This window comes from Geobacillus sp. DSP4a (assembly GCF_013096875.1).
Lineage (GTDB): Bacteria > Bacillota > Bacilli > Bacillales > Anoxybacillaceae > Geobacillus > Geobacillus thermophilus.
Window position 1 is genome coordinate 1 of record NZ_SDLD01000031.1, and the last position, 44614, is coordinate 44614.

At 51.6% G+C, this 44614-nt stretch carries 41 protein-coding genes, 1 rRNA gene and 2 pseudogenes; 32 read left to right on the top strand and 12 right to left on the bottom strand.

All coding sequences use genetic code 11. From position 1 onward, the window contains the following. The 9 genes from ETC02_RS11545 to dnaA all read right to left on the bottom strand — a co-directional run. Positions 1-301 (bottom strand): 16S ribosomal RNA (locus ETC02_RS11545); the annotation flags it as partial. 239 nt (positions 302-540) lie between these two features. After that, positions 541-684 carry a hypothetical protein gene (locus ETC02_RS11550; RefSeq protein ID WP_155734064.1) on the bottom strand — a complete coding sequence of 48 codons (144 nt, stop codon included), beginning with the start codon at positions 682-684 and terminating at the stop codon, positions 541-543. Then, positions 665-1741, bottom strand: a complete 1077-nt coding sequence (locus tag ETC02_RS11555) for an HD-GYP domain-containing protein (RefSeq protein WP_050368032.1) — start codon at positions 1739-1741, stop codon at positions 665-667. Before ETC02_RS11555 ends, ETC02_RS11550 begins: the two co-directional genes overlap by 20 nt. Before the next feature lie 177 nt (positions 1742-1918). After that, positions 1919-4396, bottom strand: coding sequence for a DNA gyrase subunit A (gene gyrA / locus ETC02_RS11560; protein ID WP_050368031.1), 2478 nt, complete (start codon positions 4394-4396; stop codon positions 1919-1921). Positions 4397-4549: 153 nt separating this feature from the next. Then, positions 4550-6472, bottom strand: coding sequence for a DNA topoisomerase (ATP-hydrolyzing) subunit B (gene gyrB / locus ETC02_RS11565; RefSeq protein ID WP_033011989.1), 1923 nt, complete (start codon positions 6470-6472; stop codon positions 4550-4552). A gap of 45 nt (positions 6473-6517) precedes the next feature. Continuing rightward, positions 6518-7636 carry a DNA replication/repair protein RecF gene (gene recF, locus ETC02_RS11570; protein WP_033011988.1) on the bottom strand — a complete coding sequence of 373 codons (1119 nt, stop codon included), beginning with the start codon at positions 7634-7636 and terminating at the stop codon, positions 6518-6520. A gap of 11 nt (positions 7637-7647) precedes the next feature. Beyond that, positions 7648-7869, bottom strand: a complete 222-nt coding sequence (yaaA, locus tag ETC02_RS11575; protein WP_033011987.1) for a S4 domain-containing protein YaaA — start codon at positions 7867-7869, stop codon at positions 7648-7650. Between the two features lie 181 nt (positions 7870-8050). Beyond that, on the bottom strand, positions 8051-9187 hold the full coding sequence (dnaN, locus tag ETC02_RS11580) for a DNA polymerase III subunit beta (RefSeq protein WP_050368030.1): 1137 nt from the start codon (positions 9185-9187) through the stop codon (positions 8051-8053). Positions 9188-9358: 171 nt separating this feature from the next. After that, positions 9359-10708 carry a chromosomal replication initiator protein DnaA gene (gene dnaA, locus ETC02_RS11585; protein ID WP_033027785.1) on the bottom strand — a complete coding sequence of 450 codons (1350 nt, stop codon included), beginning with the start codon at positions 10706-10708 and terminating at the stop codon, positions 9359-9361. A gap of 489 nt (positions 10709-11197) precedes the next feature. Between dnaA and rpmH the strand changes: the two genes are divergently transcribed. The 11 genes and pseudogenes from rpmH to ETC02_RS18390 all read left to right on the top strand — a co-directional run. Next, positions 11198-11332 carry a 50S ribosomal protein L34 gene (gene rpmH, locus ETC02_RS11590; protein WP_020961658.1) on the top strand — a complete coding sequence of 45 codons (135 nt, stop codon included), beginning with the start codon at positions 11198-11200 and terminating at the stop codon, positions 11330-11332. Between the two features lie 79 nt (positions 11333-11411). Beyond that, complete coding sequence (gene rnpA / locus ETC02_RS11595; RefSeq protein WP_033014243.1) at positions 11412-11771, top strand: ribonuclease P protein component; 360 nt, start codon at positions 11412-11414, stop codon at positions 11769-11771. An 81-nt stretch (positions 11772-11852) separates the two neighbouring features. Next, the gene (spoIIIJ, locus tag ETC02_RS11600; protein WP_044743679.1) at positions 11853-12617 is read left to right on the top strand and encodes a YidC family membrane integrase SpoIIIJ; all 765 of its coding nucleotides are present in this window, start codon (positions 11853-11855) and stop codon (positions 12615-12617) included. Then, entirely contained in the window at positions 12614-13270 is a 657-nt protein-coding gene (gene jag / locus ETC02_RS11605; protein ID WP_033010844.1) for an RNA-binding cell elongation regulator Jag/EloR, read from the top strand. Before spoIIIJ ends, jag begins: the two co-directional genes overlap by 4 nt. A gap of 222 nt (positions 13271-13492) precedes the next feature. Beyond that, positions 13493-14881 (top strand): tRNA uridine-5-carboxymethylaminomethyl(34) synthesis GTPase MnmE, encoded by a 1389-nt coding sequence (gene mnmE, locus ETC02_RS11610; protein WP_100659538.1) that lies wholly within the window; start codon positions 13493-13495, stop codon positions 14879-14881. A gap of 17 nt (positions 14882-14898) precedes the next feature. Next, positions 14899-16788, top strand: a complete 1890-nt coding sequence (gene mnmG, locus ETC02_RS11615; protein ID WP_033010846.1) for a tRNA uridine-5-carboxymethylaminomethyl(34) synthesis enzyme MnmG — start codon at positions 14899-14901, stop codon at positions 16786-16788. Between the two features lie 23 nt (positions 16789-16811). Further along, positions 16812-17528, top strand: a complete 717-nt coding sequence (rsmG, locus tag ETC02_RS11620; RefSeq protein ID WP_033010847.1) for a 16S rRNA (guanine(527)-N(7))-methyltransferase RsmG — start codon at positions 16812-16814, stop codon at positions 17526-17528. Positions 17529-17669: 141 nt separating this feature from the next. Next, positions 17670-18515, top strand: a complete 846-nt coding sequence (gene noc, locus ETC02_RS11625; protein ID WP_050368029.1) for a nucleoid occlusion protein — start codon at positions 17670-17672, stop codon at positions 18513-18515. 127 nt (positions 18516-18642) lie between these two features. Next, positions 18643-19404, top strand: a complete 762-nt coding sequence (locus tag ETC02_RS11630; RefSeq protein WP_033010849.1) for a ParA family protein — start codon at positions 18643-18645, stop codon at positions 19402-19404. Further along, a complete protein-coding gene (locus ETC02_RS11635; RefSeq protein ID WP_033010850.1) occupies positions 19397-20257 on the top strand; it encodes a ParB/RepB/Spo0J family partition protein in 861 nt (286 codons plus the stop codon). The genes ETC02_RS11630 and ETC02_RS11635 overlap by 8 nt, the downstream gene beginning before the upstream one ends. Positions 20258-20426: 169 nt before the next feature. Beyond that, positions 20427-20528 (top strand): annotated as a pseudogene (locus tag ETC02_RS18390) (DUF554 domain-containing protein); the annotation flags it as partial. A gap of 134 nt (positions 20529-20662) precedes the next feature. Here the strand turns inward: ETC02_RS18390 and yyaC are convergent. Next, positions 20663-21283, bottom strand: a complete 621-nt coding sequence (yyaC, locus tag ETC02_RS11645) for a spore protease YyaC (protein ID WP_033008857.1) — start codon at positions 21281-21283, stop codon at positions 20663-20665. A gap of 187 nt (positions 21284-21470) precedes the next feature. Between yyaC and ETC02_RS11650 the strand changes: the two genes are divergently transcribed. The 20 genes from ETC02_RS11650 to rlmH all read left to right on the top strand — a co-directional run bounded on the left by ETC02_RS11650 (position 21471) and on the right by rlmH (position 41695). After that, positions 21471-22370, top strand: coding sequence for a mechanosensitive ion channel family protein (locus tag ETC02_RS11650; protein ID WP_050368027.1), 900 nt, complete (start codon positions 21471-21473; stop codon positions 22368-22370). A 19-nt stretch (positions 22371-22389) separates the two neighbouring features. Beyond that, positions 22390-22587: a DUF951 domain-containing protein gene (locus ETC02_RS11655; protein WP_033008859.1), complete on the top strand. Its 198-nt coding sequence runs from the start codon at positions 22390-22392 to the stop codon at positions 22585-22587. Positions 22588-22776: 189 nt separating this feature from the next. Next, a complete protein-coding gene (locus ETC02_RS11660; protein ID WP_050368026.1) occupies positions 22777-24804 on the top strand; it encodes a molybdopterin-dependent oxidoreductase in 2028 nt (675 codons plus the stop codon). Positions 24805-25005: 201 nt separating this feature from the next. Continuing rightward, the gene (ychF, locus tag ETC02_RS11665; RefSeq protein ID WP_033008860.1) at positions 25006-26106 is read left to right on the top strand and encodes a redox-regulated ATPase YchF; all 1101 of its coding nucleotides are present in this window, start codon (positions 25006-25008) and stop codon (positions 26104-26106) included. A gap of 259 nt (positions 26107-26365) precedes the next feature. After that, positions 26366-26653, top strand: coding sequence for a 30S ribosomal protein S6 (rpsF, locus tag ETC02_RS11670; protein WP_033008861.1), 288 nt, complete (start codon positions 26366-26368; stop codon positions 26651-26653). A 29-nt stretch (positions 26654-26682) separates the two neighbouring features. Beyond that, positions 26683-27177 (top strand): single-stranded DNA-binding protein, encoded by a 495-nt coding sequence (gene ssb, locus ETC02_RS11675; protein ID WP_033008862.1) that lies wholly within the window; start codon positions 26683-26685, stop codon positions 27175-27177. A 41-nt stretch (positions 27178-27218) separates the two neighbouring features. After that, positions 27219-27455 carry a 30S ribosomal protein S18 gene (gene rpsR / locus ETC02_RS11680; protein WP_008880812.1) on the top strand — a complete coding sequence of 79 codons (237 nt, stop codon included), beginning with the start codon at positions 27219-27221 and terminating at the stop codon, positions 27453-27455. Between the two features lie 78 nt (positions 27456-27533). Further along, positions 27534-28460, top strand: a complete 927-nt coding sequence (locus tag ETC02_RS11685) for a YybS family protein (RefSeq protein WP_033008863.1) — start codon at positions 27534-27536, stop codon at positions 28458-28460. A 54-nt stretch (positions 28461-28514) separates the two neighbouring features. Continuing rightward, positions 28515-30491, top strand: a complete 1977-nt coding sequence (locus ETC02_RS11690) for a DHH family phosphoesterase (RefSeq protein WP_063211308.1) — start codon at positions 28515-28517, stop codon at positions 30489-30491. After that, a complete protein-coding gene (rplI, locus tag ETC02_RS11695) occupies positions 30488-30937 on the top strand; it encodes a 50S ribosomal protein L9 (RefSeq protein WP_050368025.1) in 450 nt (149 codons plus the stop codon). The genes ETC02_RS11690 and rplI overlap by 4 nt, the downstream gene beginning before the upstream one ends. A 111-nt stretch (positions 30938-31048) precedes the next feature. Further along, positions 31049-32413, top strand: a complete 1365-nt coding sequence (gene dnaB, locus ETC02_RS11700; RefSeq protein ID WP_033016901.1) for a replicative DNA helicase — start codon at positions 31049-31051, stop codon at positions 32411-32413. A gap of 152 nt (positions 32414-32565) precedes the next feature. Next, positions 32566-33852 (top strand): adenylosuccinate synthase, encoded by a 1287-nt coding sequence (locus ETC02_RS11705; protein ID WP_033008881.1) that lies wholly within the window; start codon positions 32566-32568, stop codon positions 33850-33852. A 305-nt stretch (positions 33853-34157) separates the two neighbouring features. Next, positions 34158-34871: a response regulator YycF gene (gene yycF / locus ETC02_RS11710; RefSeq protein ID WP_095860162.1), complete on the top strand. Its 714-nt coding sequence runs from the start codon at positions 34158-34160 to the stop codon at positions 34869-34871. A 6-nt stretch (positions 34872-34877) separates the two neighbouring features. After that, positions 34878-36707 (top strand): cell wall metabolism sensor histidine kinase WalK, encoded by a 1830-nt coding sequence (gene walK / locus ETC02_RS11715; RefSeq protein ID WP_033016895.1) that lies wholly within the window; start codon positions 34878-34880, stop codon positions 36705-36707. After that, entirely contained in the window at positions 36700-38028 is a 1329-nt protein-coding gene (locus tag ETC02_RS11720) for a YycH family regulatory protein (RefSeq protein ID WP_095860161.1), read from the top strand. Before walK ends, ETC02_RS11720 begins: the two co-directional genes overlap by 8 nt. Further along, positions 38015-38800 carry a two-component system regulatory protein YycI gene (locus tag ETC02_RS11725; RefSeq protein WP_050368022.1) on the top strand — a complete coding sequence of 262 codons (786 nt, stop codon included), beginning with the start codon at positions 38015-38017 and terminating at the stop codon, positions 38798-38800. The genes ETC02_RS11720 and ETC02_RS11725 overlap by 14 nt, the downstream gene beginning before the upstream one ends. 6 nt (positions 38801-38806) lie before the next feature. Then, complete coding sequence (locus ETC02_RS11730; protein WP_171698284.1) at positions 38807-39601, top strand: MBL fold metallo-hydrolase; 795 nt, start codon at positions 38807-38809, stop codon at positions 39599-39601. Between the two features lie 101 nt (positions 39602-39702). Then, positions 39703-40920 (top strand): S1C family serine protease, encoded by a 1218-nt coding sequence (locus ETC02_RS11735; protein ID WP_050368739.1) that lies wholly within the window; start codon positions 39703-39705, stop codon positions 40918-40920. 59 nt (positions 40921-40979) lie between these two features. After that, positions 40980-41132, top strand: coding sequence for a CxxH/CxxC protein (locus ETC02_RS11740; RefSeq protein ID WP_020754210.1), 153 nt, complete (start codon positions 40980-40982; stop codon positions 41130-41132). An 83-nt stretch (positions 41133-41215) separates the two neighbouring features. Beyond that, positions 41216-41695, top strand: coding sequence for a 23S rRNA (pseudouridine(1915)-N(3))-methyltransferase RlmH (rlmH, locus tag ETC02_RS11745; protein WP_050368020.1), 480 nt, complete (start codon positions 41216-41218; stop codon positions 41693-41695). Positions 41696-42066: 371 nt separating this feature from the next. Here the strand turns inward: rlmH and ETC02_RS11750 are convergent, their stop codons facing one another. Together ETC02_RS11750 and ETC02_RS11755 are read right to left on the bottom strand one after the other, a co-directional pair. Beyond that, on the bottom strand, positions 42067-43305 hold the full coding sequence (locus tag ETC02_RS11750; protein WP_050368019.1) for a GGDEF domain-containing protein: 1239 nt from the start codon (positions 43303-43305) through the stop codon (positions 42067-42069). A 17-nt stretch (positions 43306-43322) separates the two neighbouring features. Beyond that, positions 43323-43493: a hypothetical protein gene (locus ETC02_RS11755; RefSeq protein ID WP_171698285.1), complete on the bottom strand. Its 171-nt coding sequence runs from the start codon at positions 43491-43493 to the stop codon at positions 43323-43325. A gap of 991 nt (positions 43494-44484) precedes the next feature. On the opposite strand from ETC02_RS11755, the pseudogene ETC02_RS17725 reads away from it, so the two are divergent. Next, a pseudogene (locus ETC02_RS17725) lies at positions 44485-44614 on the top strand (IS110 family transposase); the annotation flags it as partial.

Here is a 44614-nt window from a genome sequence, read left to right on the forward strand (position 1 = left end):
GGCTACGCATCGTCGCCTTGGTGAGCCGTTACCTCACCAACTAGCTAATGCGCCGCGGGCCCATCCGCAAGTGACAGCCCAAAGGCCGCCTTTCAACCGAAGACCATGCGGTCTTCGGTGTTATCCGGTATTAGCTCCGGTTTCCCGGAGTTATCCCGGTCTTGCGGGCAGGTTGCCCACGTGTTACTCACCCGTCCGCCGCTGACCGAACAAGAGCAAGCCCTCGTTCGGTCCGCTCGACTTGCATGTATTAGGCACGCCGCCAGCGTTCGTCCTGAGCCAGGATCAAACTCTCCAAAGAAAGTTGATTGGCTTTTGCTTCGGCCAATGCGGCCGAAGTTTTTTTCATGACGCTTGCGTTTTGTTTAGTTTTCAAGGAGCTTGATCTTTACTTTAATGATGACAGCTATTACATAATAACTGATGGGCGATGAAAAGTCAATAGTTTTTTATTTCGTTGTTGCCGGCGCAAGCAAAGTTGATTGTATCATGTTGATGTTGTTTATGCAACGGTATTTTTTGGACGGTTGGCAATTTAATTCAAAAAACAATGCGAAATGCGTTATTCTCAAGCTGAGAAACCTGCTGAAATCCGCTTCCTCTTTCGGCAATGAACAACAGCAGCAAGAGAAAATGATTGTTTTTCACCGGCCTTTTCGGTCGACTATTCATCCATTGGTGCACGCAAAACCTCCTCAATATATATATCATGTTGAGTGCTTAACAGAAGCAATCGTCCCGTCCTCGCTGCTTTGACAACCGGCCGGGTTGGCTCGTCTGGCTGAATCAACATGACTTCGGCTGTCTCACCGTTGGATAGTTTGACGACGGCTCCTGTTTGCAGGCCGACGAGACGGTTCAACAGTACAGCGACGGCGTCTGCGCTCAATCTGCCGGCTTGCTGCCGCAACATCGTTTCAATGGCCCGAAGCGGCGGTTGTTTGCGCCGATACAAGCGCTCTGACGTCATGGCGTGGTACACATCCGCTGTTGCGACGAGTTGGCTGTAGGGGTGAATTTTTTTCGCTTTTAACTTGAGCGGATAGCCGCTGCCGTCGTTTCGCTCATGATGTTGCAAAACGGCTAGCTTCGCTCCATGGCTTAACGCTGTGATCTTCTGCACCATGCGGTAGCCGAGAATCGGATGTTGCTTCACTTCGCGGAACTCCACTTCAGTGAGCGCCGACGGCTTCGTTAAAATTTGTTTGCTCATTTTTGCCATGCCGCAGTCGGACAAGACGCCGGCTAAAACGACTTGGTGGCATTCCCCGCGGCTATACCCGAGCTCCATGGCTAAAAAGCCGGCGAGCAATCCTACACTGACGGCGTGATGATATAAATATTCCTCTTTTGTCGCATAATGGTGCAACGCAAGCAATTCCCGCTTGCAGCCTGTCATGTGTTCAAAAAGGGGAATGACAGCTTCCCTTATTTCATTGATGTCGACCGGCAAGCCGGACCGCCAAGATTGAAACCATGTCTTGTATTGGCGGACGGTCTCTAAATATAAAGAGAGCGGCCGTTGATCCTCCGCCGCGGCCGAATCCCCCGGCGAAAATGGTTCGCCGTTTGCGAGAAACGGCTCAATCTCCACTTCCTCTACAAAAAATTTTTCAAGCACTTGCAACAACGGTGTTGTAATAATAGTGTTTTTTGTCATAATCGGCCGTTTCGTTTTGCCGATTACATCTTCAGCAAGCACACAGCCTTCGCGAAGCTGGGAGCGCTTCACGCGAACCATCCATGTAGCCCCCCGTCTTTTTGTTTTTATCGTAGCACGATTTAGGCTGCAAATAACAGCACTTTCGCAATCGGAAAGCCCAATAAGCGCGTTTCGCTTTCCGATTCGCCGTAAAAACAGACGCACGCATTTTCAAACGAAAGGGCGCCCCGCACCTGCAGGCGGAACGCCATTCAATTAAGCGGGATGCCCTTCTTCCTCTTTCTCTTCTTTTTCTTCCTCTGGCACTTTGGCAACTGTCGCTACACACTCATGTTCGTCTTCGCCCGAGAGGCGAATGAGCTTGACGCCTTGGGCAATTCTCCCTGTCCTGGAAATATCGCTGACAGCGATGCGGATCAGCACGCCGCCTGTCGTAATGACCATTAAATCTTCATTGCCGACGACTGTTGTCACTGCAACAACAGGGCCGTTCCGTTCCGTGACATTGCACGTTTTCAACCCTTTGCCGCCCCGGCTTTGCACGCGATACTCCGAAGCTGGGGTGCGTTTGCCGAACCCTTTTTTCGTCACAACAAGAACATCATGATGGTCTTCCAAGATTTCCATGCCAACGACTTCATCGCCGTCATCGAGTGAGATGGCCTTGACTCCCGTCGCACTGCGGCCCATTGTCCGCACATCCGTTTCTGGAAAACGGATGAGCATCCCTCTTTTCGTGCCGATAATCAAATGTTTTTTACCGTCCGTCAACTTGACGGAAATCAGCTCATCCCCCTCGCGCAAGTGAATGGCGATGAGCCCATTGTTGCGGATGTGGGCGAAAGCTGAGAGCGGAGAGCGCTTGGCGATCCCTTGCTTTGTCGCAAACACGAGATAAAGCTCATTATCAAACTCATTTTCAATGGGAATCATGGCGTTGATCCATTCATCCTTGTCGAGCTCAAGCAAGTTGATGATCGGCAGCCCTTTGGCGGTGCGGCCGAATTCCGGAATTTCATAGCCTTTCGCCTGGTATACTTTCCCTTTATTTGTGAAAAACAGCACGTTGTCATGAGTAGAAGTGACGAGCAAATGTTCGACAAAGTCATCCTCGGCGGTATGCATGCCTTGCACGCCCCGGCCGCCGCGTTTCTGGCTTCGATACGTCGATAACGGCAGGCGCTTAATATATCCTTTATGGGTGAGCGTAATGACGACATGTTCGTGCGGGATTAAGTCTTCGTCGTCAAACTGTTCGACAGCCCCCGCAATGATCTCTGTGCGCCGCTCGTCGTTAAACCGCTCTTTGATTTCGGCCAGTTCATCGCGAATGATCTGCAATACTTTCTCTTCGTCAGCCAACACCGCTTTCAACTCAGCGATGAGGCGGAGAAGCTCTTGATACTCCTGTTCAATTTTTTCCCGCTCGAGGCCGGTCAGCCGTTGCAGGCGCATATCTAGGATCGCCTGCGCCTGCCGTTCGCTGAGCGAAAACCGCTCCATCAACCCTTCGCGCGCTATTTCTGTCGTTCGCGAACGACGGATGAGGTCGATCACTTCATCCAAATGGTCAAGGGCAATGCGCAAGCCTTCAAGAATATGGGCGCGCGCTTCAGCCTTTTTCAGCTCAAAGGCCGTTCGCCGGCGGATGACCGTTTTCTGGTGGTTCAAATAGTGCTCCAAACATTCTTTTAAGTTCAACACTTTCGGCTCGCCATCCACCAAGGCGAGCATGTTGATTCCAAAACTCGTCTGCAAGGCGGTATGTTTGTATAAGTTGTTTAACACGACCTTCGCGTTCGCATCGCGCCGCACTTCAATAACGATGCGCATTCCGCTTCGGTCCGATTCATCACGCAAATCGGTGATGCCGTCGATTTTTCTCTCGCGCACCAATTCGGCGATCCGTTCAATCAGCTTTGCTTTGTTCACTTGATAGGGGAGTTCGCTTACAATAATCGTTTCCTTGCCATTGGCATGCTGCTCAATTTCAGCCTTGGCGCGCAACGTAATGGATCCCCGTCCCGTTTCGTACGCCTTGCGGATGCCGCTGCGGCCGATGATTTGCCCGGCCGTCGGGAAATCCGGACCAGGAATGTATTTCATCAAGTCGGCAACGGTCATCTCCGGGTTTCGGCTTAACGCCAACAGCGCATCGATGACCTCGCCAAGCTGATGCGGAGGGATGTTCGTCGCCATCCCAACGGCAATGCCTGACGAACCATTGACAAGCAAGTTTGGAAACCGTGACGGCAGCACAACCGGTTCTTTTTCTGAACCGTCGTAGTTATCTTGGTAATCGATCGTGTCTTTATTGATGTCGCGCAACAGCTCCATGGCGATTTTCGACATGCGGGCTTCCGTGTAACGCATGGCCGCTGCTGCATCGCCGTCGATCGACCCGAAGTTGCCGTGCCCGTCAACGAGCATGTACCGGTAGTTGAAGTCTTGCGCCATGCGCACCATCGTATCATACACGGCGGCGTCGCCGTGCGGGTGGTATTTCCCGATCACTTCGCCGACGATGCGGGCTGACTTTTTATACGGTTTATCAGCGGTCATGCCGAGGTCATGCATGGCATATAAAATGCGGCGGTGCACCGGTTTCAGCCCATCGCGCACATCCGGCAAGGCGCGGGAAACGATGACGCTCATGGCGTAGTCAAGGAACGACGAGCGCATTTCCTGGCTGATATTGACTTCGCGAATGCGCGATTGTTCATGTTCTGCCATTCATATAAACCTCCCTTTTGAGCCTTCTTCGGCCCGGTCTGCCTTTACAGGGAGCAGACATAGGCGGACGGCGGGCGCCGCTTCGTTTGCGCCCCGGTTGGCCCCGTCGGCAAAAAGAAGCGAGGAGGGCGGCCCCATCCCTCTCTTTTCATCCTAAATGTCCAAGTTTTTCACATAACGGGCGTTTTCTTCGATAAATTGGCGGCGTGGCTCGACTTTGTCGCCCATTAAAATTTCAAACGTTTCATCTGCGTCAATGGCATCTTGCAAGCTGACTTGAAGCAATGTTCGCTTTTCCGGGTTCATCGTCGTCTCCCAAAGTTGCTCTGGGTTCATCTCGCCCAACCCTTTGTAGCGCTGGATTGTCGGCTTCGGTTGTTCCGGCAGCTCAGCAAGAATTTTTTCGAGCTGGCGGTCGTTGTAAGCGTAGCGCACTTGTTTTCCTTGTTCGATTTTATACAGGGGCGGTTGGGCGATGTACACATAGCCGTGCTCGATAAATTGACGCATGTAGCGATAAAAGAATGTCAAAAGAAGCGTGCGGATATGAGCGCCGTCGACGTCCGCATCGGTCATAATGATGACTTTATGATAACGCGCCTTTGAGATGTCGAACTCTTCGCCAATGCCGGTGCCAAGAGCGGTGATGATCGCCCGCACTTCGTTGTTGGACAAGATTTTGTCGATTCTTGCCTTCTCAACGTTGAGAATTTTCCCACGCAACGGCAAAATTGCCTGGAAATGGCGGTCGCGCCCTTGTTTCGCTGAACCGCCCGCCGAATCCCCCTCCACGATATACAGCTCGCTGATCGACGGATCTCTTGACGAGCAGTCGGCAAGTTTGCCCGGCAAATTGGAGACTTCAAGCGCGCTTTTGCGCCGCGTCAGTTCGCGCGCCTTTTTGGCCGCCAGGCGGGCGCGGGCGGCCATCATCCCTTTTTCGACAATTTTTCGGGCAATGGTCGGGTGTTCGAGCAAAAACGTTTCAAATTGTTCAGAAAAGACAGCGTCCGTCACCGTGCGCGCATCGCTGTTGCCGAGCTTTGTTTTCGTCTGCCCCTCAAATTGCGGGGAGGGGTGTTTGATTGACACAATGGCCGTCAGCCCTTCCCGCACATCTTCCCCCGTCAAATTGGCATCATTGTCCTTGAAAATTTGCTGTTTGCGGGCGTAGTCATTGATGATGCGCGTCAACGCCATTTTAAAGCCGGATTCATGCGTGCCGCCTTCGTGCGTATGGATATTATTCACGAATGAATAAATGTTGCTCGTATAGCCGTCGTTGTACTGCAAGGCGATTTCGACAGCGATGCCGTCGCGCTCGCCGGCAATGTAAATCGGCTCTTCGTGCAACACTTCCCGCGTCCGATTCAAATGGCGGACGTAAGAGCGGATGCCGCCTTCATAAAAATATTCACTTTTCCGGTTGTCAACCCGTTCATCCGTCAAGGTGATTTTCAAGCCGCGGTTCAAAAAGGCGAGCTCGCGCAGCCGGGCGGCCAACGTTTCGTAATCAAACTCGGTCGTTTCTGTAAAAATTTCCGGATCCGGCTTAAAGCGGGTCGTCGTCCCGGTTCGGTCCGTCTCGCCGATGACTTGCAGATCGGTGCACGGCTCGCCCCGCTCGTATTTTTGATAATGGATTTTCCCATCTCGGTATACGTAAACTTCCAGCCATTCCGACAAGGCGTTGACGACCGAGGCGCCGACGCCGTGCAAGCCGCCGGATACTTTATAACCGCCGCCGCCGAACTTCCCGCCGGCGTGCAGAACGGTCATGATGACCTCAACAGCCGGCCGTCCGGTTGCCTCATGCACATCGACTGGAATGCCGCGCCCGTTGTCAGCGACCGTGATGCTGTTATCCTTTCCGATCGTCACATGAATTTCCGTGCAATAGCCGGCTAATGCTTCGTCAATGCTGTTGTCGACGATTTCCCAAACGAGGTGGTGCAGCCCTTTAGGCCCCGTCGAGCCGATGTACATCCCCGGGCGCTTTCGAACTGCTTCAAGGCCTTCGAGCACTTGGATTTGGCTCGCGTCGTACGCTCGCTCAACCCGTTGTTCCATTGTCATGCCAGATCACCTACGCTTTCTTTGCAAACGTTCAACGTTTTGCGGTCAAGAAGGGGCAGCTACCGAACCGGAGTGGACTCGATAAATAGCCGCTTCTTGAATGATATCGTGCTTAATGCCGTCAATGCTCGTTGTGGTCACGAAAGTTTGCACTTTTTTTCGGATCGCATCTAAGAGGTGGGTTTGCCGAAAGTCATCAAGTTCGGACAGCACATCATCGAGCAACAAAATGGGGTAATCACCTAACTCGGAAAAGATGAGCTCAATTTCCGCCAGTTTCACCGCCAGCGCGGTTGTGCGCTGTTGCCCTTGGGAACCGAACGTTTGGACGTTTTTTCCGTTGACGATAAACGCGATGTCATCGCGATGCGGGCCGGCAAGCGTCGTTCCCCGCTCGATTTCCCGTTTTCGCAAGGAAGCGAACGTTTCGCAGTATGCTTCTACTATTCTCGACAATTCTGCCTTTTCTGATACGTCGACCGACGGTTCATACCGAATGCCGAGTTGTTCAGCTCCGCGGCTGATTTCACGGTGGATCGGCATCGCCCACTGCTCAAGCAGCGACAAAAACTGGCGGCGCCGCAACGTAATCTTCGCCGCCAGCACGGCGAGCTGTTCGGTTAATACGTCAAGCACCGCCTCGTTGCCCCTCTCGCGCGTCTGCATCATCTTCAAGCAGTGGTTGCGCTGCTGCAACAGTTTTTGGTATTGACCCAAATCATGTATATAAACGGGGGATACTTGTCCGATTTCCATATCGATAAACCGCCGCCGCACTTGCGGACTTCCTTTGACCAGATTCAAGTCTTCCGGAGCGAACATGACGACATTTAACTGCCCGACATATTGGCTGAGCCGTCGCTGCTCAATATGGTTGCATCTCGCTTTTTTCCCTTTTTTTGAGATGAGCAGTTCAAGGGCAAGAGAACCGCTTCGTTTTTCCGCTCTTCCTTCTATTTTAGCATACTCTTCATTCCAACGGATAAGGTCTTTATCGTTCGATGTGCGGTGCGATTTCGCCATGGCCAATACATAAATGGCCTCCATCATGTTTGTCTTCCCTTGGGCATTTTCCCCGAGAATGACGTTGACGCCTTGGCTGAAATTCACCATTTCATGTTCGTAGTTGCGGTAGTTCGTTAACACTAAGTCGGTTAAAAACACCCGATCTTCACCTACTCTGCCCGTACAACGACAAACGTGCCGATTTGCTCCACATCCACCCGGTCGCCGTCTTTTAACTTCCGCCCGCGCCGGGTCTCTCTTTCGCCATTGACGAGCACGTTGTATTCCTGCAAAAACCATTTCGCAGCGCCGCCTGTATCAATTAACTGCACAAGCTTCAACAGCTGTCCTAACGTGATCGTTTCCGTTTTAATCGTCACCGTTTGTTCCATCCGTTCATCGCTCGCTTTCCTCTAAGTCGCCTATTCCTTTATTTTATCGAAAACATCGCCCGCCCGCAAAGAAAGCCGATGAAGAGAATGGGACGCAATTGTCCCCATCCTCTCCATCGGAGGCATTGCGAAAAGGACGGCGTCCATGACTGGATCGCCTTTTATGCGTTTCCGACATACATCAATATGTTCTTACCGGCAAAATGAGCTGCAGCATCGAGTCGGTGTAAAGCGGACGCAGCACGAACGGGCGCATTGCCCCGGTGAAACTGATTTGAATATCGGTGCCATCAAGGGCCCGGAGTGCATCCATCATATATTTTGCGCTGAACGAGATGTTTAACTCTTCCCCTTCAAGTGATTCGGCCTGCAACTGTTCCGTCACTTTCCCGATTTCTGGAGAAACCGAGGAAATTTCCAACAGCCCTCCCGGGAGCGTCGTCAGTTTCACGACATTGTTTCTCCCTTCCCTTGCAAGCAGTGATGCCCGGTCAATCGCTTGCAAAAACTCTTTCGCATTGACGGTCATCGTTGTTTTGCTTTCTGTCGGAATCAGGCGGGCTGTTTCCGGATAGTTTCCGTCAAGCAGCCGGGAAAAGAAAAGAAGATGTTCCGCTTTAAACAACACTTGGTTGGCCGTTATGACAATATCGACCGGAGCGCTGCCGTCGTCCAAAATTTTGCTCAGCTCGTTTAGGCTTTTCCCCGGAATGACGACGTTGTACGACACAGCATGTCCTGCTTCAATTTTTACCTTTCGCATCGCCAAACGATGGCTGTCTGTCGCCGTGCAGACGAGTTCGTTATTCTCCACTTTCCAGTTGACACCTGTCAAGATGGGGCGCGTTTCCGATGTTGAAACAGCAAAAACAGTTTGTCGGATGATTGTCTTCAATAGATCAGCCGGAATTTGAAAGACGTTTTCTTCCTCAATTTGCGGCAACCGCGGATATTCGTCGGCATTTAAGCCATTGAGACGGAATTCCGAGTGGCCTGAGCGGATGACAGTCAAAAAGTTGTCTTCCGTCTCGATCTCGACAGTTTGCTGCGGCAGCTTTTTGACAATTTCAGCAAAAAAGCGAGCTTGCAGCACGATGCTTCCCGGCCTTTTGACATCAACGAACAGCCGACCTTCTTTTTCAAGCGGAATGAACGACTCGATCGAAATATCGGAGTCGCTGCCTGTCAATGTCACCCCAAGGGCCGTCGCTGTCAGTTTAATCCCTGTCAAAATCGGAATCGTCGTTCTCGTCGATACAGCTTTCATCACATCTTGGACGCTTCTTGCCAGCGCTTCACGGTCAATCGAGATGTTCACTTGCTGTTCCTCCTCGTTTTAATGGTGATCGGAAATAAATTATAAAAATATAAAAAATAAAAACCGTAGTACTAGTAGTATGGCTTGTTGGTATGTGGATAACCAAGAAAAGCGAAGCAAGCACAGCTTGCCCACATGTGGATAAGCTGTGCGTAAGACAGCGGCGGTTATTCACAGTTGCTTCAGCTTTTCTTGGATTTCTTTCACATGTTTCTGCAGCTGCGTGTCGGTTTGCAAAAGCTTTGATATTTTTTCATGGGCGTGGATGACCGTCGTATGATCGCGGCCGCCAAATTCGTCGCCGATTTTTGGCAGCGAACAGTCGGTCAGTTCGCGGGAGAGATACATGGCGATTTGCCGGGGGAACGCGACCGATTTTGTCCGTTTTTTTGCCTTAAAGTCTTCAAGCTTAATATTGAAATGCTGTCCAACAACGCGCTGAATGTCTTGGATCGTGATCACTTTGGGCTTCGCGCTCGGAATGATATCCTTCAATGCTTCCGCTGCCAGGTCAGCCGTGATTTCTTTATTGATAAGCGATGAGTAGGCGACGACGCGGATGAGGGCGCCTTCGAGCTCACGGATGTTCGAATCGATTTGATTGGCGATATAAAGCATCACTTCGTTCGGAATGTCAAACCCTTCCGCTTTCGCTTTTTTTCGGAGGATGGCGATCCGCGTTTCCAAATCAGGCGGCGTGATGTCGGTGATCAGCCCCCACTCAAAGCGCGAACGCAAGCGGTCTTCAAGCGTCGGGATTTCTTTAGGCGGCCGGTCGCTTGAAATGACGATTTGCTTGCTTTCTTCATGCAGCGTGTTAAACGTATGGAAAAATTCCTCCTGCGTTTGTTCTTTTCCAGCCAAGAACTGAATATCATCGATCAGCAGAACGTCAACGTTTCGATACTTGTTGCGAAAATCGTCCGGGCGGTTGTCGCGAATGGCGTTAATAAACTCGTTTGTAAACTTTTCTGAAGATAAATAGACAACTTTCGCGGATGGGTTATGTTCAATGACGTAATGGCCGATCGCGTGCATCAAATGCGTTTTTCCAAGTCCGACTCCGCCGTAAATGAAAAGCGGGTTGTACGCCTTGGCCGGAGCTTCGGCGACCGCGAGTGATGCAGCATGGGCGAACCGGTTGCCGGAGCCGATGACAAACGTGTCGAATGTATATTTCGGATTTAACATGCTTTGCGGGAAATCATTCGCTTCCTCGTACGGCTTCCGCTGTTTTTTGGCCGGTTGAAACTCGAGTTCTTCGTCAGCCTGGTTTGGCGGAATGATAAATTTGACGGCCAGCTCTTCGCCGGTAATGGCGTAGATCGTTTCCCCAATTAAATGGGAATAGCGGGAATCAAGCCAGTCTCTAGCAAACTCGTTCGGGGCTACGATGACGAGCGTGTCACCACGCAAAGAGTGGGCTTTCGTTGACTTGAGCCAAGTCTCAAAGCTCGGCTTGCTGATTTTCCGTTCAATTTCCTGAAGCACGCGATCCCATAAATCATGGATATTTTCCACCCGTTGCCCCTCCCTTTAATTCAGAGGATAATCATTTGTTTAAAAAAATAAGTTTGTGGAAAAGATATATTAAGGAAAAAAGACGGCTTTTCGACAAAATCCACCAACTGTGGACAACATTATAAACAAGATGTGAAAAAACATATCCACAAACTATCCACAAGTGTGGATATGTTTTTTTATCCACACAGTTATCCATTGTCGACCATAGTGAAAACACAATAATAATAGCAAATAAAACGGCTTGTTGCAACGGAATTTTTTGATTATCCACAAAACGGACAGGCTGTGAAAAAAACGTTATCCACACCGTTGCGTATGTGAAAAAAATGTCGATAAATGTTGTGGATTGTGGTTGGGGGCAGAAAAATTTATCCACATCAAGGCCGCCTCAAGAAAAGAGAAAGGGGCGGTTGACATTTGCTGAGATTGTTCAATATAATGAGAAAGACTGCCCGTAACAGTTATTCCTTCAGGGAGGTGTCATAGATGAAACGGACGTATCAACCAAATAGACGGAAGCGCAGCAAAGTGCACGGGTTCCGCGCGCGCATGAGCACGAAAAATGGGAGAAAAGTATTGGCGCGCCGCCGTCGCAAAGGAAGAAAAGTATTGTCTGCATAATAGGCCACTGAAGCTTCAGTGGTCTTTTTTCTCAATGTTTTGGCGGCGGGAAACTAGGCAAATGGAGTGTTTTAGGGGCATGAAAAAAAAATATCGCATCAAAAAAAACGAGGAATTTCAAGAGGTGTTTCAGCAGGGCGTCTCGGTGGCGAACCGCCAGTTTGTCGTCTACACGCTTGACCGTCCTGAGCAGCCTTATTTTCGCATTGGGCTGTCAGTCAGCAAAAAGCTTGGCAAAGCGGTTGTCAGAAACCGGATCAAACGATACGTCCGCCAATGCTTTCTTGAATTGAAAGAAGAGGTCGCCCCTGGCAAGGACTATGTCATTATTGCCAGGCAGCCTGCGGCGGAAATGGGCTACGCGGAAGTGAAAAAAAGTTTGATCCATGTGCTGCGGAAAGCCGGGGGGCTGAAAAAGGAGGCTGAACGCCGGATTTAGCCTGAAAAAACGCTCTCACAAGGGCGGAAAAAGATGATAAAATACATACAGTGAACTTGTACATGTGGGAGGAAAAAGAAGGTGAAAAGGCGAATACTATTCATTGCTTTGATCGGTGCATTGGCTGCCATGCTGGCCGGATGCACGGAAATCAATCAGCCGATCACTCCGGAAAGCAAAGGATTTTGGAATGAGTATATCGTTTATCCGCTTTCCTGGCTGATCAAATATGTGGCCGGGCTGCTCGGCGGAAGTTTTGGGTTGTCGATTATTGTCGTCACTATTTTAATCCGTTTGTTGATTTTGCCGCTGATGATCCAACAGACGCGCAATGCCAAAGCGATGCAAGCGCTTCAGCCGGAAATAGAGGCGTTGCGTAAAAAGTACAGTTCGAAAGACGCTCAGACACAGCAAAAGCTCCAGCAGGAAATGATGCTCTTGTTCCAAAAGCACGGGGTCAATCCGATGGCCGGCTGTTTGCCGATTTTAATCCAAATGCCGATTTTAATCGGTTTTTACCACGCGATTATGCGGACAAGGGAAATTGCCCAACATAATTTTTTATGGTTTGACCTTGGCGAAAAGGATCCGTACTTTATTTTGCCGGTCATTGCCGGGGTGACGACGTTTATCCAGCAAAAGATCATGATGGCCGGCTCCGCTCAGCAAAACCCGCAAATGGCGATGTTGCTTTGGATGATGCCGATTATGATCGTCATTTTCGCCATCAACTTCCCGGCAGCTTTGTCGCTGTACTGGGTGGTTGGGAACATTTTCTCTATTGTGCAAACGTATCTTATTAAAGGGCCAAACGTCTCTGCCCATTTAGGAGGAGCGAAAAAGTGAAGGAAGTGACTGCAACCGCCGCAACGGTTGAAGAAGCGGTGCAGCTCGCGCTCGCACAGCTCGGCGCTCCCCGGGAGCGCACGGACATCGTCGTGCTTGACGAAGGAAAAAAAGGCTGGTTTGGCCTGTTTGGCGGCCGGCCGGCGGTTGTCAAAGCGGTGTTGAAAATGGACCCGGTTGAGGAGACGGTGCGCTTCTTGCAGCAAGTCATTGCGCATATGGGAGCGGAAGAGGCAGACGTCGAAGCTGTCCGCCGCGGCAAGCAAGTGACGCTCCACATCCATGGGGGGCCGGTCGGTTTGTTGATCGGCAAACACGGCCAAACTTTAAATGCTCTCCAGTTTTTGGCGCAGCTTGTCGCCAATCGCCATGCGGAGGAATATGTGTCGATTGCGGTTGACGTGGAGCATTATCGCGAACGAAGGGAAAAGGCGCTTGTGGAACTGGCGCACAAACTGGCGGCTCAGGCGGTCAGGACAGGCAAAGAAGTGAGGCTGGAGCCGTTGCCCGCCCATGAACGCAAAATCATCCATGCTGCGTTGGCCGGCCATAAGCATGTCTCTACCTATTCGGTTGGAGTTGACCCGCACCGCCTTATTGTTGTTTCCCCGATAACAAGCAAAAAATCGCCAACGAAAAGGACGCCCCTCTAACGAATGTGGAGGAGGCCTCTTTTTTTGCCCTCTTTCGCTTGTGTACTTGCGGCTGCGCGAAAATGGGCCAGCAATCTATTTTTCCACAGCGGGGCTGAGCGTGCCATATTGTTATTCACATGTGGATAAGTTAAAATTGAACTAAACAACTATGCACAGGGAGCATGCGGCTGAGAAAGGCTGTGGATATAGAAGAAACGGAGAAAAGCGAGGTGAAAAGCGGTGACACAATTGGATACGATTGCCGCCATTTCAACGCCGATGGGCGAGGGGGCGATCGCCATCGTCCGGCTGAGCGGAGATGAGGCGGTGGAGATCACTGACCGGCTGTTTCGGAGCCCGAGCGGGAAGCGGCTGAAAGACGTCCCGTCGCATACGATCCATTACGGGCATATTGTCGACCCGAAAAGCGGCCGGGTCGTCGAAGAAGTGATGGTGTCGGTCATGCGGGCGCCGAAAACATTTACACGCGAGGACGTGGTGGAAATTAACTGCCATGGCGGATTTGTTTCCGTCAACCGCGTTTTGCAGTTAGTGCTCGCCAACGGAGCGCGGCTTGCCGAGCCGGGCGAGTTTACGAAGCGGGCGTTTTTAAACGGGCGCATTGACTTGTCCCAAGCGGAGGCGGTCATTGACTTGATTCGGGCGAAAACGGACCGGGCCATGAATGTCGCCTTGCAGCAAATGGAGGGGCGCCTTTCCAAGCTCATCCGCGAGCTGCGGCAGACGATTTTGGAGACGCTGGCGCATGTTGAAGTGAACATCGATTATCCCGAATACGATGATGTCGAGGAGATGACGCCGCGGCTGCTAAAGGAGAAGGCGCAATATGTGCGCCGGCAAATTGAAAAGCTTTTGTCGACCGCCAATCAGGGGAAAATTTTGCGCGAAGGGTTGGCCACGGTCATTATCGGACGGCCGAACGTCGGCAAGTCTTCGCTGTTAAATGCGCTCGCCCATGAAAATCGGGCGATCGTCACCGATATCCCGGGGACGACGCGCGATGTCATTGAGGAGTATGTCAACGTCCGCGGCGTGCCGCTCCGCTTGATTGATACGGCCGGCATCCGGGAAACGGAAGATGTTGTCGAACGAATCGGCGTCGAGCGCTCCCGGCAAATGTTGAAGCGGGCCGATTTAATTTTGCTCGTTTTAAACTACCACGAACCGCTGACAGAAGAAGATGAACGGCTGTTTGCGATGACGGAAGGGATGGATGTCATCGTCATTGTGAATAAGACCGATTTGCCCAAGCAGATTGACATGGAGCGCGTGAACGAGCTGGCGGCCGGCCGTCCGGTCGTGGCGACGTCGTTGTTGCGCGAACAAGGAATTGATGAATTGGAACAGGCGATTGCTGACTTATTTTTCGGCGGCGAACTGGAAGCCGGCGATTTAACATACGTCTCCAACTCCCGCCATATCGCCTTGCTCGAGCAGGCGAAACAGGCGATTGACGATGCCTTGGCCGGCATTGACGCCGGCATGCCGGTCGATCTTGTGCAAATCGATTTGCGCCGGGCGTGGGAGCTGCTTGGCGAAATCGTGGGTGATACAGTGCACGAAAGTTTGATTGATCAGCTGTTTGCTCAATTTTGTTTAGGAAAATAAGCAAGGAGGAAACAAGCATGGATTACCAAGGAGGATCGTATGACGTCATCGTCGTCGGCGCCGGCCATGCCGGCTGTGAAGCGGCATTGGCGGCTGCGCGCATCGGGGCGAAAACGCTCGTCATCACCCTTAACCTTGATATGATTGCGTTCATGCCGTGCAACCCGTCGATCGGCGGCCCGGCAAAAGGGATCGTCGTGCGTGAAATCGACGCTCTCGGCGGGGAAATGGGAAGAAACATCGATAAAACATACATTCAAATCCGGATGCTCAACACCGGGAAAGGCCCGGCCGTGCGCGCGCTGAGGGCCCAGGCTGATAAAGTGCTGTACCAGCGGGAAATGAAGAAGACGCTTGAAAGGCAGGAAAACTTGACGCTGCTGCAGGGCAAAGTCGAGCGGCTCATCGTGGAAGACGGCGTCTGCAAAGGCGTCGTTACGCAAACGGGGGCTCATTATTACGCCAAGGCGGTCGTCATCACAACCGGGACGTTTTTGCGCGGGGAGATTATCATTGGCGACATTAAATATTCGAGCGGACCGAACAATCAGCAGCCGTCGATCAAGCTGTCCGAGCATTTAGAGGAGCTTGGGTTTAAGCTCGTCCGCTTTAAAACGGGCACGCCGCCGCGCGTCAACAGCCGGACGATCGATTACAGCAAAACGGAAATTCAGCCGGGCGACGAAGAGCCGCGGGCGTTTTCGTACGAGACGACAACATACATCACGGATCAGCTGCCGTGCTGGCTGACGTACACGACGGAGGAAACGCACCGAATCATCGATGAAAATTTGCATTTGTCGCCGATGTACTCCGGCATGATTAAAGGAACCGGACCGCGCTATTGCCCATCGATCGAAGATAAAGTCGTTCGGTTCCATGACAAGCCGCGCCATCAAATTTTCCTCGAGCCGGAGGGGCGGGAAACGGAAGAAGTGTACGTGCAAGGACTGTCAACGAGCCTGCCGGAACATATTCAGCGCAAGCTTCTTGAAACGATTCCGGGGCTTGAGAAAGCGCAGCTCATGCGGGCGGGATATGCGATCGAGTACGATGCGATCGTGCCGACCCAGCTCTGGCCGACGCTCGAGACGAAGCTTGTGAAAAACTTGTATACCGCAGGGCAAATCAACGGTACGTCCGGCTATGAAGAAGCGGCGGGCCAAGGCATTATGGCCGGCATTAACGCCGCCCACCGTGCGCTCGGCCGCGAGGAGATCATTTTAAGCCGTTCGGACGCCTATATTGGCGTCTTAATCGACGACTTGGTGACGAAAGGGACGAACGAGCCGTACCGCTTGCTCACCTCGCGCGCTGAATATCGGTTGTTGCTCCGCCACGACAACGCCGATTTGCGCCTGACCGAGCTCGGCTATCGGATCGGCCTCATTTCCGAAGAGCGGTATCAAAAATTTTTGGCGAAAAAAGAGGCGATCGAGCGGGAGAAAAAGCGGCTGCAAACGGTGATCATCAAACCGACGCCAAAAGTGCAGGAAGTCATCCGCGAAGCGGGCGGAAGCGAGCTGAAAGACGGCATCCGCGCCGCTGATTTGCTCCGGCGTCCGGAAATGACGTATGAACATATTCGAAAACTGGCGCCGGCGGACGAGGACATCGCTCCGGAAGTGGCCGAGCAAGTCGAAATTCAAATCAAGTACGAAGGCTACATCCAAAAATCGCTGCAGGAAGTCGAGCGGCTCAAAAAAATGGAAAACAAAAAAATCCCGGAAGATATCGATTACGACGCCATCCAAGGGCTGGCGACCGAGGCGCGGCAAAAACTGAAGCAAGTGCGGCCGCTCTCAATTGCCCAGGCATCGCGCATTTCCGGCGTCAATCCCGCCGATATTTCGATATTATTAGTGTATTTGGAACAAGGAAGAATCGCGCGCGTGTCGAATGAATAAATCATGAGGGAAAGGATTGGCATATGGAGGCGACACAATTTCAATCCATGCTCGAAGAGAGAGGGATTTCCCTCTCTTCCCGGGCGCTTGCGCAGTTTGAGCGCTATTATGAACTGCTTGTGGAATGGAATGAGAAAATGAATTTGACTGCCATTACGGACAAGCCCGGCGTCTATGTAAAGCATTTTTTTGATTCGGTTTCTCCGGCTTTCTATTACAATTTTTCCGCGCCTATATCGCTTTGCGATGTCGGCGCCGGGGCGGGGTTTCCGAGCATTCCCCTCAAAATTTGCTTTCCGCAGCTGCGCATCTCGATCGTCGATTCGCTGCAAAAGCGCATCCGCTTTTTGGAGCATCTCGCAGCAGAGCTGGAACTTGCGGATGTAGCGCTGTACCATGACCGCGCCGAGACGTTCGCCCGCCAAAAGGGGATGCGCGAATCGTTCGATGTCGTCACGGCTAGAGCGGTGGCGCGCATGCCGGTGCTTGCCGAACTTTGTCTTCCGCTTGTGAAGACAGGCGGTACATTCATTGCGATGAAAGCTGCCTCAGCGCCGGAAGAGCTGAAAGAGGGGGAGAAGGCAATTTCTGTGCTTGGCGGGGAGGTGGCGGCGGTGGAAACGTTCATGCTGCCGTTCGAAGAGGGCGAACGGACGATCATTTTCGTCCGCAAAACGAAAAAGACGCCGGCTCGATATCCGCGCAAGCCGGGAATGCCGAGCAAACAACCGATTCAATAAAACCCCTTGCAGACGGCGTGGGGGTCCGTCCCTCCGCTTTGCGTCCTATGCCAAGGGAAACAAAAGACGGCCTAAAGCAGCGGCGTATGCCGGGCAAAACAGAGAATATCGGCCAAGTATGTCCAAAGGTGGTGTAGGGGGATGAAGCATCCGTTTTCGCGCTTGTTCAGCTTTGGAGAAAAAGAGCAAGAAGAAATGGGAGAAGACAAAGACCGGGAAGAAGTGCGCCATATTCCCATTTCCAGCATTATTCCAAACCGTTTCCAACCGCGCGCTGTGTTCGATGAGGAGAAAATCGATGAATTGGCGTTGACGATCCGCACGCATGGCATTATTCAACCGATCGTTGTGCGTGAATGCGGAAACGGCCAATTTGAAATCATTGCCGGCGAGCGGAGATGGCGGGCGGTGCAAAAGCTTGGCTGGACGGAAATCCCCGCTATTGTGAAAAACTTAAACGACAAAGAAACCGCCTCCGTCGCCCTCATCGAAAACCTACAACGCGAGGAATTGACGCCGATCGAAGAGGCGATGGCGTACGCCAGGCTGATCGAGCTGCACGATTTGACGCAGGAGGCGCTCGCTCAGCGCCTTGGCAAGGGGCAATCAACGATCGCCAACAAGCTGCGTCTCCTAAAACTCCCTCAGGAAGTGCAAGAGGCGCTGTTGCAGCGGACGATCACTGAGCGCCACGCACGCGCGTTAATTGTGTTGAAAGATAAAGAGAAACAGCTGAAACTGTTGCAAGAAATCATCGACAAACAGCTCAACGTCAAGCAGACGGAAGACAGGGTCGTCAAGATGCTCGAGGCTGGCGAGCGAAAGCCGAAGCCGAAACGGAAGGCGTTCAGCCGCGATATGCGTATCGCCGTCAACACGATCCGCCAATCGCTCTCCATGGTGGAAAACAGCGGCGTATCCGTCCATTCCGAAGAAGAGGAATTTGACGATTACTATCAAATTACGATTCGCATCGCGAAAAAATAATCATCAAGTCGCCTTTTGCCTCATCAAGCGCAGCTGATGGGGTTTTTTTCTTTCAGAAAACAAAGTCATTTTCCTTTTTTCATGGTAAAATAGAATTTACGAGTAAGGAATAGAGGTAGGTGGCACCGTGGGCAAAGTCATTGCTATTGCAAATCAGAAAGGCGGGGTCGGAAAAACGACAACAGCTGTCAACCTGTCGGCCTGTTTGGCGCATCTCGGAAAAAAAGTGCTGCTCGTTGACGCCGATCCGCAAGGAAACGCGACAAGCGGCATCGGCATTGAAAAAGGCGATGTCGACGAATGCATTTATAATGTCATTATTGGCGATATGAAGGCGAAAGAGGTCATTCGGCCGACGAACATTGAAAACTTATATGTCATCCCGGCGACGATCCAACTTGCCGGTGCAGAAATTGAGCTTGTTTCGGTCATTTCCCGAGAAATCCGGCTCAAAAATGCGCTTGAGCCGCTGAAAGCCATGTACGACTTTATCATTATCGATTGCCCCCCTTCGCTAGGGCTGCTGACGCTGAATGCGCTGACGGCGGCCGATTCCGTCATGATTCCCGTCCAGTGCGAATATTATGCGCTTGAAGGGCTCAGCCAGCTGCTGAACACGATTCGGCTTGTGCAGCGCCACTTAAACTATAATTTGCGCCTCGAAGGCGTCTTGTTGACCATGCTCGATGCGCGGACGAATTTAGGGTTGCAAGTCATTCAGGAGGTCAAAAAGTATTTTCGCGAAATGGTGTACGAAACGATCATCCCGAGAAACGTGCGGCTGAGCGAAGCGCCAAGCCACGGCAAGCCGGTGATTTTGTACGATGTCAAATCGCGGGGGGCGGAAGTGTATTTAGAGTTGGCGAAGGAGGTGCTTGAGCGTGGCTAAAGGTCTTGGCAAAGGCATTAATGCGCTGTTTCACAATCTCGAACTCGACGGAAAAGAGGGAGTGGTGCAGGAGGTCAGCATTCATGTCCTTCATCCGAATCCATACCAGCCGCGGAAAACATTTCAGCCCGAAACGATCGAAGAGTTAAAACAGTCCATTTTGCAGCACGGCATTTTGCAGCCGCTCATCGTCCGCCGGTCGGTCAAAGGGTTTGAAATTGTCGTCGGCGAGCGGCGCTACCGGGCGGCAAAAGAGGCGAACCTGCAGTTTGTGCCGGTCGTCGTGCGCGAACTGACCGATGAACAAATGATGGAGTTTGCCCTTTTGGAAAACTTGCAGCGCGAAGATTTGAACCCGATTGAAGAAGCGATGGCTTATAAAATGTTGATGGACAAACTGCATCTGACCCAGGAGGAAGTCGCCAGCCGCGTCGGAAAGAGCCGCCCGCACGTCGCCAATCATGTGCGCCTCTTGTCGCTTCCTCCCGACGTGCAAAAACTGCTTGCCGATGGAACGCTGTCAATGGGCCATGGACGTGCGCTGCTCGGGCTGAAGCAAAAAAGCAAAATGAAGTTCGTGATCGAGCGGATTGTCCGCGACGGGCTGAACGTCCGCCAGCTCGAGAAACTGATCCGGCAAATCAACGAAAATGTTTCACGTGAAACATCGAAACGGAAACCGCCGGAAAAAAGCGTGTTTCTCCGTGAGAGCGAATCGCTGTTGCGCGAAAAATTCGGCACAAACGTCACGATCAAACAGACGAAGAAAAAGGGGAAAATTGAAATCGAGTTTTTTTCTCCGGAAGACTTGCAAAGAATATTGGAACTGCTTGATGTGCAGTTCGACGAGTAGAGCGGCCTGGCAATAAGGGCCGGTTTATTTTTGCTGGAGCTAGAGAGGGTTGAACATCATGGTATTGCTAGGAACGATTGTGAACGGGCTCAGCATTGTAGCCGAGGCATTGATTGGAAAATGGTTTCACCGCATTCCCGAACGGGTAAAAGAGACGGTGATGGGAGGAATCGGGCTGAATATGCTCGGTTTGACGAACATTCGCGTGGCGAATTTGCTGCCGAGCATTCTTGTCGTGGCGGCTGCCGTGTGTGTTCTTTCATTCGTCTAATAGACGGCCGCCTCTTCGGCCGAGAGCGGACAAACGACGTCCGTGCAGAGGGAGCGCCTAAACCGGGCGTTCAAGGCGCGAAAAAGAAATCCCCTCTTTAAGAACAACAGCCGGATGAGAGGGGATTTTGCTGTTTACCATAAGGAATGCCGGTCTTTCAGAAGCGGTTGGGCGGCTCGCTCTTTACGGATGATGTGCCGCTCCGCTTCATAAATGCCGTTGGCGATCGTTTTCGCCATATTCATGACGAGATGAAGACGCGTATTTTGCAAGACGAAAAATTCCATAAACCCGCTCACATTGACGACTCCAGTAATATGGGCGTCGCCGACAGGGGGAAGTTGCTTGTTCACTCCGGCTCCGGGGCGAACCGGCCCTTTCGACACGGTGATGGCCCCGACGCTTTTCAACCGTCCGAGGCAAGCGTCGACAGCGATGATAAACGGATCGCGATGAATCAGCTGAATGGCCCCCACTTTTTCTTCCAAGTTGACCGCATGAATCGGCTCTTCAAGCGTTCCGTATACGTGAAAACGGGCCAATGGCTTCTCCTTCAGCATCGTGCCGACGAGCGGTCCAAGCGAATCGCCGGTCGAACGGTCCGTGCCGATGCAGACGACGGCAATCGGTTGAACGAGCGGATCGGGAAGCAGCGAAGTGATTCGCCAGGCGATGGACGATGCCGCCCCCTGTTCATCATAAAAAACGCGATCCCTTTCTTCCCGGGAAGAGAAAAATATCGACGGTATGCTCATGCGATTCACTCCTACTTTCGGTTCAAAATTATTAACAGTATACGGAAAATAAAAGAATCATATACATCTCGATGTTTGTTTTCTTGTCTTTTCTTTTTCGCCCGCTGCCTGCATTTGACTACAAATCGGCGGTCCATCTTGTTAAAATAAAAGCGCAGAATAGAAAAAGGTTGAGGTGTCGTCAACATTGAATGCGATGGAAAAAACGGTTAACCGGCTGCTCGAGCTGTTGACGAATGAGGAGCTATGGCTTCGAATTGGAACAGGGGCGCTTACGATTGTTCTTATCCTACTCATATGCGCCGCAGCAGTGAAAGTGTTGAAAATAGCCGTTCATAATATGTTCAAAGTGCGGGAGAAAGCACCGATCCGCATTTCGGAACGGCGAGAGATGACGTTAACGCGGCTGTTAGACAATGTGATTACGTACGTACTATATTTTATTGCGCTGTTGATGATTTTAGATACGTTTGGTGTTCCGGTCAAAGCGTTGTTGGCTGGGGCCGGGGTTGTTGGCCTGGCCGTCGGCTTCGGGGCGCAAAGCTTAGTAAAAGACATCATCACCGGGTTTTTCATCATTTTTGAAGACCAGTTTGCGGTCGGCGATTACGTCCGCATCGGCAATTTTGAAGGGTATGTGGAAGAGATCGGGCTTCGGGTGACGAAAATTAAAAGCTGGACGGGAGAAGTGCATATTTTGCCTAACGGCAGCATTACGCAAGTGACGAACTATTCACTTCACAACAGTTTGGCGGTAGTGGACATCAGCATCTCCTATGAAGAAGATATTGAAGAGGCGGAAAAAGCGATTCGTGAACTGCTGCCGCAGTTGCCGGACAAATACGAGGATATGGTCGCACCGCCGCAGTTGCTTGGCGTGCAAAACTTAGTGAACTCGGAAATGGTGCTTCGTATTACATGCGAAACGAAGCCGATGTGCCATGTCGGTGTGGAAAGAGCCATCCGCAAAGAAGTAAAGATGCTTTTAGACGAACGCGGAATCGAAATGGCATACCCAAGGTTCGTGTTGCATCGGCGAAGCGGAGAGGAGCCGCTTGATGCCAAATGGCAAGGGCAGAAATCATGACAATCATGGAGGTGAGCAGATGGAAGAGAAGGAATTTGGCTTGTATGATATCGTTGAGATGAAAAAGCCGCACCCGTGCGGCACGAACCGTTGGAAAGTGATCCGCTTAGGCGCGGATATCCGCATCAAATGCGAGGGGTGCGCCCACAGCGTTCTGTTGCCGCGCAAAGAGTTTATTCGCAAAATGAAAAAAGTGTTAGTCAGGCATGAAGAATGACAAAAGGGGCTGATCCAAAAGAGCGGTAACGCTCCTATCTGGAGCAGCATGGAAACATAGACCGCCACGAAACATCCGGTAAAGCCAAGGGTTTCAGGAGGGGGTCTCTTTCCCATACTTCGGTTGCATCTTATCAAAAAGGGGCTTTTGCGTCAGCCCCTCTTTTGCTGGACAGGGAGGGGAGAATCGATGGAAACCGTGCATGTAACGTCATGTCCGCTCAATTGCTGGGACGTTTGCGGACTCAAGGTGACCGTAAATGGCGGAAAAGTAGTGCGCATTGATGGCGACGAACATCATCCGATCACGAAAGGAACGATTTGCGGGCGCGGGCGGATGCTGAAAGAGCGGGCAAACGCCAAAGAGCGGCTCCTTTATCCGCTGAAAAAAGCAAACGGGCGATTTATCCGGGTTTCATGGGAAGAAGCACTCGATGATATCGCCGAAAAATTGTGGGACGTAAAAGAACGGTTGGGGTCGACAGCCGTGCTCCATAGCCATGACTATGCCAACAACGGGCTGCTGAAAAATCTAGACAAGCGTTTTTTCAATTGCTACGGCGGGGTGACAGAGCTTGTCGGCAGCCTTTGCTGGGGCGCGGGCATTGAGGCGCAAACATGGGATTTTGGCAATGCGTACAGCCATGCGCCGGAAGATATCGACAACAGCCGCCATATCGTCATTTGGGGGCGAAATGTCGCCCGCACGAACATGCATTTGTTTGAACGGTTGCTGGCGGCGAAAAAGCGCGGCGCGACGATCACCGTTATTGATCCGCTGTTTGGCCCGACGGCGCGCATCGCCGACCGGTACGTGTGCATCAAACCGGGGATGGATGCCTTTTTAGCCATGGGCATTATGAAAGAGCTGCTTCGGCTTCGGCTCGAGGATCGCACGTTTATCGAGCAGTATACGGTCGGTTTTCGCGATGTGGAAGAGATGTTGCAGACGATTTCGTTTGCGGAGATCGAACGGCATACCGGCGTCGGCCGCCGTGTTATGACAGAGCTCGCTGAGCTTTACAGCGACCGGCCGACGGCGACGTATCTTGGACTTGGCATGCAGCGCTATGCGAACGGCGGCAACACGATCCGCTGGATTGATGCTCTTGTCGCGGCGAGCGGCAATGTCGGCATTCCGGGCGGAGGAGCGAATTTTGGCAACTTGCAAGTGAGTGAATGCTTTGACAAAGCCGCTCTCACGCTCCCGGAACGGAAAACAGCGTCACGCACGTGGACGGTGATGAAGCAAGCGGAAGAGATCTTGCGGGCGGATGATCCGCCCATTGAGATGGTCATCGTCACGTGCGGCAACCCGCTTGTTCAGGTGCCGAATACGAATTTAATGAAAGAGGCGTTTGCCTCGGTCAACACTGTTGTTGTCTTTGAACAGTTTATGACTGATACCGCCGCCGCTGCTGATTATGTCCTTCCGGTTGCGGCTTCGTTTGAGGAAGAAGACGTTTATTGTTCGTCAATGTACCATGCGTATTTGAATTACGGGCCGAAGCTCGTCGACCCGCCGGGCGAGGCGAAGCCTGATCTTTGGATTTGGACGGAGCTGGCCAAACGGCTTGGCTTTGGCGATGCGTTCGCCTATACGCGCGAGCAGTTTCTCGCCATGGCGCTGCGCCCGTTGGAAACACACGGGATTACGCTCGAGCGGATCAAAGCCGAGCATCGCATTCTTCTGCCCGTCGAGCCGGTGCCATGGCATGACCGCCGTTTCCAAACGCCAAGCGGCAAATATGAATTCACTTCGAACATTGCCCGGCAAAAAGGAATGGACGGCCGGCTGCAAATCATGTACCCGGCTGAGTCGGAAGAAGCTCATCCGGCATTGGCCGCCAAGTATCCGTACCGGTTGTTGACGATCCATCCGCTCCGTTCAAACCATTCTCAGCATTACCCTCTCGTTCCGGCGCTGCAAACTGTGCGCATTGAAATTTCGGCTGATATTGCTGAGAAAAAAGGCCTCACCGACGGCGATCGGGCACGTGTCTACAACGACCGCGGGGCCGTTGTCGGGACGGTCAAAGTGCTTAATGGCGCTTATCCGGGAACGATCAATATTGACGAAGGACAATGGGGCGCGTTTGGCGGTCCGGTCAATGTGCTCACATCCGATTTGGAGTCAGACAACAAATGCGGCAGCACGCTGTACGATTGCTTGGTGAATATTGAAAAAGTGGCGCAGGAAACAAATGAAGCACTTTAACGTAAAGGGCGGCGGCCCAAATTGCCCCAAGGTTGATCCGCGCCGGACAGTGTTGACGTCCAACAGTTGGAAAAAGACACAAACTCCTAGTTGTTGAGGCGGATGAAAGGGGAAATATTCCCCGCCCGCGGCACGCTTGTCATTTTTTGTGCCAGCCCATATAATGAGGGAAGATGCGAACGGGAAAGAGGAGTGGAACGAATGGGATTGACAGCAGGAATCGTCGGGTTGCCAAACGTCGGCAAATCGACGTTGTTTAACGCTATTACAAAAGCAGGCGCCGAATCGGCCAATTATCCGTTTTGCACGATTGAACCGAACGTCGGCGTCGTGGAAGTGCCGGACGAGCGGTTGACCGTCCTGACCGACATGTTCCGGCCGAAGCGGACCGTGCCGACGGTTTTTGAGTTTACCGACATCGCCGGGATCGTGAAAGGAGCAAGCAAAGGGGAAGGGCTTGGCAACAAGTTTTTGTCGCACATTCGCCAAGTTGATGCGATTTGCCAAGTCGTCCGTTGCTTCAGCGATGAAAACATCACCCACGTCGCCGGCAAAGTCGATCCGCTCGCCGATATTGAAACGATCAACTTAGAGCTTATTTTTGCTGACCTGGAGACGGTCGACAAACGAATGGAGCGGGTGGGCAAAATCGCCAAGCAAAAAGACAAAGAGGCGGCGTTTGAATACGAAATTTTGCTGCGGCTGAAAGAGACGCTCGAAGCCGGCAAGCCGGCGCGCACGATCGAGTTTGCCGATGAAGAGATGAAAGTCGTCAAGCAGCTGCACTTGCTGACGACCAAACCGATGCTTTATGTCGCCAATGTCGGCGAGGACGATGTCGCTGATCCGGAGAGCAATCCGTTCGTCGCGGAAGTGCGTGAGTTTGCCAAAAGCGACAATGCGGAAGTGATTGTCGTCTGTGCAAAAATTGAAGAAGAAATCGCCGAGTTCAGCGATGAGGAAAAACAGCAGTTTTTGCAAGAGCTCGGCATTGAACAATCCGGCCTCGATCAGCTCATTCGCGCCGCCTACAGCTTGCTTGGGCTGGCGACGTTTTTTACCGCCGGTGAACAAGAAGTGCGGGCATGGACGTTTCGCAAAGGGATGAAGGCGCCGCAATGCGCCGGTATTATTCACTCTGACTTTGAGCGCGGGTTCATTCGCGCTGAAACCGTTTCATACGACGATTTAGTCGCTGCCGGCTCGATGGCGGCGGCGCGCGAAGCCGGCAAAGTGCGGCTGGAAGGGAAAGATTACGAAGTGCAAGACGGCGACATCATGCACTTCCGGTTCAATGTGTAACGCCATTGTCGACAGAGTCCGCGGCCAAGGGGCGGCAGACTGCGTGAGTTCCATGTGCAATGCCGCGGAGAAAGGAAAATGGTTGGCGGCGTGGTGAACTTCCAGTGCTAATTCTGGCGAATGTTTCCGTCATCGGAATGAAGCGGAATAGCCTTGCTTATTGCCGCCAGTCATGGTATAATCAACGAATGTGAGTAATGATTATTGCTCCTTGCCCTTCGACGGGAAGGGCCGTTTAGACCAAAAGGAGGTGACGAGCGTGAGAAAATACGAAATCATGTACATCATCCGCCCGAACATGGACGATGAAGCAAGACAAGCTCTCGTCGAGCGGTTTAACAACGTGTTGAAAGAAAACGGTGCGGAGATTACGAATGTGACGGATTGGGGCAAACGCCGTTTAGCCTATGAAATTGAAAAATATCGCGACGGCTACTACATGATTGTCAACGTCACGGCAGAGCCGAAAGCGGTGCAAGAATTTGACCGTTTAGCGCGCATCAGCGAAGACATTATCCGCCATATCGTTGTGAAAGAAGAAGAATAATTTTTTGTATATGGTACGAGGTGGTTCTGATGATTAACCGCGTCATTTTGGTCGGCAGGTTAACGAAAGATCCGGAGTTGCGCTACACTCCAAGCGGAGTGGCTGTTGCCACGTTCACGCTCGCGGTCAACCGCCCGTTTACGAATCAGCAGGGCGAGCGGGAGGCGGATTTTATTCAATGCGTCGTTTGGCGCCGCCAAGCGGAAAACGTCGCCAACTTCTTGAAAAAAGGGAGCTTGGCCGGGGTTGACGGCCGGCTTCAAACCCGCAGCTATGAAAACCAGGAAGGCCGACGCGTGTATGTGACGGAAGTGGTGGCTGACAACGTCCAATTTCTTGAGCCAAAAGGAAGCAATGAGCAGCGTGGGGCAGCAGCAGGCGGATACTATGGGGATCCGTTCCCATTCGGACAAGATCAGAACCACCGTCATTCAAGCGAGAAAGGGGTTGGCCGCCTCGATGAAGATCCTTTTGCCAATGACGGCCAGCCGATTGATATTTCCGACGATGATTTACCGTTTTGAACGATCATGGAAACGATAGAAGCGGAAAGGAGGAACGAAGCATGGCAGGACGGAAAGGCGGTCGTGGCAAACGCCGCAAAGTATGTTATTTCACGGCAAACAACATCACGCACATCGACTACAAAGACGTTGATTTGCTGAAAAAATTCATCTCTGAACGCGGCAAAATTTTACCGCGCCGTGTGACGGGAACGAGCGCGAAATATCAGCGCAAACTGACGGTCGCAATCAAACGGGCGCGCCAAATGGCGCTGTTGCCGTACGTTGCCGATGAGTGAGCTGAAAAAAGCAGTAAGGGGGACCTTACTGCTTTTTCTATTTATGCTGAGTAAACTAGATGGAAAGGAGAACGTTCATTGCGGAAAACGCACGCCCTCACTGAAGCAGCCATCGAACTCGCGCTGTTTGCCGTTTTGTTTTTGATGGCGTTGTACGTGCCGGTGATCGGCTTTGTCGCTGCCCTGTTTTTAGCGCTTCCATTTATGGTGTTTACGATGCGTCACGGGCTTGCCCCTGCCTGGTTGCTGCTCGTTGCGGCTCTCGTTGTCTCCAGCCTTATCGGTTCGTTTTTGTCGCTGCCGATGGCGCTTATGTTTGGCACTGTTGGCATAACGGTCGGCGCGATGTTGGCGAAACAGAAAAACCGCTATCTCATCTGGCTTGTCGGCGCCCTCGTGTTTTTAGCCAACATCGTGCTTGATTACATCATTTCGATTCAATTTTTCCAAGTTGACATGATCCGGGATACGCTTGGTTTAGTGCGCGAGTCGTTTGATACGGCGATGCGCATGATGGAAGCGATGGGCCAAAAGCCGCCAGCTGGGATGCAAAAGCAGCTTGAACAAGGAATCGAACTGATCGGCTACATGGTTCCGACGCTGTTTGTCATCGCTGCGTTGGCGCTCGCCTACGTGACCATCATGGTCTCGCTGCCCATTATGAAGCGGCTGAAGCTCCCGGTCGGCACGTGGCCGCCGTTTCGTGAGCTCTCCTTGCCAAAAAGCGTGCTATGGATATACATCATAGTGCTTGTTCTTTCCATGTTTCCGTTTGCCGAGGGAACTTTCCCTTATATTGCTGTATTGAACCTCTCTTATGTGCTGCAGCTTGCCATGGCAGTACAAGGATTTTCGTTTTTGTATTACGCCGCCTACAAAAAAGGCATTGCGAAAGGCGTGGTGATCGCTGGGACGGTTGTTTGTTTATTCCTGCCTTTTCTACTTTATCTTGTGGCGATATTCGGTATAATTGATTTAGGATTTGATTTGCGCCGCCGCATATAACATATAAATAATTGGATAAGGTGAGCCATTTCTTCAGTGTAGGAGCTGACTTGAATGTCCCATTTTTACGAGAGGAAAGCATACCGCTATCCGTCCTATGCGTTAGCCGCCTTGGCGGTGCTCATGGCGGCCGGCCTGTTTTATTTCCACTGGCTGCTTGGGCTGATCGGCTTTCTCACCGTTGGGTTTACGCTTTATTATGTCATTTGGTCACAGCGCTCTTTGTATCAAGAGCTGGGGCAATATATTTCCAACCTGTCGTATCGGGTGAAGAAAGTCGGCGAGGAAGCGCTTATGCAGATGCCGATCGGCATCATGCTCATCGATGAGGAAGGGAAAATCGAATGGTCGAACCGGTTTTTAGCCTCCTGCTTTAAGGAACAGACGTTGGTTGGCCGCTCGCTTGCCGAGCTGTCCGAACCGTTGGCCGCTTTCGTCAAAAAAGGAAAGGCGGACGAGGAGATTATGGAACTGAACGGAAAACAGCTGAAAGTCATCGTCCGCCGCCACGAACGGCTTCTTTACTTTTTCGATGTTACAGAGCATATGGAGCTGAAACGGCAATATGAGGCAGAGCGGTTGGCGCTGGCGATCATTTTTCTTGATAATTATGATGAAATTACGCAAGGGATGGACGATCAAGCGAAAAGCCAATTGAACAGCCTTGTAACCTCTGTGTTGAACCGATGGGCGAACGATTACGGCATCTTTTTAAAGCGAACGTCGTCGGATCGATTCATTGCCGTATTGAATGAGCACATATTGACCCGGTTGGAAAAAAGCAAATTTTCTATTTTGGATGAGGTGCGCGAGCAGACGGCCAAACACCAAGCCCAGCTCACGTTGAGCATCGGCATTGGCGCCGGCGTATCCCCACTGCCAGAACTTGGGACGCTTGCGCAATCGAGCTTGGATTTGGCGCTCGGGCGCGGCGGCGATCAAGTAGCGATCAAACACGGAAACGGAAAAGTGAAGTTTTATGGCGGAAAAACGAACCCGATGGAAAAGCGGACACGCGTCCGCGCCCGCGTCATTTCCCATGCGCTTCGCGAGCTCATCGCTGAAAGCGATAGGGTGCTCATTATGGGGCATAAATATCCGGATATGGACGCGCTCGGGGCGGCGATTGGCATTTTAAAGGTCGTTCAATCAAACCAAAAGGAAGGGTTTATTGTTGTTGACCAGGCAAAAACGGATGCAGGTGCGCAACGGCTGCTCGAAGAAATGAGAAAACATGCTGATTTATGGTCGAGATGCATCAAACCGGAGCAGGCGCTTGAGCTCGTGACAGAAGATACGCTGCTCATCGTCGTGGATACGCACCGTCCGTCGCTTGTCATTGAAGAACGACTGCTGTACCGCATGGATCATATCGTCGTCATCGATCATCATCGTCGCGGCGAAGAGTTTATTGAAGCGCCGATTCTCGTCTACATGGAGCCGTACGCTTCATCGACATCGGAATTGGTCACCGAGCTGCTTGAGTACCAGCCGAAGCGGGTGAAGCTGTCGATGCTGGAGGCGACGGCGCTTCTTGCCGGCATCGTCGTTGACACAAAGAGTTTTACGCTCCGCACCGGTTCCCGCACGTTCGATGCGGCGTCGTATTTGCGCGCCCAAGGAGCGGATACGGTGCTTGTGCAAAAATTGCTGCGGGAAAGCGTAACGAATTACGTCAGACGGGCGAAATTGATCGAGCGGACGGTGATTGATGAACACGGCATCGCCATCGCCAAGGGGGGCGAGAACGAGGTGCACGATCAAGTGTTGATCGCGCAAACCGCCGATACGCTTCTGACGCTGAGCGGCGTCGCCGCCTCTTTCGTCATTTCCAAGCGGGCAGATGGGACGGTCGGCATCAGCGCCCGCTCGCTTGGCGACATCAACGTGCAAGTCATTATGGAGAAGTTGGGCGGGGGCGGACATTTGACAAATGCTGCCGCCCAACTGTCCGGGGTGACGGTCGGAGAGGCGGAGCGGCAACTGCGCGAAGCCATTCATGACTATTTTGAGGGGGGTAAGCCATCATGAAGGTCATCTTTTTAAAGGATGTCAAAGGAAAAGGGAAAAAAGGGGAAATCAAAAACGTCGCCGACGGCTATGCCAACAACTTCTTATTTAAACAAGGGCTGGCCATTGAAGCGACGCCAGCCAATTTAAAAGCGCTCGAGACGCAAAAACAAAAAGAGCAGCGCCAGGCGGCCGAGGAGCTGGCGAATGCGAAAAAATTGAAAGAACAGCTTGAGAAGCTGACAGTAACCATTCCAGCAAAGGCAGGCGAAGGCGGCCGTTTGTTCGGCTCGATTACGAGCAAACAAATCGCCGAGTCGCTGCAAGCCCAACACGGCTTGAAGCTCGACAAGCGCAAAATTGAGCTTGCCGATGCCATTCGCGCGCTTGGATACACGAACGTGCCGGTGAAACTCCACCCAGAGGTAACGGCGACGCTGAAAGTGCATGTGACAGAACAAAAATAACGGCGACGTCTCATTTCAGGAAGCGAAGATGCCCCCGCCCGCTGCGGCGGGGCTCCTTTGCTTATTAGCTGCAACAGAGAAAGATACAACGGGGGAAAAGGTGGTGAAACGATGAGCGAGCTGTTTTCAGAACGAATTCCTCCACAAAGCATTGAAGCTGAGCAAGCGGTGCTTGGCGCCGTATTTTTGGATCCCGCTGCGTTAGTGCCTGCTTCGGAAATTTTAATCCCAGAGGATTTTTACCGTGCAGCCCATCAAAAAATTTTTCACGCCATGCTTCGCGTCGCCGACAGGGGGGAGCCGGTCGATTTGGTGACGGTGACGGCGGAACTCGCCGCTTCCGAGCAGCTTGAGGAAATCGGCGGCGTCTCCTACTTAAGCGAGCTCGCCGACGCCGTGCCGACAGCGGCCAACGTCGAATATTACGCCCGCATCGTCGAGGAAAAATCGGTGCTGCGCCGCCTCATCCGCACAGCGACATCGATCGCGCAAGACGGATATACAAGGGAAGACGAGATCGACGTTTTGCTTGATGAAGCTGAGCGCAAAATTATGGAGGTTTCCCAACGGAAGCATTCGGGCGCCTTTAAAAATATTAAGGACATTCTCGTGCAAACGTATGACAATATTGAGATGCTCCATAACCGGGATGGGGAAATCACCGGCATCCCGACCGGGTTCACCGAGCTTGACCGGATGACGTCCGGTTTTCAGCGGAGCGATTTGATTATCGTGGCCGCCCGGCCGTCGGTTGGGAAAACAGCGTTCGCCTTAAATATTGCCCAAAATGTAGCGACGAAAACGAATGAAAATGTCGCCATTTTCAGTTTGGAGATGAGCGCCCAGCAGCTGGTGATGCGGATGCTTTGTGCAGAAGGCAACATTAACGCGCAAAACTTGCGCACCGGCAAATTGACGCCGGAAGACTGGGGCAAGCTGACGATGGCGATGGGGAGTTTATCGAACGCCGGCATTTATATCGACGACACGCCGAGCATCCGCGTCAGCGACATTCGCGCCAAATGCCGCCGGCTTAAGCAGGAAAGCGGGCTCGGCATGATTGTCATCGATTATTTGCAGCTCATTCAAGGGAGCGGACGTAGCAAAGAAAATCGCCAACAGGAAGTATCGGAAATTTCCCGCTCGCTGAAGGCGCTCGCCCGCGAGCTTGAAGTGCCGGTCATCGCCTTGTCGCAGCTGTCGCGCAGCGTCGAGCAGCGCCAAGACAAACGGCCGATGATGTCCGATATTCGTGAATCCGGAAGCATTGAGCAAGACGCCGACATTGTCGCCTTTTTGTACCGCGATGACTATTACAACAAAGATTCTGAGAACAAAAACATCATTGAAATCATTATTGCCAAACAGCGCAATGGTCCAGTCGGAACGGTGCAGCTCGCTTTTATTAAAGAGTATAATAAGTTTGTCAACCTAGAGCGCCGCTTCGATGAGGCGCAAATTCCGCCGGGGGCGTAAACCGGCTCACGTTGGCGGCAGGCGCCTCCTTTCGGGTTTAATAGACGAACAAAAAGTTTATAACTGTTTAAAATGTTCGTGTTTCATTGACTTTGCACCGAAAAACTGATACACTGACAATGTTTAGACCGAGGAAACTGGAGGTGCTCGCCATGTCGTCAGTCGTTGTTGTCGGCACGCAATGGGGTGATGAAGGAAAAGGGAAAATTACAGACTTTTTATCGGAAAACGCGGAAGTCATTGCCCGGTACCAGGGAGGGAACAACGCCGGACACACGATCGTGTTTAACGGAGAGCGGTATAAGCTTCACTTAATCCCGTCGGGCATTTTTTATAAAGACAAAATTTGCGTCATCGGCAACGGCATGGTCGTTGATCCGAAAGCGCTTGTCGCCGAGCTTTCCTATTTGCATGAGCGCGGCGTTTCGACCGATAATTTGCGCATCAGCAACCGCGCCCATGTCATTTTGCCGTATCATTTGAAATTGGATGGGCTTGAGGAAGAGCGGAAAGGCGCCAATAAAATCGGCACGACGAAAAAAGGAATCGGGCCGGCGTACATGGATAAAGCAGCGCGCATCGGCATCCGCATCATCGATTTGCTCGACCGCGATGTGTTTGCGGAAAAGCTGGCCCGCAACTTGGAAGAGAAAAACATGTTGTTCGAAAAAGTGTACGGTGCCGAAGGGTTCCGCTTCGAGGACATTTTTGAAGAGTATTACGAGTATGGCCAGCAAATCGCAAAATACGTCTGTGATACATCGGTCGTATTGAACAACGCGCTTGATGAAGGACGCCGCGTCCTGTTTGAAGGAGCGCAAGGCGTCATGCTCGATATCGACCAAGGGACGTACCCGTTTGTTACGTCTTCCAACCCGGTGGCCGGCGGGGTGACGATCGGTGCTGGCGTTGGCCCGACGAAAATCAAGCACGTCGTCGGAGTGGCAAAAGCCTATACGACGCGCGTCGGCGATGGGCCGTTCCCGACCGAGCTGCATGATGAAATCGGCGACCGCATTCGTGAAGTGGGCCGCGAATATGGGACGACAACCGGCCGTCCGCGCCGCGTCGGCTGGTTTGACAGCGTCGTCGTTCGCCATGCCCGCCGGGTGAGCGGCATCACCGACTTGTCGCTCAATTCGATTGACGTGTTGACCGGCATTGAAACGTTGAAAATTTGCGTCGCCTACCGATATCGCGGTGAAGTGATCGAGGAGTTTCCAGCCAGCTTAAAAGTTTTGGCGGAATGCGAGCCGATTTACGAAGAGCTGCCGGGCTGGACGGAAGATATCACCGGGGTGAGAAGCTTGGACGAGCTGCCGGCCAATGCCCGTCACTATGTCGAACGCATTTCCCAACTCACCGGCATCCCGCTTTCGATTTTCTCTGTCGGTCCGGACCGCTCGCAAACGAACGTCGTCCGCAGCGTTTATGCATAAGCGGCTAGCGGTGAACACCAAAGCATAGATGCACATGCGTCTATGCTTTTTTCATTCGCGGAGGAAAAGCGGTCCCGTCCGTGGTCGGGGTCATGCGCGTGCGTCTATGCCCTTTTCACTGTATAGATGCAACGAAATCGTTTAACATATCCTTGGCGGAAAAGTGGCTCATCCATTTTTGACTGTCGAAGGCAAGCCTATGGTTTGCTCCTCAAAATGGCAGCGGGCAAAGGATGATTTCGTTTTTATAACGTGGTAAATTAATAATGATAGCATTCCATCGCAAAAGGAAGGGCGTGAGCGAGATGGAAAAACGCATTTTAGTTGTTGACGACGAAAAACCGATTGCCGATATTTTGCAATTTAACTTACAAAAAGAAGGGTACGAAGTCATCTGCGCCTATGACGGCGAGGAAGCGCTGCAAAAAGTGGAAGAAACGATGCCGGATTTGATTTTATTGGATATTATGCTGCCGCTGAAAGACGGCATGGAAGTATGCCGCGAGGTGCGGAAAAAATACGACATGCCGATCATCATGCTGACGGCGAAAGATTCCGAGATTGATAAAGTGCTTGGTTTGGAGCTGGGGGCGGACGATTATGTGACAAAGCCGTTCAGCACGCGCGAGCTGCTGGCGCGAGTCAAAGCGAACTTGCGCCGCCATGCGCAAACAGCCAACCAAGAGGAAGTGGAGAATGAAACGAATGAAATCGTCATCGGGCCGCTTGTCATCCGTCCAGATGCGTACGTCGTGCAAAAACGGGGGGAGACGATCGCGTTGACCCATCGCGAATTTGAACTGCTCCACTATTTGGCGAAACATATCGGCCAAGTGATGACGCGCGAACACTTGCTGCAAACGGTTTGGGGCTACGACTATTACGGCGATGTGCGCACGGTCGATGTGACGGTAAGAAGGCTGCGTGAAAAAATCGAAGACAACCCTTCCCATCCGTCGTGGATCGTCACAAGACGGGGCGTCGGCTATTATTTGCGCAACCCGGAACAGGAGTCATGAGTCGGCATGAAAAAAGTAGGGCCATTTCGTTCGATCCGCTTTAAGTTTGTTATTATTTATGTGCTGCTCATTCTTGTTGCCATGCAAATCATCGGCGTGTATTTTGTCCGTAAGTTGGAAACGGAGCTTGTGCAAAATTTCAAAAACTCACTGAACGAACGGGTGACGCTGCTCGCCTATAACGTCGAGCAGGCAATGAATCGGGAGCGCGATGAAAAAAGCCCGACATTGGAAGAAGACATCCGTTCGCTTCTTCATGATTTCGTTTCTCAAGATATTTCCGAAGTGCGCGTCATTGATGCCAAAGGGAAGGTGTTGGCGACGTCGAATCCGTATATGCAAAACATCGTCGGGAAGCGGACGACGGAGATTTACGTGAAGCGTTCGCTCGTCACCGGCGAAACTGTCGACCGGATGATGCTTGATTCAAGGACAGGCCATCGTATGTACATTTCCTCGACTCCGATTAAGACGAGCGGGGAAGTCAAAGGGGTCATTTACGTTATTGCCTCAATGGAAAACGTCTTTTCGCAAATGCGGCAAATCAACATGATTTTGGCGACTGGGACGGGGATCGCGCTCGCCATTACCGCCGTGCTCGGCATTTTTTTGTCACGCACCATCACCCGGCCGATTTCCGATATGCGCCGGCAAGCGCTGGCGATGACAAGGGGCGATTTTTCCCGCAAAGTCAAAGTGTACGGCTACGATGAAATCGGCCAGCTGGCGATGACCTTTAACAACTTGACGAAAAAACTGCAGGAAGCGCAGGCGACAACGGAAGGCGAACGGCGCAAGCTTGAGTCGGTGTTGACGCACATGACCGATGGCGTGATCGCGACCGACCGCCGCGGCCGCGTCATTCTCATTAATGATGCGGCGTTAAACATTTTGAATGTTTCACGTGAAACAGTGCTGTCGAGTTCGATCGTCGACGTGCTCGGCATCGCTGACCAATATACGTTTGAAACGCTGCTCGAGGAACGCGACTCACTCATTTTGGATTTCAGCACCGATGAGGAATTGTACATTTTGCGGGCGTCACTATCGGTCATTCAAAAAGAGGGCGGGTTTGTCAACGGGCTGATTGTCGTTTTGCACGACATCACCGAGCAAGAAAAAATCGACCGCGAGCGGCGGCAGTTCGTCGCCAATGTCTCGCATGAGCTGCGCACGCCCTTGACGACAATGAAAAGCTATTTAGAGGCATTGGCGGATGGCGCCTGGCAAGATAAAGACATCGCTCCAAGGTTCATTCAAGTCGTGCAAAATGAAACGGAGCGCATGATTCGGCTCGTCAACGACTTGCTTCATCTGTCGAAGCTCGACAGCAAAGATTACAAGCTGAAAAAGACATGGATCAATTTTTCGGCTTATTTTCATAAAGTGATTGACCGGTTTGAACTGACAAAAAGCGATAACATCCGGTTCGTTCGTAAAATTCCGCGCCAGGCGATTTTCATCGAAGTGGATGAGGACAAAATCACACAAGTATTGGATAACATCATTTCCAATGCGTTGAAATACTCTCCGCAAGGCGGGACGATCACGTTCCGCGTCCGCGAGCTGGCCGACGAGATCATTGTCAGCGTCAGCGACGAAGGGGTCGGCATCCCGAAGGCCGATTTGGCGAAAATTTTTGAGCGTTTTTACCGGGTCGATAAGGCGCGGTCGCGCAAATTGGGCGGCACCGGCCTCGGACTGGCCATTGCCAAAGAAGTCGTGCTCGCCCATGGCGGGACGATTTGGGCGGAAAGCAAAGAACATAAAGGGACGACGATTTATTTTACGCTGCCGCTAGAACGGGAGCAAAAGGATGACTGGTACGATGTATGAAGCGATCAAAACAGTTGTGTTGACGTCGCTTGTGCTCATCAGCATTATGATGACGTTTGCTTTATGGACGTATCATCCTAAATATGACGTGCTGCAAAACGACGAGTATATTCAGCACGTTTCCGTCAGCAATACGCAAGTTGATACGGCGATGGTCGTGCAGCCAAAGCAGGTGCTCATCCATAAAGGCGGAGCCCACTACGCCCTCACGAAAGAGGAAAAGAAAAATGAAGTGCTGAAAGAAGTCAAAAAATGGGCGCTCGACGATTTTGAGAACATTTCATCTTCCGTCCCGCAAGGAAAGTTTTTGTCGTTTTTAGACGGAAAAGAGCGGCTGGAAATCATTTACCCAGACGAGCTGCCGATCGATATTTACCGGTTGATCTTCACGGTGGAAGATAGAGGGCTTGATGGCTTGGCATTTGACCGCATTCTCGTTCCATTCAGTGAAGGGGATAAATTCCCAGTCTATTTTATCGCAACCGATAAGCACAAAATTTATAAGGCGACCGCCAGTGACGCTTCGCAGGACGCCATCAGCCGGCTGGCGAAGGAGGCCAACCATTTTCCCCGTTATTTCGCTTATCCGGTCAGCGAGACGAAGCAGCTTTATTTGCCGGAAAAAGAAGTGGAGCTTAGCAGTTTGCAATACTACACCGATGAGTTGGACGCCGATAAGTTTAAAGAAGCGCTGTTTAGCGACCCGAGCTTTGTGAAAAAGGACTTGATTCCGTTTGGCGAGGAGTACACCGATGGTTCGCGGCTGATGGACGTCGATTTCTTTCAGCGCATGCTGCTGTATGTCAATCCGGCAGCCCGTGTCTCCAATATGGGCCAAACTGATCAAGAAACTCACTTCATTCAAAAAAGCATTGATTTTGTCAATGAACATGGCGGCTGGACTGATGTATACCATTTTGCCCGTTGGAGTGAAGAAGATCGGAAAGTCATTTTCCGGCTTGTTGTCAACGGGTATCCGGTTTTTAATGAATACGGCATGTCGGAAATCGTGGAGACGTGGGGGGCGAGCGATTTAATGAAATATCAGCGCCCGCTCTTCCGTCTGGAAATCCCCGACCGCACCCGAACCCCGAAAACGCTGCCGTCCGGCCGTGAGATCGTCAAACAGCTTGAACAAGCGAAAGGCGTTCGCAAATCGCTCGTGAAAGATATCGCCATCGGCTACGAGCTCGTCAAAGATCCGGAACGGGAGAAAGTGATTCGTCTGGAACCGGCGTGGTTTTATTTGTACGAGCAAACGTGGAAAAAAGTGAGCGACGATGGGGACGGCGGAGGAGGGGGAACGAATGGATTGGAGTAAAACGAAGACGATTTTCATCATTGTGTTCCTCATCCTCGACTGCTTTTTAGTGTATCAGTTTATGGAAAAACGAAACAGCAGCCAGCTTGATGTCATTTTGGAAACGACCATTGAAGAGCAGCTCGAAGCGAACGGCATCACGTATGTGGAGCTGCCGAAAGAAGTGACGAAAGCGGCGTACGTCAGCGGCAAAAGCCGAGCGTTTACCGCCGCCGATACGAAAAAACTGTCCGCGCAAAAAGCAAAAATCGAAGAAGGAGAAACGAAATTGAAAGGAACGTTTCTCCATCCCATTGCTTTAAATGTCAGCGACCCGTACCAGTTGCGCGAGTTTTTGCGGCGCTATATTTTGGATGGGGAGCAGTACGCCCTTTGGTCATTTGATGAAGGGGAAGGAACGGTAATTTGTTACCAAGTGTACGAAGGCAAAATGATTTATGGCAACGAAAACAGCAAGCTCATCATTCATGTCAATAAGCAGCAAAAAGCGGTTTCTTATGAACAGACGATGCTCGATGACTTGGAAAAATACGAGCGGAAACAAGACATCGTTCCGGCCATTAAAGCTCTTGAGACGCTGTACCGGAAAGGGCATTTGCAGCCGGGCGACCGCGTCACGAAAGTGGAGCTTGGCTATTACGGGCTTGTTCAATTTACTGCATCCCAAGTGTTGACTCCAACTTGGCATATTGTTGTCAATCGGAAGGAAGACTATTTCGTCAATGCGTTTGAAGGGCAAGTGATCAATGATCAAGGAAATGTGCTGGAGTGAAAGAACATGACGATGCGATTTAGTGTACTGGCCAGCGGCAGCACCGGCAACGCGTTTTACGTTGAAACGGACCGCCAACGCTTGCTCGTCGACGCCGGGTTGAGCGGCAGGCAGCTTGAGCAGCTGTTTGCCGAAATCGGCCGCCATCCAAAGGAGCTTGATGGGCTGCTTGTCACCCATGAACATAGCGACCACATTAAAGGGCTTGGGGTGCTCGCTCGCAAATACCGCCTGCCTGTGTATGCGAATGAAAAAACATGGCGGGCGATGGAACAGGCCGTCGGCGACATTCCGGCCGAACAAAAATTTGTCTTTCCACTCGGCGCGGTGAGGACGTTCGGCGATGTGGATGTCGAATCGTTTGGCGTCTCTCACGATGCGGCTGAACCGATGTTTTACGTCTTTCACTACGGGGGAAAAAAGCTTGCGTTGCTCACCGACACCGGCTACGTGAGCGAGCGGATCAAAAAGACGATCGAAAATGCGGATGTGTTCGTGTTTGAAAGCAACCACGACGTCGGGATGCTGCGGATGGGGAGATATCCGTGGAGCGTCAAGCGCCGCATTTTAAGCGATGTCGGCCATATTTCGAACGAGGAAGCAGGGCTGGCGCTTGCCGATGTGATCGGGGAGCGGACAAAACAAGTGTATTTGGCTCATTTAAGTCAAGATAACAATATGAAAGAGCTGGCGCGCATGACCGTGACGCAAGTGTTGGAACAGAAAGGCTTAGCGGTCGGCGCCCGCTTTCGTTTGTATGATACCGATCCGCGTCGGGCGACGGCACTAGCGTATGTATAAAGCCCGTTTTGCCGAAACTGAGGGAGACACATTTGTTGGATTTTTTCTCCTGTTCATGATTATAATGAGGGATGGAGACGAATGCGGAAAGGGTGGTGAATGTGGGATATTACGATGACCATTACGAAGCGCACGGGCAAACGAGACGGAAACGGCGCAGCGGTTCGTTTTTGTCCACGCTTGTCGGCGCTGTGTTAGGAGGATTGCTCGTCCTCATGTCCATTCCGGCGCTTTCCCGTTGGGACGTCCTCCCGTACGACGTCGTGCCGTCGCAAGAGGAACGAGGGGAGCCGGAAGGGGAAAGTGAAGCTCCTGCGGTTCGGCAAAGCGTTTCCGTCGATGTGACGACGGCGGTGACAAAGGCGATCGACCAAGTATCGGATGCGGTTGTCGGCGTTGTCAACATTCAAGAAGCCAGCTTCTGGTCGCAAGGAGGCGAGGCTGGCGTCGGATCGGGCGTCATTTACAAGAAAGCGGGAGGACGGGCGTTTATCGTCACGAACCATCATGTTGTTGAAAACGCCAGTCAGCTCGAAGTGAGCCTCAAAGATGGGACGAGAGTGCCGGCGAAGCTGCTGGGCAGCGATGTGCTGATGGACTTGGCTGTGCTGGAAATCGATGCAAAGCATGTGAAAAAGGTGGCTGAGTTCGGCGACTCCGACGCGGTAAAGCCAGGAGAGCCGGTCATCGCCATCGGCAACCCGCTCGGCCTGCAGTTCGCCGGGTCGGTGACGCAAGGCATTATTTCCGGGACGAACCGGACGGTGGAAGTTGACTTGGACCAGGACGGCGCTCCGGATTGGAATGCGGAAGTATTGCAGACAGACGCAGCCATTAACCCGGGCAACAGCGGCGGCGCCCTCGTCAACATCAAAGGGCAAGTCATCGGCATCAACTCGATGAAAATCGCCCAAGAGGCGGTTGAAGGCATCGGGTTCGCGATCCCGATCAACACGGCCATTCCGATCATTTCGGACTTGGAAAAATACGGACAAGTGCGCCGTCCGTACATGGGCGTTGAACTTCGCTCGCTGAGCGACATCCCATCGTACCATTTGCAGGCGACGCTCCATTTGCCGCCGAATGTAACAGAAGGGGCCGCGGTCATCCAAGTCGTGCCGATGTCGCCAGCCGCCCAGGCAGGCTTAAAACAGTTTGATGTCATCGTGGCGCTTGATGGCGAAAAAATCCGCAATGTGCTCGACTTGCGCAAATATTTGTATACGAAAAAATCGATCGGCGACCGGATGGAAGTCACGTTTTATCGTGATGGGGAAAAACGCACGGTCACGATGAAGTTGGCGCGTGAGTCGTATTAAACGAAAACGATGGAGGAGCGGAAACGCTCCTTCTTTTTTCCACAAGGAAAGGAGCGAGAATGATGATATTCACATGTGAGGAGCACATCGATATGGCCATTGACGAATATGTGGATGAGACGGAGCAGGCCCCTGATGTCATGTTTGTGGATAACAGCGAAAAACTGTGCCGTTTTTGCGAGAAAAAGGCTGTCTATGCCGTAGGATGCTGATGTTTTTGCACAATATGTGGATATGTGTTGTGTATATGTGGATAAATATTGTTGATAAGTTGTTTGTAAGGTGGGGATGATGTGTGCATATTTCCATTGCCGCTGTGGGCAAATTGAAGGAAAAATATTTAATTCAAGGGATCAATGAGTACACAAAGCGTCTGTCCGCATATGCAAAAATTGAGATAATTGAGGTCGCCGATGAAAAAACCTCCGAACGGGCAAGCGAACTTGAGGAAGAGCAAATCAGACAGCGGGAAGGCGAGCGGCTGTTGGCGAAAATTCCGCATGACGCCCACGTCATCGCGCTTGCGATTGAAGGAAAGATGAAATCGTCCGAGCAATTTGCCGCCCGTCTTGACGAGCTTGCCACTTACGGCAAAAGCAAAATCGTTTTTATCATCGGCGGTTCGCTCGGTTTAAGCAAACAAGTGATGGCGCGCGCTGACGAGGCGTTGTCGTTTTCGAAAATGACGTTTCCTCACCAGCTCATGCGTCTCATTTTGCTCGAGCAGATTTACCGCGCATTTCGGATTAACCGGGGGGAGCCGTATCACAAGTGAGCCGTCCCCTTTTACTTTGGGGGATGTTTTTTAATACTTTTTTCTCAGTTTAGCTGGTTTTGTTCCGATAATGTTTCGTGTGATACATAAATGGTGACACGATGTTCGGACGTTTTATCGGCAAACAACGACTTTAACATCGCCCCAAGAGGCAAGGGGTATGCGTCGTTAGTCGCCGTAACAAGATCAATCAAAGGGCCCTCACCACCTTATTGAACTATTCCTCTTCTGTCATCCATTACTGAAAAGGATGAAGAAGTTTGCCTTGGCAGTGCAGCCGAGGATAGCCCCATTTTTTCGTTAATGTATGGTGGCTGCGCCGTTTTTGCTTAGGCCGGACGGTGCGGAGAAAACAAAAAGGAGCTGCCCCGTCACGCAACTCCCCCGCATTGGGCTGATACTTTATTTTTGCCGCTTTCTTTCGAACGGAGCAATAAATGGTCGGCATAAATGTACGCTTTTTCAATTGACATCGTTCCTTCTGCTTGACAAAAGTAAAGACCGAACGACGACGTATAGGCAATGGGACGTTTCGCCGCCATATAATCGACCAACACGGTGCTGCGGCGCACGGCTTCTCGAATCTCCTCGACAAGCCGGACGCTCTCTTCAAACGTGCGATGACGCAAAAACATCGTAAATTCTTCACCGCCGCTGCGGAACAAAAAATCGCCCTCTTTGAGAAACTGTTTCAAGGTTGAGGCAAAATGGCGGATCACCTCGTCGCCGACGGCATGGTTATACGTGTCGTTGATCGTTTTAAAATTGTCGATATCGGCGACGACGACGCCAATCCATTCACCGGATCCGTTTAGCTTGGCGATCGTTTTGTCCATGTAGGCACGGTTATGGATGCCGGTCAAAAAGTCGGTGTAGGCCATTTTTTCGAAGTGGTCGCGTTCTAGTTTATGCTGGATGCTTTGCGATTTGGAAAAGAACGAGCGGCTGACGAAGTAATTCAGCAAAAATAAGCTCAAAAGCATATCCCACCGCTGTTCTTGCAAAAAGAGAAATAACAGACCGTTTGTCAGCGCCGTTTTTCCCATGTCCATCCAGCTTCTCGTCTTAATAAAGTCCAACGCCTCGCGCTGTGTCTGAATGTCGCCGGTTATATAAAAAATGATGATCAGGCAACAGTCAGTCAAAAAGGAAACGACGATGACGAGCAGGAATAAAAGCAGCCAGAAGCCAATGGACGGAATAGACTGAAACAGCGGACCAAGGAGATTGTATAAGGCAAACGCGAGCGAATTGAACGTCACAAACGAGCCGATGTTGTACAATGTGTGCAGCCATTCATCGGGTTCCGCTGTTTTCAAATATTTTTTTGCTATATGTTCAGTCAAGCGAAACAACGCTTCAAAGATAAACAGCCCGAACGGGCCGGCAAATAAGGCGAACGATAAACTATAGTTAATGCCGTAATCAACGGGAATATTGTTTTTCGTTTTGTCTATGACGCGCAAGTGCGAATACAAGCTGGAAAACAGCCAATAAAACAGCAAGGCGATCATATATGTACGATCGAAGGAAGGCGGTTTTGACATAACCGCAACAGCAATCGATGCGAAAAAAACGGAAAAAATAACCGGTCGCGCTCGGAATAACATGTCGACTCTCTCTCCTATTATCTGACCTCTGACAACTTCAGCGCTGGCGAAGCGATGCCAAAAAGAGGATGATCACTCCTATGCCGGTGGCCGTTGGCGATCAATTGACGGATTGTTAGACAGACAAGGCGGATGGCGATCGGAAACAGCTGCTTCTTGGCGTTGGCGGCGTCAATCATGTTCCCCATGGGAACAAACGAACATATAACTAATTCTATTATAGTACTATATAACCAATTCTGAAAATAGAAAAAAAGCGGCTGTCTCCGTCTTTTTTCGTCAAAATTTGACATCATGAGCGATGCCGCTAGATCCTGCCTCTTTCGTTGTATATAATACGAGCGGCGAAAGGACGGGGATCAAACATCGATCGTTCCATCAGCACCATCGGGCGGGGACGAGAGACCGCGAGTTTCTGGAAATCAAATGTACGCCGGACTGAGGGCGCTGCACTTCCGAGCTGAGCCTATGGAAAATCGCGGCGACGGAAGTGCGCAGCGTTGCCTTCGTTGATCGCGGTCAAGACTGTTTCAACGGTCATTGGCCCATTCGGCATCTATCTGTTTGCCTGCCCGATAAAGGAAACGGCATTTTCGTTGGCGAAAACAATAGTAAGGGGCGACCGCCGCTCTGACCGCGATGGCCATCGTCTGTGCCGCTGCGGCCTAGTGGCTTGCGCCGCACGGATATGAATCCGCTGTTCGTGCGGCCGGCTGCGTTTGCATCGTTATGGCCATGTGTCGCCCCGTTTCACGACATCGAGGAGGGAAAAAGATGAAGGTCGTCATTGCCCCAGATTCGTTTAACAACCCATACGCCGCAAGTCCCCCGCCTCTAAGCGAAGCGTAGGCGGGGGATACGCGGCGTCCTTTTTTTTACTTTTGATCAAAAAAAGTAAAAAAATGGGAGAATCGATGAAAAAAGAATATAGACTCCCATGACAAAAAAATTTCGTCACCATCGGAAGGATGAAAACAACCTTCTGTCGAATGGTCTCCTTGCAGCTGGGGTCATGAGGTCGTTGTATCTATGGTACGTAAAAGTCCGATATATAGACGGACCCCAGTAGTCTGGTGCACTACGGAATGTCGCTCCCTTGAGGGAAGCACGCAGGATAGAATGCTTGAACAAAGGCTACTGCACCAGCTGTTTTTGAGAACGAAGCAGGGAGGGAGACCGCTGCGCGTCTTGTATGAACGCTGTTGCGGATTGGACGTGCATAAGCAATCGATTACGGCTTGCGCCCTTACCCCTGAAGGAAAAGAGATTCGCACGTTTGGTACGCTGACCGACGATCTCGAGGAGTTGG

Coding starts and splice junctions, on each gene's coding strand:
- yyaC (WP_033008857.1), bottom strand. CDS start 21,283: ATGAGCATACCGTCGATATTTTTCTCTTCCCGGGAAGAAAGGGATCGC.
- ETC02_RS11660 (WP_050368026.1), top strand. CDS start 22,777: ATGGAAACCGTGCATGTAACGTCATGTCCGCTCAATTGCTGGGACGTT.
- walK (WP_033016895.1), top strand. CDS start 34,878: ATGAAAAAAGTAGGGCCATTTCGTTCGATCCGCTTTAAGTTTGTTATT.
- noc (WP_050368029.1), top strand. CDS start 17,670: ATGAAGCATCCGTTTTCGCGCTTGTTCAGCTTTGGAGAAAAAGAGCAA.
- ETC02_RS11655 (WP_033008859.1), top strand. CDS start 22,390: ATGGAAGAGAAGGAATTTGGCTTGTATGATATCGTTGAGATGAAAAAG.
- rplI (WP_050368025.1), top strand. CDS start 30,488: ATGAAGGTCATCTTTTTAAAGGATGTCAAAGGAAAAGGGAAAAAAGGG.
- mnmG (WP_033010846.1), top strand. CDS start 14,899: ATGGATTACCAAGGAGGATCGTATGACGTCATCGTCGTCGGCGCCGGC.
- yaaA (WP_033011987.1), bottom strand. CDS start 7,869: ATGGAACAAACGGTGACGATTAAAACGGAAACGATCACGTTAGGACAG.
- rpmH (WP_020961658.1), top strand. CDS start 11,198: ATGAAACGGACGTATCAACCAAATAGACGGAAGCGCAGCAAAGTGCAC.
- rsmG (WP_033010847.1), top strand. CDS start 16,812: ATGGAGGCGACACAATTTCAATCCATGCTCGAAGAGAGAGGGATTTCC.
- ETC02_RS11740 (WP_020754210.1), top strand. CDS start 40,980: ATGATGATATTCACATGTGAGGAGCACATCGATATGGCCATTGACGAA.
- yycF (WP_095860162.1), top strand. CDS start 34,158: ATGGAAAAACGCATTTTAGTTGTTGACGACGAAAAACCGATTGCCGAT.
- ETC02_RS11705 (WP_033008881.1), top strand. CDS start 32,566: ATGTCGTCAGTCGTTGTTGTCGGCACGCAATGGGGTGATGAAGGAAAA.
- ETC02_RS11755 (WP_171698285.1), bottom strand. CDS start 43,493: ATGGGGAACATGATTGACGCCGCCAACGCCAAGAAGCAGCTGTTTCCG.
- ETC02_RS11750 (WP_050368019.1), bottom strand. CDS start 43,305: ATGTTATTCCGAGCGCGACCGGTTATTTTTTCCGTTTTTTTCGCATCG.
- ychF (WP_033008860.1), top strand. CDS start 25,006: ATGGGATTGACAGCAGGAATCGTCGGGTTGCCAAACGTCGGCAAATCG.
- rnpA (WP_033014243.1), top strand. CDS start 11,412: ATGAAAAAAAAATATCGCATCAAAAAAAACGAGGAATTTCAAGAGGTG.
- ETC02_RS11555 (WP_050368032.1), bottom strand. CDS start 1,741: ATGGTTCGCGTGAAGCGCTCCCAGCTTCGCGAAGGCTGTGTGCTTGCT.
- ETC02_RS11730 (WP_171698284.1), top strand. CDS start 38,807: ATGACGATGCGATTTAGTGTACTGGCCAGCGGCAGCACCGGCAACGCG.
- dnaB (WP_033016901.1), top strand. CDS start 31,049: ATGAGCGAGCTGTTTTCAGAACGAATTCCTCCACAAAGCATTGAAGCT.
- rpsR (WP_008880812.1), top strand. CDS start 27,219: ATGGCAGGACGGAAAGGCGGTCGTGGCAAACGCCGCAAAGTATGTTAT.
- gyrB (WP_033011989.1), bottom strand. CDS start 6,472: ATGACAATGGAACAACGGGTTGAGCGAGCGTACGACGCGAGCCAAATC.
- ETC02_RS11720 (WP_095860161.1), top strand. CDS start 36,700: ATGTATGAAGCGATCAAAACAGTTGTGTTGACGTCGCTTGTGCTCATC.
- ETC02_RS11725 (WP_050368022.1), top strand. CDS start 38,015: ATGGATTGGAGTAAAACGAAGACGATTTTCATCATTGTGTTCCTCATC.
- ssb (WP_033008862.1), top strand. CDS start 26,683: ATGATTAACCGCGTCATTTTGGTCGGCAGGTTAACGAAAGATCCGGAG.
- ETC02_RS11690 (WP_063211308.1), top strand. CDS start 28,515: ATGTCCCATTTTTACGAGAGGAAAGCATACCGCTATCCGTCCTATGCG.
- gyrA (WP_050368031.1), bottom strand. CDS start 4,396: ATGGCAGAACATGAACAATCGCGCATTCGCGAAGTCAATATCAGCCAG.